We start from the raw sequence: 57671 nt of genomic DNA, 5'->3' as shown, positions 1-57671 counted from the left end.
CAGACGGCGAGGAAAATAAACGGGGAGGGGCTCTGGTAACCGATGCGACAATCCGCTAGCGAGAAGATCGGACAGGCGCTCATTGCCCTGTTCCTGCTGCTGCTCTGTTTATCCGTCCTTTATCCGTTCCTGTACATGCTGGCGATCTCTTTGAACGTAGGAACCGATGCGGCCAAAGGCGGCGTGTACCTGTGGCCGAGAAAGTTCACGCTGTCCAACTTTCAGATCGTGCTCGGCAACGCGGTCATTCGCCACGCTTATCTGATTACGATTATGCGGACGATCGTCGGCACCGTCGCAGGGCTGCTGGTGACCCTGCTGGCCGCGTACGCCTTGTCCTACAGACAGATGCCGGCCAGACGCACGCTGCTCACGTTCGTCCTGATCACGATGCTGTTTAACGGAGGACTTATTCCGTTCTATATCCAGCTGCACAACCTGTCGCTGACCAATACGTTCTGGGTATACATTTTGCCCAGCGCTTTCTCGGCTTGGAATATGTTCGTCATGCTGAAGTTTATTCACGGCATCCCCGAAGCGCTGATCGAATCGGCCGAGATGGACGGCGCCAAACCGCCGAGAGTGCTGTTCTCGATCATCATTCCGCTGTCCAAGCCGATGCTTGCTGCGCTTGGTCTGTTCACGGGGGTTATGCATTGGAACGACTGGTTCGCCGGCGCCTTCTTCGTCTCGGACCAGAACCTGATTCCGGTCCAGACGTTCCTGCAGCAGCTCTTGTCCGCCCAGGATATCTCGGTGGTTATGGGCTCCAACAACAACATAGAAGCGCTTGCGAGGGGCAGCAATCTGTCCGAGGTGACGCTGATGTCGGTGAAAATGGCGACAGTCATGGTGAGCGCCATTCCGATCCTGTGCGTCTATCCGTTCCTTCAAAAGTATTTCGTCAAAGGCGTGCTGATCGGCTCCGTCAAAGGCTAAGCCGGAATCGATCGCGATCGTTGCAGGGTATAGGGACTTACCACATATACCGAAAATAGCGGACAGAGAGGGGAACAACGAACATGAAAACTCGCGTATTCGACGCCAAGCGGATGTCGGCGGGCGCGATCGCCGCGCTGATGGTGGCGTTAACCGCTTGCTCGGGCGGAAGCAATGGGGCAAGCGGCAGCTCTCCGTCGCAATCTCCGCAGCAGAGCGGGCAAGCGGAACAGACCGCTCAGGCGGAGACCGGCGGCAAACAGCAAGGCGGATCGTTTAATCTGTGGCTTGGATGGACGATTACGGTCAACAACGAAAGCCTGATTCAGAAGTATTGGAGAGAGAACGAGCCGTTCGTCGACGTGCAGATCGAATCGACGCAAGGAGACGCCTCGACGGCGCTTAACCTGAAGCTGAATACGGGCGGATTCACGGACGCGGCCATCTTCGGCCGCAGCGACGTCATCAATACGTCGATGGTGCGTTCCGGCACGATACTGCCGCTGGAGCAGTATTTCGATATGCCGGACCAATACCCGGGACTCGCCTCGATTCCGAAGGAATATTTGGAAGCGATGAAGGACGACGACGGGCATATCTGGTCGATTCCGACCTGGTTCGATCAGAATCCGCAGGACCCGTGGCCGGGCTGGGCGTCCCTGGGCTGGTTCGTGCGCGAGGACGTACTGGAGAAGGCGGGCATGACGTTCGGCGACCTGTCCACCATCGAAGGCTTGGAGCAATACTTGCGCGCCGCCGGCCAGCAGACGGACGCATCCGGCAACAAGCTTATTCCGCTCAGCTTCCTGTCCGACGCCAACGACGAGAACGTCATTCTCAGCACGTTCGGCGTGTCGACGGCCACGGCGGGCGGCGTCATTCCGGTAGAGAAGAAGGGCGACCAGTACGAATTCATCTACGATAACCCGCAATACAAAGAAGCTTACAGATGGATGAACAAAATCTATCGCGAAGATCTGCTGGACAAAGAGGCCATTACCGATAAAAAAGAGCGCTATAAGGAAAAGAATCAATCCGGACGCATTGCGATGAACGCCGGCGGCTTCTTCAATATGGACGCTCACATCTGGGAGGTTCTCGAAGGTCCGACCGAGCCGGCCTGGTATTACCAGACGATCCCGTATCCGCAAGTGCCAGGCGTAGAGCGCATCGGCATTAACCAGATCGTTAACCCCTATCCGGCGAACGACGTCTACATCAGCAATAAAACGAAAAATCTCGAAGCCATTCTCGCCTTCTTCGACTATTCGCTGCAGCCGCTTCCGGAGATGCAGCAGGTGATCGATGGCGGGCCTCCGGGAATCTACTGGGATTGGGTGGATCAGCCGCTGGGCAAATGGCATTATATCGACGACAACTACCAGCAGCTTCACGATTCCGGCGACGCGGCCAAAAAGGCGAGCACGACGCCCGAGCTTTACGCGACGTCCTCGTACAGCAACAAGTGGTACCCTTGGTGGAATTACGCCGCAACCGACAGCGTGGCGGGACGGCAGAAGACGATCGACTTTACGGAAGCCATCGGCAAGATGGGCGCCGTTCGGGTCGCGGAGTCTTACGACATGGTTAAATCCGAGCCGGGCAGCCTGTGGGAGAAATATTTGCCCGAGCTGGAGAACGTCAGGAAGGAATACAAGGCCAAATTGACAATGGCCAAAGACGACAACGCGTTCGAGACGGAATGGAACAACTTCGTCTCCGCATTGGAGAAGCGCGCTCACTGGAGCGAGCTGAAGGAAGAATGGCATAAGCTCCTTGGACAGCAGTTCGGAGAGTGAGTTAACACACGGGAGACAGTCCGCCATAACGGGGGCTGTCTCCTAAGCTGAGTTTCTTAATATGGTCGATAGGCTGATGAAATGGGCTGTCCCCTAAGTCTGGGCAACTAAAATGATCGCAAAAAGAATGGGGATATATCTCCTGTAGAGCGAAGCGCCTGCCTCATACGGTCATGAAATTACCCTGTCACGGGTTATTCGATTCTTAATTTCATGACCGTATCAGCAGCGGAAGGAGATATATCCCCATGTTAATAAATGGATCATTTTTAAGGTTACCCCTTTAATGACTTATGGGACAACCCCCTGCCGCCTTTATCGTCGATGATCTTCAACAGGAAAGGAGCGAGCGGCCTTGCGCGTATCTCTCTCTAGATGGATGATCCGCTTTACCCGCGGCTTAAGCCTGCGCGGCAAAATACTGACCTTGTACGTATTCATCCTGCTGTTGCCGACATTGCTGCTCGGAAGCGTCGTCGTCTATTTGGTCGTGCGGGGGTTTCACCACAATTATTTGTCCACCGTGGACGAGACGGTCCGTCAGACCGCCCAGGTCGTCGATTTCAGCAAAAGAAGCTACGATCTGCTGGCTGTCCGCACGGCCACCGACGGAGAGCTGGTCGCGCGTCTGGCCCGCCAGTACGACGATATGTCCGAAGTGGTGGATACGGTGAACTACGTAGACCGCACCTTCCTGATCACGAGCAAATATTTGCCCGGCATCGTCGATTTTCGCATCTACCATACGAACGAAACGCTCGTTCAGGACGGCCAATTGTTATGGAGACCGGAGTCCAGAACGATCGCGGGGCAGGAGGAAAGCGCCTGGTATCGGAACGCCGTCGCGTCGGACGAGCCTCTCAGATGGAGCAGCGTGCCGGGCAATGCCAAGCGAACCGTCATCACGCACAAAATTATCGACCGTTCGGGCGTCCCGCTGGGGCTTGTCTATATTTTATTGAATTACGACGCCGTATTCGGAGAACTGCTCGACCATCCGTTTAATGATCGCGGCAGCCTGTTTATCGTCGATCACGACCGGCGCATTCTGGCCGCAACCGATCGCTCGCATATCGGCAAGCGGCTTGCGCTGAGCGAATGGTCCGGGCTCCCCGCCGAGGAAGCCTCCGATCCGGACCAGGGACTGGATCTGACGGGCAGCAAGGAGCTGCTGATCGTCAAGCCGCTGTCGTCCGGGTGGAACGTCGTATCCTCCACGGCCATGAAGCAGCTTAGTGTCCAGAATCGCACGATACTGCTGCTGATCGTCGGCATCACGATCTTTTTCCTGCTGCTGTCCGTTTCACTGATGATGGCCGTCGTGCAGAACATCGTCCGTCGCATTCGCAAGCTGGGCAGCCGAATGGTCGATGTGTCCCGCGGCGAGTTCGAAGCGGCGATCCGTTACAACGAGAGCGACGAGCTGGGCGAGCTGGAAAATAGGTTTAATCTGATGTCCGAGCGGCTGGGCAAGCTTGTGGAGGACATTACCCGGGCGGGCTTGCAGGAGAAGGAGCAGGCGTTCCGGGCGCTGCAGGCGCAGATTAATCCGCATTTCATCTATAATTCGTTGGGTCTGCTTCGCTGGAGGGCGCTGGATGCCCGGGACGGAGAGCAGATTCAAATTATCGACGCCTTGAGCACCTTCTACCGATTGACCCTTAACAATCAGATCAGCGTCATTCGCATTCGCGACGAGGTGGAGCATGCGAAAGCTTATCTGGACATCTGCCAGTTCCGATATCCGGGCAAGGTCAGGATCGATTGGGAAGTTGACGAAGCGGCGCTCGAATTGTACACGATCAAGACGGTGCTGCAGCCGATCGTGGAGAACTGCTATCAGCACGGCGCGATCGTCCGCCGGCCGGAAGCGGTCATTAAGGTTTCCATCATCAGGCGGCAGCATCGCGTCGTCATGTCGGTGTACGACAACGGGCAGGGCATTCCCGAGGACACGCTGCGGCAGCTCGCGACCGGAGTCCGGCAGGGCAAAGGCAACGGGTTCGGCACCGCCAACATTAAGGAACGGCTGGCTCTTTATTTCGGCGAGGACGCCGAATATACGATCGAGAGCGTGCTTGGACAATGGACACGGGTCACGATCGATATGCCGGCCTGCACGGTCCAGCCGTCGATCAGGAAGGGACGATAAAGATGCTGAAGGCGCTTATAGTGGACGACGAAATTTCGCATGTGCAGGGGCTGATTCGCTTTATCGATTGGCAGGAGCTGGGCTTCGGGGCTCCGGCCGCGGCGGAATCGGGAGAGGAGGCGCTGCAGCTGCTGCAAAACTCAAGCTTCGACGTTCTCGTCTCCGACGTCTCGATGCCGGGGATGACCGGGATCGAGCTGGCGGCCGAGGCCAAGCGGCTGCATCCGCATATTCAGATTTTGATGATCAGCGGCTACAACGAATTCGAATTCGTCCAGGACGCGATTCATGTCGGCGCTCAGGCTTACGTCCTCAAGCCGCTCAAGACGGAGGAGGTCGCCGCGCGGCTGCAGACGTTTCGAGACTCGCTGCGCATGCGGATGGAAGTGATGGAGCAGACTCGCGAGTTGGAGAAAAAAGTGTCGGAGAGCGTCCGGCTCGTCAAGGAAAGGTTTGTCAGCGATCTGGTCGCCGACGCTATTTCCGTAACCGAGCTTCTGGACTCCTGGCGGGAGATGCTGCCCGTTCCCGCGCTCGAGCGAGGCTACCGGGTCATCGTGGTCGGACTGGACCGTTATCTCGCGTCGGGACTGGACGCCAAGCAGCGGATGCGGCTTGCCGGCGGCTTCAAGAAGACAGTGGAAATCGGCTTCTCCCACGATGAAGGGATATGGCTCGCGCAGACGGCGCCCGACGAATTCGCGGCGCTGCATTTGAATCCGTCTCCGGCCGCTCTTGCGCTGACCGAGAAGCAGTTTGCATTTATTCAGACGATGATGGGCGAGCAGTACGAGGCTACGGTTACGATCGGCTGTAGCGACGAGGGACAAGCGTGGGAAGAGGCGCCGCTGCTATACAAGGAAATCCGTTTCGGCATGGCCAAGGCGAGACTGGCAGCAGACGGCCAAATCGTGCGCGGCGCGGAGGCGGAGCGGGGGGACTTCGAGGCGTATAGAATGAGGGAGGAATTCGTGCCCGGCTTGCTTCGGCACATGGAAACGGGGGATTCGGAACAGGCCGCGCAGTCGATGGACAGCATCAAGGACGCGCTGCTCGCGGCCGAGGCCATGTCGTTCTCCTACGCTCAGGCGTTCGGCATGAGCATTCTCAGCGAGTTGATCCGTTCTTCGAAAGAGAGGAGCGGAGCAGGCGCCGCCGACCCCATTGTCATGTGGCGGCAGATGCTCGATTGCGGCAGCGCGGCGCAGATGGCGGAGCTGCTGGCCGAATTCGTGCGTCAACATATGGCGTTCGAGCGCAAGACGCATCTGAACCAGCAGCATCATCTGATTCGCAACGTGTCCCAATTTATCGAGGAACGGCTGCGGGAGAACTGGACGGTCAAGCAGTTGGCGGAGCAATTCAATTTGAACGCCAGCTACCTGAGCGTGCTGTTCAAGAAGGAAACCGGCCGGACGATATCCGAATTCGTGCAGATTACCCGAATCAAGCGCGCCAAAGAGCTGCTGCAGGACCCGAACGTCAAAGTGTACGAGGTGGCCGACGAAGTCGGCATCCAGACGACCGCCTATTTCACCTACTTGTTCAAGAAGCTGGTCGGCAGCACGCCGCAGGAATACCGGGATTACGGCTATTCGGCCGATGACTGACGCAAGCGAGCGGGAACGAAGCTGTCGGCTTTGACCTTTAACGTGCGAACGCCTTTCGTGAAGGCGAAGGGCTCGGCCAGCGTCGGCCCCTGCAGCTCCTCCACGGAGAACAGCGAAGCCATATGGGTCGGCATCAACGTATGCTGACCAGATGCGAGTAGACGCCTTGCTTGCGCAGAAGCGCCGGCAGGGAATCGTCGAACGGCTCGAGAGGACCCCAGCTTCGGTGCAAAAAGTTGTAGCGGCCGGTCAGCAGATCCCGTCTCGCGGGCATGCAGGGCATGCTGCCCACCCAATGGTTGTCGAACGTGACGCTTTTGTCGGCCAATCGGCTAAAAGCAGGCCCAGCCAGCCGACCGGACGGCGATTGGTTTTTTTGCGTTTTGATTGCCTTCGGGCGCGGAATCATCATATCGTCCATGATTATCATGAGATCGTCAATGGCCTCGGACGGCGATATTCCGTACGATAAGCGCATGAGAAAATGAGGTGAGCTTATGAGCATACAATTTTATTCGGATCAACGGTTGTTCTCGATTGCCACGGCTAACAGCTCTTACGTGTTCGGCCTGAACGACAAAGGCACGCTCCAGCATCTGTACTGGGGAGACCCGGTCGCGGCGGCCGATTGCGCTCCGCTGCTCGGCTCCGGTTCCCACAGCTCGTTCGACGCCGCGCTGGATCGCGAGGTCGAGGAGTACGCCGGCTGGGGCGGGCTGTCGTATATGGAGCCTTCGCTTAAAGTGCGGTGGCACGACGGCGTGCGCGACTTGCGCCTGGTCTACGACAACTATCGCATCGATGCGGCGGCGGCCGGTAAAGAAACGCTGACGATCGTGCTGAAGGACGAGTCGTATCCGCTCGAAGCGCGTCTGACTTATTCCGTTCTGCCCGGCCTCGACCTGATCGAGCGCTCGGTCGTTCTCGTTAATACCGGCGACCGCGACATCGTGCTAGAGAGCGCGCAGTCGGCCGCCTGGTCGCTGCCCGAGCTTCCCGACTACCGGCTGACGCATGTGACGGGCAAATGGTCCGGCGAGTTCCAACTGCGGAACACGATTCTCTCGGAAGGCAAGAAGGTGCTGGAATCGCGGCGCGGGTTCACCGACGGACATGCCAATCCGTGGTTCGCGATCGACGACGGCCACGCGATTGAGTCGGCCGGCCGAGTCTGGTTCGGCGCGCTGGGCTGGAGCGGCAACTGGAAGATCGCCGCGGAGAAGACGGCGTTTAACCGCGTGCGGGTAACGGGCGGCATCAACGATTTCGACAGCGAGTGGACGCTGGCCGCCGGCGAGAGCTTCGAGACGCCGACATTCGTCGGCGGGTATTCCTCGGCGGGCTTCGGCTCGATGAGCCGCCAGCTGCATCGGTATCAGTACGATTACGTATCGCCTTCCGGGGAATGGCGCAAGGTGCTGTACAATTCGTGGGAGGCGACTTACTTCGACGTCAACGTCAAGGACCAGACGGCTTTGGCGGAGCGCGCGGCGAAGCTTGGCGTGGAGCTGTTCGTCATCGACGACGGCTGGTTCGGCCAGCGCAATCACGATCGCGCGGGTCTGGGCGACTGGCACGTCAATCCGGACAAGTTCCCAAGCGGGCTTGGCGAGCTGATCGGCAAGGTGCGCGAGCTGGGCATGGACTTCGGCATCTGGGTCGAGCCGGAGGCCGTCAACCCCGACAGCGACTTGTACCGCAGCCACCCGGACTGGGTATACCACTTCCCGACGCGTTCGCGGACCGAGCTGCGCAACCAACTGGTGCTCAACATCTCGAAGCCCGAGGTCAAGCGTTACATCGTCGATTTTATGTCCAAGCTGCTCGGCGGTAATGACATTTCTTTCGTAAAATGGGACATGAACCGGACGATCACCGAGCCGGGCATGCAGGACCATCCGCTTAACCGGCAGAAGGAGCTGTGGATTCGCCACGTGCGCAGCCTGTACGAAATTTGGGCGGAGCTGCGCGGGAAGTTCCCGAACGTCGCGTTCGAGACGTGCGCGGGCGGCGGCTCGCGCATCGACCTCGGCATGCTGCGTTACGCCGACCAGGCGTGGCCGAGCGACAATACCGACGCCTTCGACCGGCTCAGCATTCAAGAGGGCTTCTCCTACGTCTATGCGCCGAGGCTGATGACCTGCTGGGTGACCGAGGCGGTAAGCGGGATGAACAAGAGGGTCACGTCGCTGCCGTATCGGTTCCACAGCGCAATGACGGGCACGCTTGGCATCGGCGCGAAGCTGAACGAATGGAGCGAAGAGCAGCTTGCGGAAGCTTCCGGCCTGGTGGCGCAGTACAAGGCGGTTCGCCCGCTCGTGCAGGGCGGCCGGCAGTACCGTCTGGATGCGCTGAAGCATAGGGGCGTGGACGCGGTGCAGTACGTCGGCGGAGACGGCGAGGAGAGCGTGCTGTTCGCCTTCCTGCACTCGCAGAAGCTCGGCGACCGACTGCCGCGGCTGTGTCTGCAAGGGCTGAAGCCCGACGCCGTCTACGAGATCGAAGGCGTCGACGGTTCGCATAGCGGCCGGGCGCTGATGCGGATCGGTGTGGAGCTGCCGCTGCGCGGCGACTTCGACAGCTTGATGTATCACATCCGGGAACGGCGGTAACGCCGGTTACGGCAAGGGGAAGTTAATCCTGATGCGCGCTTCGGTACGCGGAGGGGGACTTCCCCATTATCTTTTTAAATAGGCGGGAGAAGTAGTAGGGGTCCTGGAAGCCGGTCCGCAGGCTGACCGCCTTTACGCTCTGATCGGTCAGGGCGAGGTACTGGCTGGCCGACTGGATTTTTAATCGCAAATAATAATCGATCGGCGAGTAGCCGGTTCTCTTTTTGAACAATTGGGTGAAATGAGGGACCGACAGCGCCGCCTGCGCCGCGAGTTCGGCCAGCGAGACATTGTCCTCCAGATGCTCCGTCATATACCTCAGCGCCTGCTCGATGTTGGGCTGTCTGCGCGGATTCGGCGTCTCCTGCCTTCCGGCGTAGGCCAGACGGATAATGGCGGCCAGGTGGCCGGCGAGCTGCGAGGCGTAAATGACGTGCTCCAGCGAATGGCCCTGGCTCAGAAACTCGTAGCATTCGTCGAACAGGCCGATAATCTCGGCCGAGCGCTCCACCGGAATAGGGAAGGGCTCTGCGCTGCGTTCCAGGCCGAAGAAGGAGGAGGCGAGCTCCCCCTTCATATGAAACCAGTAGATCGTCCAGGGGGATTCCTCCGAGGAGCCGTACTCGTGGGGGGCGCCGGCAGGGATGACCGTAAGCTCTCCCTTGCGGACCTCGTGCCGTCGCTCGCCGTCCAGTCTGACCCACCCGGAGCCTTCCGTGCAATACATGATCACGTAAGCTTCGATGCCTTCCGTCCTTCTCCAGTAATGGTTGCGCGCTTTCGGGAACCAGCCGATGTCCGTAATGTGCAGCGGCCGAACGAGCGGATGATCGGCGCATTCGTCCATCATATGGACGGGCAGCACAAGCAGTCTCTCTTGATCCCCGGATCGTCTATCCATCGCTGCGTTCTTCCTCCCATCCTTTTTTCGGACTTGTCCGCCGATCGCTCTTATCCTCATATCGTCCATCATTGTACGCGGATTGTCAATGGTGAGCGCGGGCGGAATCTTGCCCGGTTTCGGCAAAAAAACCAGGCCTCCCCGGTATGTCCCGTGGTTGGTCTGGTTTTTGCTTTCTCGTTCTATCCTTCGCTTCCGAACGTGTCCCTGATCGCTTCCAGATAGCCGAAGCCGTGAACCGTATCCGGCTCGATGTAGCTGCCCTCCGTCCATTCGTTCCACGAATTGATGGTCACGATCGGAGGAGTCGTGCCGCTCTCCGCCAAGAATCGCTTCACCGCGGCGAGCGGTTTGCGGAATTCGTCTGGCGTGTTGCCGACGAGAATCGGAGTGAAGGGATAGCCCATGTTCGCATGCACATCGGATTGGACGGTGCGGGGGCTCGAGTCCCAGCCCATCGAGACGTTCGGGAAATAAGGGAGGCCGTATGCGCCGAACTGCTCGCGATATTTACTCCAGTCCTGCTCGGCTTTCAGCGCATAAGCCGGGTAGTCGACGGTCGGATACGTCTCCATCGGCACGTTGTGAATCCACACGTACGAGGTGACGCTGTCGAAGCCAAGCTCCTTCACGCGCTCCCCCGGATTTTCCAAAGTGCGTTCTCCCGGCAGGTTTTGAATGCCCCAGACGACGGCGTTCAGATGGAGCTCTCCGAGGCCGGCCGCGCGTACTTTGGCACGGAACCTGTCCAGCGCCGCTTTCGTTCCTTCCAAGCCCCCGAGGCTCTGCATCAGGCTCATCAGCTCGTAGAAGGAGAAGTACAGACCGCCTTCGACCCGCCAATAGGACGGATGCCGAAAGTATTTCTCGATCATGTAGTCGCAGGCTCTCTCGAACGCTTGAAGCGAGACTTGGCCGCTGTGCAGCAGCGTATGGTCCATTCCTCTTTTATACGGAAAAATGTTGATCCAATCGTGGTTCGCCCACATCAGCGAAAATTTCAGCCGATCGTTGTTGTCCGCCTTCAGAAAGCCTTCCTCCAGCGCCCGGTTGAGGAACGCGCCGTCTTCGTACCAGTACCAGTCGTAGATGAAGGCGTCGATGCCGTGATCGGCCGCCGCCGCGATTTGCCGCTCCGCCGTCTCCGGCTTCGATTCGTCCAAGTAGCCCCATAGCGGGACTTTCGGCTGCTGATGACCGGGAAACCGCGGCGTCGCCCTGCGCACCAGCTCCCACTCCGTCCAGCCCTGGCCATGGGCGGCCTCGTTGCGGGGATCTACATGATAGTTCGGAAAATAATAGACGGCCACTTCCGGTTTACGATTCATTCGGATAATCACCTTTCATCAAGAGGTTACTCCGAGTGTATCGCAAGGAAGGGGCCGCGTATTTGGACGAAACGCCGATGCTGTTGGACGATTAGCGGAATTTAGGACGCAGCGATTGGACGTACTGAACCGGCGACATCCCTTCCGATTTTTTGAACAGACGGCTGAAATAATGAAGATCGGCATAGCCGACCTCCTCGGCGATCTGCCCTACGGACAGTTCCGAATGAAGGAGCAGCTCCTTAGCTCGTTCCATCCTTAGGACCAAGAGCATCTCCATCGGCGATTTGCCAGTCGCTTCCTTGAACAGCGCTCGAAAATGGCTCGGAGACAGATGAACGGAGACCGCGATGTCCGCAAGCTGAATCGGCATCCGATAGTTAACCTTCATCCACTGAACAGCCTGTTGGATACGTTCGCTCTGCGGATGCCGCTTGCTGATGCCCGAGGGGGTGGCCAGTTGGCGGACAATGACGGCAAGCAGGCTCAGCATATCCGCCCGGAGCTGCAGCTCCTTGCCGTACGATTCGCTCCCGTGCACGCGGTACATTGCCCGCAGCAGCGCTTCGCAGACGAGCGGTTCCTGCGCGGCGAACACATATGGAAATTCGACCTCGGCGAGGCGAACGACCGGACGATCGGTCAGCTCGGGTTCGTCGGGAATATACGGGGCGTGCAAGTAATCATGGCTGGTATACACTTCATCGACGGAGAAATCGAACGATTCTCCCATGTAGGCGAGATCGAAATGAACGGCGTAATAGTGGAACTTCTCGCCGGCGGGCACCGTGCAGGAATGCCGCACAAGCGGAGGCATGAACAGCAGATCGCCCGCGGCGAGCGGATAGTCGGCCCCCTCGATCTCGTAGTCGCAGTGGCCGGCAACGACATATATAAGCTCATAATCATAGATGATTCTCGGAGGGAGCCTATACCGGTCGTCTCCCTCGATGTGCTGCACGAGCCGGACGTAGGGTGCCAGCTCATGGAAGCCTATTTTTCGCGATTCGCGTTTATGAGATTGGCTTGAATTCATCGGAACCTCCCATTGTCGGCAGCTGTATCTTGTTCTTGAGGTATTTTATCATAACTGCCAATCGTTCGAGCATCGCTCAGTCGAAAAGAGGGGGATTTTGGAGAATTAGCGAATATGTCCTCATAGCGACTTGCGTGAAGAATGGGAGAGAGATCGTGATGTGGACGCAATTGGCCGAATTCCTTCAAGCAAACGGAAGAGAAACTCTTATTATTTCAGTCGTCGGCACGTTGCTGGTCTGGATGTATAAGCAGTTTAAGGGGATGATCGACCGTGAGCAGCAGGAGAAGCTGGCGACGGTGCAGTTGAAACAGACCTTGTTTACGAAGCTGGAATTAAATCTTGCGAGCGTTCTTCACCTGGGCGACGAGGAGAGCAAACGGCGTTTGCTTGAGCTGCTGGGGGAATGCGGACCGTATTTGACCCGAATGCAGCGCACCTTGGTTCGGGATTATTGCAAGAGCTTCGATCCCGGAGTGCTGCATACTTTACAGGAACTAACTATTTACGAAGCGGATAAGCTGGATCGGCAAATGGAAAAGCTCGGCGAGACCAAAGATAGCGGAGAATGGTTCATCTATATTCAGAGGCTGTACGCCCCGGTGTGGCCGATTATCACATTCGCCTTGGTTGGGGTATACATCTTCGGGTTATTCCTGTTTGTCGGTCAGGGAGCGACCTCGTGGATACAAATCAATATTTTGATCTCCGGAATATCCATTTTGTTGTCCGTCTCTTTGGTAGTGGCCGGAGGTCCCCTTGTTGCGAAAAACAAAATGGGTAAGCAGGGAGCCAAGCGCTGGGGAGTTTTTGCACTGATTCTACTGTCTCCATCGCTAATACTAATTGAATTGGAGATGTCCTTGGTCTCCATAGCCATTCAAGTTACAGCGCTTGTATTTCTGTGGTTCAACAAACGTCCGCCGGGAATTATCCGTCTATAGTGAGGAGAACAAGATTGACCGGGTAGTCCCTAACAACGTCCCCAACCCGACGGAAATGCATTCATGGGAGAGATCAGGCGATGTTTCTTAAAAAAACGACCATACGGAAAAACGGCTCCACCTACGAGTATTATCGCATTGTGGAAGCCTACGTCGATGAGAACGGCAAGAGGAAGCATCGCCATATTCAGTATGTAGGCTTGTTAGCGCCGGAGGAGGCGGAGCGGCTGCGGGAGGATTTGCGGCGAAGAAGCCGGACTCATCGGAAATCCGGGGACTCGGCACCACCCGAGCGGCTTCCTGCAGCACTCCCTCTCCCTACACCCGAGACACAGCCGCCTGACAGACCGATCTACGCGTTGATAGAAGCGCAGCTATTGTCCTATGCCCCGCATGCGGACAAAGAATGGAACATGACCGACGACGATATGCTGCTGCTGGTCCGGGAAGGGCGCGGCACTTTGCAGCTGGCGGGGCGCAAGCTGACTCTGCATGCCGGAGTCGCCGTGTTCTGTCCGGCCGAGAGCGGCATGTACGTCATGAACGAGCATCACTCGCCCTTGCTGATCGATCGGATCGCGTTCGAGATGCTGGCTCCCTCCGCCGAAGACGGCGCATACCGTCGCGCCGAAATTCGGGACATGTCTCCCGGCGTTCTCGATCACTCGTTTCCCCAGCGCGTGCTGCAATTGGCGCAGGAACTGCGTCTGGCCGCCGAGCGGAACGAGCATGCGCTGAACGTCCAGTCTTTGTTCACGCAGGTGATTTCGGCTTTCTTTCAGCCGCAGGCGATCGAAGCGACGCAGGAAACCCGGCGTCTGATGGAGCAGACCGTCCGTTACATTCAGCAGCATTATCGCGAACCGATTACGAGGGATCGGCTCGCCGCGCGGATCGGCGTCAGTCCCGAGCATTTCTCCCGGGTTTTCCGCAGGGAAACCGGCCTCAGCTTCGTCGAATATCTCGGGCGGGCCAGAATCCGCAAGGGGCAGGAGCTGCTTCAGCTGACGGACAAAGACCTGCGCGTCATCGCCGAGGAGACCGGGTTCGCCAACGATTATTACTTCAGCCGGAAGTTCAAGCAGTACGTGGGCGTGCCGCCGACGGTCTACAAGAAGCAGCCGAAACGGATAGCCGCTTTGATGCCGCACGTCACCGCCTGTCTGATGGCTTGGGATATCGTCCCGGCGCTGGGCATCGTCGGCTTATGGATGGAGCCTTGGCTAACCTCTTATTTCCGGGAGCGTCTGGATTGGTCGTCCTTCAGGCAGGGGGAATGGTACAGCGACAAAACTCTGGAGTGGCTTGCCGCCAATCCGCCCGATCTGATCATCGTGTACCGGGAGGAGTACACCGAGAGCTTGTGGGACATCGCTCCGGTATTGACGATTCCGGAACAATGCGACGATTGGAGAGAGGAACTGCTGACATTGGCGTCGGCAGCGGGATGTGTCCGTCAGGCCGAGCAGTGGATGACGACGTTTAACGAGAAGGCGGCTGAAGCCCAACGAAGACTGGACATTCTTCAATTCCGCGGAGATACTTTCCTGATCGTGAAAATCGTCTCGGGAAAATGCTACGTCTACGGCAACTTGACCAGCATGGGCGGATGTTTGGTTTACGACGTGCTGGGGTTGCAGCCGCCGCCTGCGGTACATCGCAACATTATCGAGAGAGGACTGCTGAACATTTACGTGCCGCTGGAGGAGCTGCCCGATTATTCCGCGGATCATATCTTTTTGTTCAACTACCATTCGCACTGGCTTCCCGACGACTGTGCGCTGCTCGAGTCGGATGTCTGGCGCGGTTTGCCGGCGGTGCGGAACGGGCGAGTCTACGAGCCGGACTCCAACGTTTTTTACGGATACGATCCGCTGTCGATGGACAAGCAGTTGGACAGCTTGATGGGACGGTTGGAGTCACATTCGGGTTGAATATTGATCATCTGTCTGCATGGACAACATTTCTGTACTCCTGATACGCTGTCATCGATAATAATTATCATTTTCATTCAGGGGGATCAGATACAATGTTCAGGCCCGTTCGTAAAATCCGCTTAGGGATCGTCGTTGCCAGTATGATCTATGTTGCTTTGCTTGCCGGGTGCGGCAGTTCGCAGAACGAGTCTGCGCCGAGCTCCGCTTCACCGAGTCCCGCATCGGCCAGCGCCTCAGCCGTTCCGTCGGCATCCGAGTCGACTGCTTCCGCCGATCCGTCCGACGAAGGCGCGACCCGCATCGTGAAGACCGCCCTCGGAGACGTCGAAATACCGGCTCATCCCAAACGGGTGGTCGCAGGTTACTACCATGGCACGTTGCTGGCTTTGGACTTCCCGGTGGTGGGGGCAAGCAAGGAATGGTGGATGGGCAGCCCGTTCCTGAAGGAACGGGAACAGAGCATCGAGGACATCGGCTCGCCTCCGTCCTTGGAGAAGGTGCTGGCGCTCGATCCCGACTTAATCGTCATCTACGACAGCAATTTCGAGGATTACGAAGCGTTATCGAAAATCGCGCCCACCGTCTACGTGCCTTACGATTCAACGATGGGCATCCGCGAAGAGGTGCGCTTGTTCGCCGAATTGTTCGGCCGGGAAGCGGAGGCTGACGCATGGTTCGCGAAGTACGAGCAAGAAGCTTCCAAAGCCAGAGAGCGCCTGAAGGATATAATCGGACCCGATACGACCGCGACCCTCATTCATCCGAACGGACAGGAGCTTGCCGTGCTCGGGGATAACTTCGGACGGGGCGGGGAAGCGATGTACCATGCCATCGGTCTTAAAGCCAACGAAAGGGTGCAGCGCGAAGTGATCGACAGCGGCGTCCAGTACCAGGATATCTCGCTGGAACTGCTCCCGGAGTATACGGACGCCGACATCGTGTTTCTCTGTTCATGGGACGGAACGACCGAGGAAGAGCTGAAGAGAGTCGTCGACAGCGGGGTATGGAGACAGCTGCCGGCCGTTCGGGACAACCGCGTCATCGTGCTGGATTACCAAACCTTCTTCTACTTCGATCCGATCTCCGTACTCGGACAGATCGGGGCGTTGGCCGACGAGCTTGAGCGGCATTTTGCGGAGCGGTCATAGCTGTAAAGGCTGGGAGAGCGCAGCGATCAAGGCATCCCAATGGTCCACAACCTGGTCTGGGGGAATGTCGGATATTCGGGTCGCTACGACTACCGTTCGCGCATGAGGGTCAATGATCATGTATTGCGCGCCGTAACCTGTTGCAAGGTAGATGTCCCGATCCCGATACGAGTCAATGGTGTTCAGGAGCCACCAGCCGTAGCCGTAAGAAGCCGAATTCGGCCGGCCGCCGCCATCGGATTGAAAGCCGGTCGCTTCTTGAATCCATTTTTCGGGAATGATCCGCTTGCCGTCCCACTCTCCGCCATTCACATATAATTGGCCGATTCTCGACAACTGGACGGGGGTCAAATACAAATTCGATCCTCCCATAGAATGACCTTGCGGATCGGCAGTCCATTGATCGGCGCTGAATCCAAGAGGGGCGAACAGCTTCTCGTTGGCGTATTGCAGGGCGCTCATTCCGGTCGATTGCGCAAGGATGGCGGACAGCAGGTGAGTGCTGGCCGTACTGTAGTTATAGGTTTCTCCCGGCGGATGGGCCAGCGGAAGGCGCAGAATACGGTCAATCCAATTGTCGGAAGAGAAAATCTCCATCATCAGCGGGGAATTTTCCACGATTTCCAGGCCATCGGTCATCGTAAGCAAGTGCTTGATCGTCATCCGTTCTTTGCCGCCCGTCCAGTCGTACCCCGGAAAAAAGTCGGAAATGCGCTGGTCGACGCCGCGCAGGCTGCCCTCGGAGATCGCGATTCCGATGAGAGAAGATAAAATCACTTTGGTTACGGACTTGATATTATTCGCTTGGGATCGGGTTGCGCCGTTATAGTATTTTTCGTACAGGATTGAGCCGTCGCGGACGAACAGCAAGCTGTATGCGCCGGAATCCTTTTTGATCTTGTCGTGCGCGGCGTCCAGCAGTTTCAGGGGCGTTTCCAGAGCCGCTTCGCTGCCTGCTGCGGAGAGCGTCGGCGCTGGCGGGCCTGAGGGAGCGCGCTGGCTGCATCCGCCAGCAAGCAGCGGCAACAAGAGCAGCAAGATAATCCCTTTTCTATACATGAGCTTCGTTTCCCCCTTGCTTTCCATAGCAAGGGGCTGTCCTATAAGTAAGGGCGTACAAGATTATCGATGAAAAAAAGAAGGGCATCTATCTCCTGGAGACTGCCTCATACGGTCCTAAAATTACCTTGTAACGGGTTTACCATTTCAAATTTTAGGATCGTATAGCAGCGGTAGGAGATAGATGCCCATGAACATTCATTCATCGATAATCGTTCGGTACGACTCTGTATACTTACAGGACAGTCCCTTCCGCTTAAAATCCGATCTTGAGGCTGTCTCCTCCGACGTATACGCCTTCCGATCGGGTGATCGGGAGCTTCTGTTCCGCCGAGAAACCGATCGTTTCCCCGTCGTGAAGCGTGACGTCCTGTACGACGATATAGTCCGAAATGTCGATGAGGAAGTCGCGCAGCTCGGCGGGACTCGCTTGGCTGTCCAGTACTTCAATTTCATCCTTGCCGAAAGCGTTCAGTCCGCAGGTGTATCCGCTAATGCCGGATTCCCCGGCCACGAGTCCGAAGTGCACCAGATTCAATAGGGGAAACTCGTCGTCTCTCAGCGCCGTTACGGCCATCTCGACGAACAGCTCCGGCTGAAAGACGGTGCCGGACGTGTAGATGCCGATCGCATTGGGCAGCTTTAAGCAGCTTGCCGCCAGCTTGGCGTACATTTTGCCGCTGTCAAGCGGAGAGCCGGACCGGTCGAAGACGGCCAGAATGATCTGGGCCACATGAGTCTTGGCGACCTCCGCCGCTTCGCGCCACATATAGTTGAACTGGGCGTTGCGCTCGGCTTCCCCGTCCGGAACCGGCGCGTCGACGAAGCTGACTGCCAGCATGCAGCCGCCCGCTTCGAACACGAGCGTGCCTTCCGCTTCTTCCTCATTCTCTTCCGGCGAACCGGAAATGTTCCAATCGTTCAACAGATTTGCCTTGATCAGCTGCAGATCGCACTCGCTGCTGTTCAGCAGAATAAAACCGTTGAACACGCCGGATGAGCGCGAGTCGTCCTCCTCCGCTTGCGAGGACGAAATCTCCGCCGCCTGCTTCATCCAATATTCGCGGATCGCCTCGACCATCGCGACAGCGTCCCGTTCCGCCGTGGCGGGATCGTAAGGCTGCATCTCGCTGAACACGTGTCCGCAATGCTCGGTATCCGCCGGGTGCTCGTAACCTCCGCAGACGCCCAGAAGCCATTTGCCGAACAGGCTCTTTTTGTACTTAAACATATAATAGCGCATGTCGTGCAGATCGAACTGGCCGGCCGTCTCGATTTTGCTGGGCTTCTGTCCGAGCTCGCGTTCGTCGGATAGCCAGGCAATCATCGACTCCATAGCCGCTTGCCGCTGAACCGTCATTTTTTCCTCTCCTCGACCATGAGAAATCAAAACCTGTAAAGGGATATTCTACCAATCTATCGGCCGGAATTCAATGAATCGAAGGAACCATCCGTCAGGCAGGACGAACGTTTCGGCTACACCAGCTTATGCTTGTACCACTTGTCTCCCTTGAATCGCAAGCCGAAGATGACGCTGCGCACGCCCCATTCGGCGACCATGGCGATCCAGATGCCGAGAATCCCCATGCCGAAGGTAATGCCCAAAATATATCCCAGGATGATCCGGAACAGCCACATCGTCAGCAGCGAGGAGAACGACGTAAACTTCGAATCCCCGGCTGCGCGGAGGGCGGAAGGCAGCACGAAGCTCAGCGCCCACATGAGCGGCTGCGCGATCGAGATCAGCAGCACCAGATGGAAGATCGAGGGCACGATTTCGTCCGGCGCGGCGTACAAATTCATCAGCAGCGGGAACAAGGGCAGAATGATGCCCGTGAGCAGCAGGAAGAGAACGACGGAGAAGCCCAGGAACGACTTGATAAACTTCCGCGCATCCTCGATATCTCTGCTCCCGATGCATTGCCCGACGACGGTGACGATCGCGACGCTGAGCGTGCTGCCGCCGATCTGCAGGAGCATGGAGATCGAGCCCGCGATGGCGTTGGCGGTCAGCGCCAGCGTGCCGAGCTGGACGATGAACGTCTGCGTCAGCAGCTTGCCGCCGTTGAAGAACATCTGCTCGGCCGCGAACGGCAGCCCGATGAACAGTATTTTTTTCAGAATGCCGACATCCAGCTTGAACAGCCGCTTCATCGTAAAATGCAAAGTGTGATTGTACTTGAGCAGGTAGACGAACGAAGCCGCCGCGCCGATCGCTCGGGCCGCGATCAACGAGATAGAGAGGCCGACGACGCCCATGTCGAAGCCCTTGATCAGGACGAAATTCAGCAGAAAATAAGCGAGGTTCATGATCACCGAGATGACCAGACTCGCTTTCGTCTCTCCGACTCCCCGGAGCACGCCTCCCACGGCCTGCTGCACGGCCAGAAACGGAAACGAAATGCAGCTCCCCACCAAGAAGATCGTCGCCTTATGGAACACGTCCTCGTCCACGCCGCCGAACAGCAGGCCCAGCGTCTGTTTGTGAAAGAGGATGACGGCGACGCTGATCAGCAAGGCGAAGGCCGTGACCGCGGAGATCGCTTGGGCTGCCGCGCGGCACACCATGTCGCGGTTGCCGCTGCCCTTGTACTGCGCGACGATGACCGTTCCCCCGGTCGCCACAGCGATAAATACGCTGATGATGAAAATGTTGAGCGTATCCACCGTGCTGACGGCGCTGATCGCGGCGACGCCCGAGGAACTGATCATCGCTGTATTCAAGATGGCCATCAGAACGATGAACGAAGTATCGACGAAGATCGGCAGGGTAATGCCGAACACTTGCTTGTAATCCATCGACTTGCCGGTAAAATGCTTGTTCAGCCAGAAGTCGGCTCGCCCTCTCAGGGCCGATGCTGTGCGCTTCAATGTGCCATCACTGCTTTTCTTGTTATGACTTGAATGAATACCTGTATTCTACTCCAATGCTCGGGATCTGTAAAAAATATTGCGCGGCGACGGCGGCCGGTCCGGTATCCGAACGATGTCGAAATGTTGCGCTCCTATTGCCGAATCGTACTATGGGATGGCGGTTTGCCTTATACTAAGGAGGAAAGCGAGGCGATAGAATGGAGCGGCAATTGTTCGATCGCGTGTACGAAGCGGTCGTGAATCGGGAGACGACCTACGAAGGAATTTACTATACTGCGGTCAGGACGACGAAGATCGTATGCCGTCCGACTTGCCGGGCCAAAACCCCGCTCGCCGTCAACGTGACGTTTTATCCCTCTCTTGAGGCGGCCGTTCGCGCCGGTTATCGGCCGTGCAAGCGGTGCAAGCCCGAGGAGAACGGGCCGCTTCGGCCGGATGCGGTGCTGGCGGAGCAGACGGATGCGATCATCGGGAAGCGCTACCGCGAGAAGCTGACTTTGCAAGTATTGGCCGATTCGCTGGCGATCAGCCCTTATCATCTGCAGCGGGTGTACAAGCAGGTGAGAGGCTACTCTCCCCAAGAGAAGACGGAGCGCGTAAGGCTGGAGCAGGCGAAGAAGCTGCTGCGGGACTCCGCGGCCTCCGTCGCGGACATCGGCGAATCGGTCGGGTATGCCAGTCCCCCGCATTTTACGGCATGGTTTTGCAAGAGAACGGGCGTCTTGCCAACGGAGTACCGCAGCGGACATAAAGGAGGAAGCAACGATGAGTGAAAATAAAAGATACAGACAGACGATCGTCGGCTTTAACCGGCCTTGGACGCTTGTTGCGACCGAGCGGGGCGTCAGCGAGCTGATCTACCCTCCGGAGGTCGCGGCCCAGGCCGGATTCACGGAAGATTACGCGCAGCTTCCCGAAGCGCCCGGCCTGTTCGAGCAGTTCGGCATTGTCGAACGGCTGGAGCGGTATTTCGCGGGGGAGCCCGTCAGCTTCGAAGGCGTCCCGCTCGATGTGCGGGGGACGCCTTTCCAGACAAGCGTATGGACGGGCTTAAGCCAAATCCCGTACGGCAAGACGCTGACCTACAAGCAGTTCTCCGATGTGCTCGGCAAGTCCTCGGCGGTGCGGGCGGTAGGCACGGCGATCGGGCGCAATCCTCTGCCGGTCGTGCTGCCTTGCCACCGGGTCGTCGGCTCGAACGGCACGCTGACGGGTTTCAGGGGCGGACTGCAGATGAAGCGGGATATTTTGGCTCTGGAGGGCGTCACCTCGATGTCGGCGGCCGGACACGACCGGTTCCGTTTCTAACGGATCGCGCCGCCTCTCTTCCTGATTATGGTATAATGTACTCCGTACTAGATTTGCGAACGGAGCTATGAAGCTCGCGGATGGGGAGCGAACGATGAATCAGCGGAGGAAAGTGCTCGTGATCGAGGACGAGCCGGACATTTTCCGAGTCATTCGGGATTACTTGACCGTGAACGGATACGACGTGAGGGTGGGCGAGAACGGCCGGGAAGGCTTGAGGCTCATCGAGGCGGAGTCGCCCGATTTTATTATCCTTGACCTCATGCTGCCCGACATGGACGGGATCGAGCTGTGCCGACGGATTCGGGAGACGTGCGTCACGCCGATTCTGATTTTGAGCGCCAGGGGCAGCGACACGGACAAGGTGCTCGGGCTCGGCTTCGGGGCGGACGATTATATGACGAAGCCGTTCTCTCTCAGCGAGCTCGCGGCCAGAATCAACGCCCATCTGCGCCGAGGCGGCATGAACGGCAAGCCGAAGGAAGACGACGCGCTGCGGTACGGCCGCCTGGTCATCGACAAGAAAGCTTATACGGTTACCCTTGCGGGGCGCGAAGTTCCGTTGTCGGCCAAGGAGTTCGAACTGCTGCACCACCTGGCCAAGCACAACAATCAGGTGTTCACCAAGAGCCAGCTGCTGGACGCCGTATGGGGGTACGACGCGCTCGGAGACGAGGGGACGATTACCGTTTATATTCGCAGATTAAGAGAGAAGCTGGAAGCCGATCCGTCCAAACCGACCTATATCCGGACCGTATGGGGCGTCGGTTACAAATTCAGCTCGGATTAGATGCAGGATGGGGAATGCCATGTACGTCGGCCGTTGGTTAACGAGATGGACAAGCGCCGCCGCCGTCTGCCTGATCGTCGCGATCGGGTGCGGGGCGTATTTGCTGTGGAAGGAACGCGAGGACAGGCCCCCCGCGGGTTATGCGATCAACCAGACGCGCATTCAGGTCAACGAGATCGTCCTGTTCCTTGAACGCAATCACGAAGCCGTTGCCGCAGGGGACGAGGCGGTCCGAGACGACTTGCGGCGACTGAGCGAAGACAAGGGCATAGCTTTGCTATTTGCGCTGCCGGACGGCAGCGTTGTTTTCCGTTCCGGCGACGAGCCGCAGCCGGCGGAAGCGATCGACGTCAGGACGGCGCTGCATTACGACCTCTACCGCTCCAAGGCGGACGAGGAGACTTTCGAAGCCGCCTTCCCGATCATCGGCCAAGCGGCGCAAGCGCAGATCGGGAACGCCATTTTCACGCTGCCGGCCTCTCTCGTCCTTCCGGATCGTTCCTCCGCGCCCCTCCTTTTTCCGATCATGCTCGTTTTTGCGTGCGTGCTCCTCGTCATCGCTCTGCTCCTGCTCCTCAACCGCAAGATCAAGCGGGACGTTCTTCAACCTATCGTACGATTAAAAGACTACTCGGAAGCGATTCTGAAAGGGGACTACGAGCGCAAGGCGGAGCACGTCCGAAGAGACGAGGTTGGGGACGCGTATGCGATGTTCGACCAGATGAGGCTGGAAATCATGCATCTCAGCAAGCGGCGGGACGAGCAGGACAAGGCCCAGAAGGAGCTGATCTCCAATCTGTCCCACGAGCTCAAGACGCCGCTGACGACGATGAAAGCTTATCTGGAGGCGATCGAAGCCGGAGTGTGCCCGGACATGGACGCGGTGCTGGAATACGTGCGGGTCATGCAAACCCATACGCACAAAATGACCGCGAGAGTCGACGATCTGCTCCTGCACGCCCTGCGCGAGCTGGGGCAGATTTCCGTCGCTCCGGTGGAGCGGTACAGCAGGGAGATGCTGCTGTCCATTCTCCGGCCGATCGGGCATTCCGTGCGCGCCGCAGGCGTCAGCTTTATCGGGCCGGAGCCGGAGAGCCTGCCGAATGTGCTCGTTAACGCGGACGAGAACCGGCTGGAGCAGGTCATCTCCAATCTGGTCGCCAACGCCTTGAAGCACACCTCTCCAGGGGACTCGATCCGCGTCGGCGTCGAGCGGGAGGAGGACCGTTTAACCGTCACGATCGAGGATACGGGGAGAGGAATTCTTCCGCAGGATATGCCGTTTATTTTCGAACGTTATTTCCAGGGGAGACCGAACGACTTCGCCGCTGCGCGCAAAAACGAGGGAACCGGACTAGGCCTGTCCATCTGCAAGCACATCATCGAGGCGCACGGGGGAACGATCTCCTTCCAGAGCGCGCCGGGGCGCGGGACCGCGTTTTATTTTTCCATTCCGCTGTGCTGAGTCGACGGTTGTAATACTTTATTAACAATTCGATAAGAGGCGTTCAAGATTAGCCCTCTACAATATCCGTTATCACGAACTGCGGGAGGGCTATGCGGAATGACGGACAAACGAACGATCCTGCGAGCTGCCAACCTCTGTAAAACCTATTCTACGAGCAGCGAGCAATACCACGCCATTCGCAATCTGGATATCGACATTTACGAGGGCGATTTTACGGTGATCATGGGCAATTCGGGCTCGGGCAAGTCAACCTTGCTTTATTTGCTGAGCGGGCTGGACAGCGTCACGGCCGGAGAGGTGCTCTACCGGGACCGGCGCATCGACGCTTACGGCGAGAAGGACATGGCGACCTTCCGCGCGCGGAAGATCGGCTTTGTGTACCAAGGCATCAACCTGGTGCCCGATCTGACCTTCCTGGAAAATATCGCGCTGCCCGGCTACATCGCCGGCAGCAAGAAGAGCGACGTGAAGAGCAGAGCCGGCGAACTGATGGAGCGGATGGGGATCGAGAGCTTGCGCAACCGTCTGCCGGCGCAGGCTTCGGGCGGACAGCAGCAGCGGGCGGCGATCGCCAGGGCGCTGATCAACTCGCCGGAGATCGTGTTCGCGGACGAGCCGACGGGCAGCCTGAACTACGATCAGGGCGTCGCGATTCTGGACATTCTGACCGAGATGAACCGCCGCGGGCAATCGATCGTCATGGTAACGCACGATATGAAGGCGGCTTGCCGGGCCGACCGGCTGATCTACATCCGCGACGGCAAAGTGCACGGCGTTCTGGAATTCGGCAAATACGGCCTGGCCCGGGAAGACTTACAGAGCAGGGAAGCCGCGATCTTTGCTTACGTGGCGGGAAAGGAGTAACGCGCGATGAATGCGGTATGGACTCTGATTCTCTCCAACCTGAGAACGAAGAAGCTTCAGAATGGGCTCACTGCGCTGCTCATCTTGCTGTCGACGCTGCTGCTTGCGACCGCGACGATCGTCATCGCCAATACGCAAAATTTGTTTTCCGGCATGCATGCCCGGGCGAACGGCTCCCATCAGGTGCTGATGCTGGACAAAGGGCTGCACGATCCGCAGCCGTTCCGGCAATGGTGGGCGGAGCAGCCGGGAGTCACGGCATCCGGACTGCTTCCGTATCGCAACCTGTCGGGGCTGACCTATCGGGGCGATGAAATCAGCAATATCTACCTGTTCATGATAGACACCCCCGAGCTGCCGTTTACGGTCGACAAGCTGATTCCGGCTAAGGGAGAGGAGGCCGCGATCGACGGCGTTCCCGCGGCCGGAACCGTCTGGATTCCGACTTCGCTCTCTTATTCGTACGGCATCGAAGAGGGCGACAAGCTGGGGTTCAAGACGGGTCTGTCGACGTTCGAGCTGACCGTCTCGTCCGTCGTCGTGGACATCCCGTTCGGCGCTCCGTTTACCCGCAACGCCCGCATCTGGATGAATCCGGAGGATTACCGGGAGCTGATTCAGCCTTTGCCGGGCCGGGACATGTACATGATGGGCCTCCGGTTCGACGATTACGGGGCGCAGATGCAGCTGTGGGATCGTTTCGAGCGGCAGAGCGGCACGCCTTACCTTGAATCCAAGATGGAGTTCGAATCGATCTCCTCCTTCTATTTGATCATGAACAAGCTGATCGGGTTCGTGATGATTTTTCTCGGAGCGGTAATGCTGCTGGTCGCTCTGTTTACGATCGGGTTCACGATATCCGACGCGATCCTCGCCAATTACAGGACGATCGGAGTGCTGAAATCCTGCGGGCTGCCTTCGCTTGGAATCGTCGGCACCTATATGGCGCAATATGCGTTGCTGGCGGTCGTCGGCATCGTTCCCGGCCTTGCCGCCAGCAAGTTCGCATCCGCCGTTCTGGTGCAAAGCACGCTGTCCTACCTGAGAACGGACCGTACCGGGCTTGCCGTGCAAGGAGGTTTGACGGCGGCGCTCGTCGGCCTGGCGGTGCTTGCGCTGGTCGTTCTGTCCGTGTGGTTCTACGCCGGCAAAGCCCGTTCCGTGCAGCCGGTGCAGGCCATTCGCTACGGGATGGCGGAGAAGGACGAAAGCAAGCGGAGCTCCGGGACGGACGGCGGTGGCCCGATCGGATTCGACCGGCTGCCGGTTACGCTCGTCATCGGGCTTCGCAACGTGCTGAAGAACGCGAAGGGTTCGGTTCTGATGGGGCTGCTGACCGTCATCACGTCCGCGGTGCTGGTGTTCGGATTCGTGCTGGTGTACAGCGTGTATTCGATTCAGCGGACGGCTCCGGCCTGGGGATACGACAACTCCCATATCGCGGTGGATATTTTTAACCAGGCGTCTTTCTCCCGCGACGAGTTCGAACGGGAAATGCTGGCCGATCCGCGCGTGGCCAACATCGGTTGGTTCGCGGATACGACGGGAGTCATCCCGGCGGAGCCGTCCATGAGCGTGTACATCGGCGTCGTCGACGGAAGCTACGATGAATTGGGCTACGCCACGCTGCGCGGGGCCAATCCCCGCGAGCGGAACGAGATCGCGCTCGGCGTCAACGTATCGAAGCAGCTCGGCAAGGACGTCGGCGACACGGTCGCAATCTACATCAACGGGAAGAAGCATTCGCTGCTCGTGACCGGGGTGTACCAAGCGATCGCCAACAAGTCCCATTCCGCGAGAATTACGTCCGAGGTCGACGGAGCGGACCTGACCGACAGCGCGAGCGCCGTCCTAAGCTTTATCAATCTTCACGATCCCGGCCAGTCCGATCAGGTGGTCAAGGAGATCAACGCGAAGTACAAGGAGGCGGTGTCGGCGGTTACGCAGCAGACGCTGATCGATTCCGTGTTCAAGGAAGCGTTCGCGCTGCTAATCGCGCCGATGGGCATGATCGGCCTGCTGTTCCTTACGGTCGCCTGCATGATTCTCTACATCACCTGTCGCATCGCTATCCGCAAGGAAAGCAAAACGTACGGCATCTACAAGTCGCTCGGCCTGACTTCGAGACGAATCAGGGCGTCCGTGACGCAGGGGATCGCGGCGCTGGCGGCCGTCGGCTCGCTCATCGGTGCGGTGATCGGCGTATACGCGCTGCCCGTGCTTCTGGAAAGCGTCTTGTCCACATACGGCATCGTGGAAGTGCCGCTTCTCATACAGTGGGGAGGGGTAGCCGCCGCGGCCAGCTTCAGCGTCGCCGCGGCCGGGCTGGGCTCCTGGCTGTCGTCCAAAGCGATCGCGGCGACATCCCCCCGCTTGCTCGTGGTGGAGTAGGCTCGCCGCCGGAGGACGCCGCCGCAAGTTCGTCTTGCCGCCCGCCTGTGGACGGAAAACGACTCCTGGTACCGCGATCCGATCGCCGTGTACGGACAAATTGAAAATCTGTCGAACTGGCTCGTCGCAACCGCCGGCAAGTAATCTCGTTCCCTCTAAACGCAGAGGCTGTCCCGCAAATCATCTTTATAGATGATCGTGGGCCGGCCTCTTTTTTTCGTTGCGGACGAGGGAAGCAAGACGCCCGTTCTCACCCTCGCCCCGGCCCCGCGATTTTAGAAATATTTCAGATGCGGTCTGTATAGTAAAAAAGATAGAGAGCATGAGGGAGCTCGTTTATCTTGGCAACGATAATGAAGCGAATGTCGCAACAGTATATCGTGATAGCGGTCGTTCTGTTTGCGCTCGCGCTTACGGGGGCGCGCTTGGCGTGGATCTCGCATTTCCATCAGGCGGATCAGCCGCTCGCGGCGGACGGGCTGCTCGATTTGCGAGGATGGAACTGGGAGAAAGGGACGATCGCGCTCGACGGCGAGTGGGAGTTTTATCCCGGAGCGTTGCTGGAGGGCGGGGAGAGCCTGCGGCCGGAAGGCTCGATCCTATCGGTGCCGGGGGGCTGGAACGACTATGTGCGCGGAGACGGAGACGAAGAGGGGGACCGGGGGGGCCGGTCTTTCGGATACGGCTCTTATCGGCTTGTCATCCGCGTCGACCCGGGGACGGACGCGAACTTCGCGGTTCGCATTCCCAGCGTGCGCAGCTCGTCGTCGCTGTACGCCAACGGCCGGCTGCTGGCGAGGTCCGGGATTCCGTCGGACAGCGAAGACACGTATGAAGCGTGGAATCTGCCTTACGGCGCTTCGTTCGCCGCCGATCGCTCCGGACGGATCGAGCTGATCATCCGGGCGGCCAATTACAAGGACGTTCGCGAAGGCGGGATCGTCCGCTCCGTCAAGTTCGGGACGGAGGAGGCGATCGCGCGCGAGACTCATCTGTCCGTCTCCATGCAGCAGTTGGCCGTCGTCGTGTTTTTGCTTCATTCCGGATACGCCCTTATTCTTTATTTGATCGGAACCCGCGAGAAAAAGCTGCTTTACTTTTCCTTGCTCACCTTCAGCGCGACGGTTATGGACTCGCTCGGCAGCAACGAGAAGGTGCTGCATCAATATTGGCAGATGGATTACGATTGGGGCTTCAAGCTCGTCCATCTGGCCATGGCCGGCACCGCTTATTCGTTGCTTCAGTGCGTGTCGAACCAGTTGCCGGGGCTCTGGCACAGGATCTCCCCTTGGTTTTCCCGGCTGTGCGGGACCGCCGCCTTGCTGGCGCTTGTATTGCCCGCGCGTCACATATTGACGATACAGGCCTTGTACGGAGGCTTGGCCGCAATCTCCGTATTCGTCGCGATTTTCTCCATGATTCGCACGTCCGCGAAGGATGTCAAAGAGAACGCCCCGCTGCTGCTTGCCCTGATCGCGTTCGCAAGCAACTTCGCCTGGTGGGGCATCCAGATGGTGCTGGGCATCAGCGTCATGTATTATCCGTTCGATCTGATCGTCTCCACCGCTTGTTACGCATCCATATGGTTCAGCCGCTATTTCCAAGCCCATGCGGCAATGAAAAGCCTGGCCGCCAAGCTGCAGAGAACGGACAAGCAGAAGGACAGCTTCCTCGCCAATACGTCCCATGAGCTCCGCAATCCGCTGCACGGCATATTGAATATTTCGCAAGGCGTGTTGGATCGGGAGAGACATTCGCTCCAGGCCAGGAGCGTCAAGGATCTGGAAGTCGTTCTGTCCGTAGGGCGGCGGATGTCGCTTATTCTGAACGACTTGCTGTACGCGATGACCTTGAAGGAGAACGCGCCGCGTCTTCACTACGGCAGCTTCTCCATCCATTCCGTCGCGACGGGCGTGCTGGATATGCTGCAATCGATGAGGGAAGGCACGCCGGTTAAGCTCGTGAACGGCATTCCGGACCATTTTCCCCGGGTGCGCGCGGACGAGAACAGAGTCGTTCAGATCGTCTTTAACCTGCTTCACAACGCCGTGAAGTTTACGAGCGAAGGGGAAGTGGCCATTCGGGCGCGGGTCGAGGACGGGAAGGCATTCGTGTCGGTTACGGATACGGGGATCGGCATGGACGAGGAGACGATGAAGCGCATCTTCGATTCGTACGAGCAAGCCGGAGCGGAGCAGACGATGGTCGAGGGAGGATTCGGCCTCGGACTCAGCATCTGCAAGCAGCTGCTGGAGCTGCACGGACAGTCGCTGCAGGTCAGCTCGACTCCGGGCAAGGGGACGGAGTTCGTGTTCACGCTGCCGCTGGCCGATTCGTTCGATGCCGGGACGGAGAAGGAAGCCGTCGCCGCTGCGGCGATCGCGATGGCGGAAGCCGCGGCGTCCTTGTACGGCAATTCCAGGGACGAACCGGCGAGGCCGGAGGAACAGCCGCCTTCCGCGGACCGGCCCAGAATTTTGCTGATCGACGACGACCCCGTCAACCTGAAGGTGCTCGAATCGATTCTTTCCTACGAGAGCTACGATATGACGTCGGTCACGAGCGCCAATCAAGCGCTCGAAGTGCTGGACGAGAAGGAATGGGACCTGGTCGTGTCGGACGTCATGCTGCCGAGAATGTCCGGCTACGAGCTCGCGCGCGCGATCCGCGCCCGGTATTCGATCTCGGAGCTGCCGATTCTGCTTCTTACCGCCAGAAGCCAGCCCGAGGATATCTCCTACGGCTTCCAGGCGGGCGCCAACGAATACGTGACGAAGCCGGTGGAGGCGCTGGAGCTTCGTTCCCGGGTGAAGGCGCTGACCGATGTGAAGAAGTCCGTCCGCGAACGGCTGCGGATGGAATCGGCGTGGCTGCAAGCGCAGATCCAGCCTCATTTCCTGTTCAACACGCTGACGGCGATTCGGGCGCTGAGCGAGATCGATCTCGACCGGATGCGCAACATGCTCGAAGCGTTCGGCAACCATCTGCGCGACAAATTCAAGCTTCAAAATATTGACGGACCCGTGCCGATCGAAGAGGAGCTCAGCATCGTCCGGTCCTACCTGCATATCGAGCAGGAACGGTATGAGGATCGTCTGGCCGTGTCCTGGGAGATCGACGAATGCAAGGATCTGCGAATTCCGCTGCTGACCATTCAACCGCTGGTCGAGAACGCCATTCGCCACGGCGTCATGAAGCGCTCCGGCGGAGGGAAGATCGCGATCCGGGTGTCCGACTTTGCGACTTACGCGGAGATCGCCGTCGAGGACGACGGGGTCGGGATGGACGAGAATCCGCTTGTGCGCCAACGGGAGGACGACCCGTACATGGAGGCGGGAGTCGGCCTCATCAACACGGATCGCAGACTGAAGCGAATGTACGGCAAAGGCTTGCGGATCAAGAGTTTGCCCGGCCGGGGAACCTCGATCTCTTTTATCGTCGACAAGCACGATGCCGCACAACCGCGCGCCGATTCGCAAGAGTAGCGCTATGGCGCTGCTCTCGCCGGACGACGCCCGTTTTTCTCGCGATCCCTCCCGATTATTCCTTCGTTCCTTCCTTGTTCCCCTTTCGGAAAACGTCTACAATGGCGGTGAAGGAAATACGTACGGGAAGTGATGCCGCTTGAAGTCGCAACGCGTGCTCGTCGAATATTTGCAAGGAAAATGGCCGTATTACCTTCTGGCGATCGCGTTCATGGCTGCCGGCAACGTCATTCAGTCGTTCTATCCGCGCATCATCGGCAGCTTCGCGGATCAGCTGAAGCAGGATCAGTTGACGGAAGCGCATATCGTCGATTACGGCTTGCTGCTGCTGGGAGTGGGCGTCGCCTTCGGCGTCCTGGCAGGGCTGGGACAATATATTGTAATGAGACTCGGACGGTTGTTCGAGTTTTTTACGCGCGGTCGGTTGTTCGATCATTTCATGACGCTGGGCGAGCATTTCTATTCCAAGAACGGGGTAGGCAAGCTGCTCAGCTACGTCATGAACGACGTGACCGCGGTTCGGGAAGCGATTGCCCGGGGCATCAACCAGTCGACCAACTCCGGAATCCTGATCGTATCGGCGGTCGCGATGATGCTGCTGAGCGACATCCCTCTGCATCTGATCGCGGTCAGCGTGCTTCCGCTGCTCGCCATTCCCTGGATCGTAAGCGTATTCGGGCCGGTCATTCGCACCCGGTCGTTGTCCGTGCAGGAGGCGCTCGGGAAAATGACGGAGTCGGCGGAGGAGCAGTTCGGCGGCATTCGGGTGACCAAAAAGTTCGCGGCCGAGCGAATCATGAGCGCGCGCTTCGGCGCCGAGGTCGACCGCGTTCACGGCAAGCAGCTTAAGCTGGTGCGCGTCTCCTCGCTGTTTCAGGCGCTGATCCCTTTTCTGGGCACGCTGTCGCTCATTATCGCGATCGTGTACGGCGGCTACCTGACGATTCATCAGCGCATCTCGATCGGCAACTTCGTCGCGCTTACCCTTTACATTCGCATGATGGTCAACCCCTTGCAGCAGATCGGCGGCGTCATCAATACGATGCAGCGATCCCGCGCATCTCTCGACAGAATCAACGAGCTGCTGTCCAAGGCAGGGGAGATACAAGAGGCGGAACAGGCTCAGGCGCGCGATCTTCGGCACGCCGGAATCCGGATCCGCCATTTGACGTTCTCCTATCCCGATTCGAATTTGGAGGCGCTGCACGATTTGAGCCTGGACATTCCGCCGGGCACAACCGTCGGCATTCTGGGGAAGACGGGCAGCGGCAAGACGACGCTTATGAAGCTGCTGCTGCGGATGTACGATCCGCCGGAGGGCGCGATTACGATCGGCGGCGCCGACATCCGGGATTTGACGCTGGAGAGCTTGCGCGGCCAGATCGCCTACGTGCCTCAGGAGGGCTTCCTGTTCAGTACGACGATCCGCGACAACATCGCTTTCTACCGCAGGGACTCGGCGATGAGCCGAATCAAGGAAGCCGCCAGGCAGGCGCAAATCTACGGCAACATCGTCGAGTTTCCCGAGCGGTTCGAGACGAAGCTGGGAGAGCGCGGCGTGACGCTGTCCGGGGGACAGCGCCAGCGCACGAGCCTTGCGCGCGGCTTGATCAAGAACGCGCCGATCATGATTCTGGACGACAGCGTAAGCGCGGTCGACGCGGTGACGGAGCAGAAAATCATCGATACGATCTCGGCCGAGCGCCAGGGGCTGACGACGATCGTGATCGCGCACCGGATCAGCGCGCTGAAGCACGCCGACGAGATCTTCGTGCTGGACGAAGGACGGATCGTGCAGCGCGGCACCCATGACCGGCTCGTAAGCGAGCCGGGGCTGTACGCTTCGCTGCACGCCATTCAGGAGGAGGGAAGCCGGGATGCGGAATAAAGCTCAAGCCGCGGGGAAGAAGACGGCTTTTCGCTCGCTGCTCGCCTACGGCAAACCTCACCGCCGGCAATTCGCGCTCGTCTTCTTCCTGTCGCTGCTCGCGGTCGCGGCCGAATTGCTCCAGCCGTATTTGGTGAAAGTCGCCATCGACGACAACATTATGGCCGGCAAGAATGATTTTCGGATGCTGCTGATCATCTGCGGCGTGTATTTGCTGCTGTCCGTACTCGGGTTCGTGTTCAGCTATTTGATGAACAATATGCTCCAGTACGCCTCCCAGAGCATTATCGCCCGTATTCGCCAAGACCTGTTCCGGCACATCTCCCGGCTGTCGATGTCGTATTTCGACCGGACGCCGAGCGGGAGCCTGATCACCCACGTCTCCAGCGATACCGAATCGCTTAACCAATTTTTCTCGCAGGTGCTGCTGAGCCTGATGCGCGACGGCATGACGCTGATCTTTATCGTCGCCGTGATGTTTCATCTCGATGCAGAGCTGACGCTGTATTGCCTGATCCTGGTTCCGATTCTGTTCCTGATCGCGATCGGCTTCCGACAGTACATGAGGAAGACGTACCAGAACGCCCGCACGGCGTTGTCCCGGTTGATTTCCTTCGCGGCCGAAAACTTGGCGGGGATGAGCCTGATCCAGGCGTTCCATCAGGAGAAGGAGCAGAAGAACCGGTTCGCGGACCGCAACCGGGCGTATTTCGGCGCCAATCTCAAGGAAGTGAGCACCAACGTTCTGTTTAACCGCTCCTTCGACATCCTCGGCGGTCTGGCCGTTGCCTTCGTCACCTGGCTGGGCGGCAACGCGGTGTTTCACGGGAATATCGAGTTCGGCGTCATGTACGCGTTCATTACGTATATCCGCCTGTTTTTTCAGCCGATCAGCGCCATTACCCAGCAGTGGAACACGCTTCAGTCGGCGACCGTATCCGCGCAGCGCATCTGGACCATCTTCTCCGCGAAGCCGGAAGTGAAGGACGCGGACGAACCGGCGAACGTGGATTCCCGATCGGTGCTTGGCCGGATCGACTTCAACCGCGTGCGTTTTTACTACGAGGAAGGTCAGCCGGTCATTCACGATCTCACCCTGCGGATCTCGCCGGGAGAGATGATCGGAGTCGTCGGCGCGACGGGAGCAGGGAAGAGCACGCTGATCGGCTTGCTGTGCCGGTTCTACGACGTCCGCCAAGGGAGCGTGACGATCGACGGGACGGACGTGCGCGATATCCCCCAGGAGCAGCTGCACAGGCTGATCGGACTGGTCCAGCAAGAGCCGTACCTGTACTCGGGAAGCATCGTCGACAACGTGCGGATGTTCGACGAATCGATTTCCCGGGAAGAGGTCGTGCGCGCCTGCCGGTTCGTCGGAGCGGACGAACTGATCGGCAGAATGAAGGACGGCTACGACACCCGGCTGTCGGAGCGGGGGAGCGGACTGTCCGCCGGGGAGCGGCAGCTCATCTCGTTCGCGAGAATTATCGTGTTCCAGCCGAAAATCCTCATTCTGGACGAAGCGACCGCCAACCTCGACTCCTATACCGAGCAGCTTGTCCAGAACGCGCTGCGCGTCGTCTCGGAGCATCGCACGACGATCGTCATCGCGCACCGGCTGTCGACGATTGTGCACGCCGACCGGATCATCGTCATGCGCGGCGGGCGCATCGTCGAGGAAGGCGCGCATGCCCGGCTGCTGGAGCTGCACGGTTATTACGCGGAGCTGGTCCGCCACTCCCGCGGCAAGGCGGAGAGCGCGCGGAAGGGGAGAGAGCTCGGTTAGCCGGAAGGTTACAATGAACGCTGTTCCTCCGAAGAGTGCGACGAGAAGCTTGTTCCGAAGAAGCGAAGATAAATGAAGAGCAGCACGCATATAAAGATGAACACGAACACGTAAAATTCCGCCTTATATCCGAATCGGTAAAAGACGGTGCCAGCCACGGGTCCAATCGTCATCCAAATATAGCGGAAGAAGTTATAGACTCCCGTCGAGCTGGCCCGATGACTGGGAAGTTCATTGGCTAGTATCGTGAGCTGCACCGGCAGCGATAACCCGAGGCTCAGGCCGAACATGGCCAGACTGACGACCAACAGAGGCACGGATATCGATGCGGTCAGCGCGAACAGCAGCACGGACATCATGTTTAGCGCGGCTAACAGCAGCAACAGCTTTTTGGCTTCAATATGTTCCTGCAACCGTCCGCCGATGATGCTGCCGATCACGATGCAGGCCGATATGGGAAGAAACATCCACCCGATGCGGCTTGGCGTCAGCGCATATACATCGACAACGATGCTCGGAAGCAGAACAAGCAAGGTATAAAACACGGCATATTGAATGGAACCCAGTGCGACAATGGCTAGTCCGACTCGATGAGTCAGAACTGCGGTCATCTGCCGAAGTCGGAATTGACCGCTTCGGACATGTGCAGATTTGGTCTCCGGCAGGCAGAAGAACAACACAAGCCAGAACGCCAAACTGAATGCAAACAGCAGCCAAAACAAGCGATCGACGCCGTAATGCTGCCCTATGATGCCGCCCGCGACAGGTCCCAGCCCAGGACCCAGCGCAACCAGCATCTGATAGATCCCCATCGAACGTCCGCGTCTGTCCCCTTCAAACAAATCTCCGATAATGGTAATGGCGGCCACCGACCCGACGGCCACCCCCATCGCCTGCAGCGCCCGGAACAAAATCAACTGCTCTACCGTTTCGGACATGGCTGCGCCAATCGTTGCGCACACATAGAACATGAACCCGATTAACAAAATTTTTCTCCTGCCGTACCTATCGATTAACGGACCGTATACGAGCTGCATACAGGCGAAAAAAATCGGATAAATGGAAATCGTTAAATTCACGGCGTCTTGAGAGGCTTGAAGCTGTTTGGCTAACTCCGGCAGCAACGGCGAATAGAGGGTTTGCGTGAAGGGGCCAAAAAACGCCGCCATGGAAACCAGGTAAACCAAAAACGTTTTGCGCATTTCTTTCACCTCGGCACATCTGTTTTATTTACAGCGCTAATCATACAAAATATACTTACAAAAGATAAGTTCGCACTTTTTCGTTTAATACTTACCGGAAGGGAAGTATCGTTATGGAACCTCAAGTCATTCGATATGAATTTAATGGGAAGCAGTACCAGTGTCCGATCGAGCTCGCAGTCTCTCTCTTCTCCGGCAAATGGAAAACGACGATTATTTGCAAATTGATGGAGGGGAAGAAACGGTACGGGGAGTTGAAGAAGCTAATAGTCGGCATTAACCATAAAATGCTTGCCGAGCAGCTGCGCGAGCTCGAAGATGCGGGAATTATTAGCAGAGAGGTCTATCCCGTCGTCCCTCCCAAAGTTGAATATGCATTAACCGAGCTGGGCGATCAATTAAAGCCGGCGATTCAACTGTTGCAGCAATGGGGCAGGCAATTTCAAATCCCTGTTTCCGTCGATAGTCCGTCTCCCGTCTCCGCTCAGTCTTCGGCAGATCGCTAGACCCGTCATCGCCTCAACGGTGGATGATAGCCACACGGCAGCCTTGCGCATGAACAACATGCGGGGCTGCCGTTTTCTTGTAGATGGATAGTCGCGTTAATCGACTTTTTCGACTAACGGCCTCCGTTCGAGCCTGATTGGAGTCGCGTTAATCGATTTTTTCGACTAACGGCCTCAGTTCGAGCCTGATTGGAGTCGCGTTAATCGATTTTTTCGACTAACGGCCTCCGTTCGAGCCTGATTGGAGTCACGTTAATCGATTTTTTCGACTAACGGCCTCCGTTCGAGCCTGGTTGGAGTCGCGTTAATCGATTTTTTCGACTAACGGCCTCCGTTCGAGCCTGGCTGGAGTCGCGCTAATCGATTTTTTCGACTAACGCCCTCAGCTCGAGCCTGATTGGAGTCGCGTTAATCGACTTTTTCGACTAACGGCCTCCGTTCGAGCCTGGCTGGAGTCGCGCTAATCGATTTTTTCGACTAACGGCCTCAGCTCGAGCCTGATTGGAGTCGCGTTAATCGATTTTTTCGACTAACGGCCTCAGTTCGAGCCTGGTTGGAGTCGCGTTAATCGACTTTTTCGACTAATCCCTCGTGGTAGTCTCTTCATAGGGCGTGTGCTCATGTGCGTGGATGGGCAACCGCAGATAATTAGATTTTCAACAAATTGGGCTCGTTATGGGTTAAGCGTAGGGGATAGTCAGGTCGGTGCTCGCTCTCCATTTCGTAAGTATTCGCCTAAAAGTGCGTACTTACTTTTCTAAAGTTAAGTGGCTATGATGTGAGTTGTAAACCTACTACCTGCAGATTGGAGAGATTCAAATGAAAACATTGGTTATCGTAGCTCACCCTGATCTGGCCTCATCAAGGATTAACAAGGCTTGGATGCGAGAATTGCAGAGGCACGGTCATGTAACCGTACACGACTTATATCAAGCGTATCCGTCCGGAAACATCGATGCCGCTCATGAACAATCGCTGCTGGAGCAGCATGATCGCATCGTTTTCCAATTTCCCTTGTACTGGTACAGCACTCCGCCTCTGCTGAAAGAATGGTTTGACACCGTGCTTCAGGCCGGCTTTGCATACGGACCCGGCGGCGATAAGCTGCAAGGGAAAGAGATTGGCGCTGCCGTATCGACCTACGGCACGGCGGCGTCCTATAGTCCGGCTGGGAGCCAACCGCTTCACGATTGGCGAGCTTCTAAGGCCGCTAGAGGCGCTTGCCCGTTATATTAACGCAGACTATTTGCCACCTTTTTCGCTGCATGACGTGTCGAATGTAACCGAGAGTCAATTGGAACAAAGCCAAACAAACTATCTCAAGTATGTGGACGCTCCGCATATTTACGCGAACTAATCGCAATAGACGAGGCGGCGGCGTGCGTCAAGCGCACGACCGTCGCCTTCGCGCGCCGCCGGGAAAAGAGGGAAATGGCCGGAGGTTGTCGAAAACAGAATACCTTATCCGGCATTTCATGAAGAAACGGAGCTGTCCACTTGCGCAAAACAGTGATCCTCTTGCTCGGGCTCGCGGGAGTCGCTCTCTTCTATTTTACGTTCGTATCGGCGGGCAAAGTGTTCCGTTCGGATTGGCAGCTGCCGCAATCCCCGGGCGAGAAGCAGGCCCGATATCGTCTTGTCCTGATTACGCAGGAGCTGGAGACGCCGTTCTGGGGCAAGGTCGGAGCCGGGGCGCTGGAGGAGGCCGAACGGGTCGGAGCCAGCATCGAGGTGTGGGGCAGCTACGGCAAAAACCGGGAGGATTTTCTGAAGAAAATTGAGATCGCCATCGACTCCAAGGTGGACGGCATCATCGTGCAGGGACTGGATACGGAGGAGTTCAAGCAGCTGACGAAGGTCAAAGCGGCGTTCTACGGCATTCCGATCGTTACCGTGGCCAACGACGTGCCGATGGCGGACAGCCTCCGGCGGACGTATGTCGGCTCCAATCAATATTTGGCCGGACAGCTGATCGCCAGGCAATTGCTGAGCGACATGGGATCGACGGGCAAAGTCGTCCTGCTCGGAGACAGTCGCCGGGAATATTACCAGCAGCAGCGGATTAACGGCATATACGATGTGCTGAAGGAGTACCCGAACGTTCTGACGGAATACGCGGAGACGACGGATGCAAGGGAGCAGGTCATCTCGGCGACGCAGGATCTGATGAACCGGCTGCCGGACGTGCAGGCGTTCGTCGCCGTCAACGCCAATACCGCGGAGGCGATGATCCAGGAGATCGGCAGGCGTTCCCGGGTCGAGCCGTACCATATCTATTCGTTCGACGACAGTCACGATTCGATGTCGCTGCTTAAGCAAGGCAAGCTCGACGGCGTGATCGAGCAATCTCCCGAGACGATGGGAAGGATCAGCGTGAACCTGATGACCGAATGGCTGAGCGGAGAGACGGTTCCCCTCGACTCCAACGGCTACTTCACCGAAATTCGCATGCTGAAAGCGGCCGACGAGCGATGAACGGCATCCAGAAGAAAATATGGACGCTGGCCGCGGTCGTTCTTTTCATCATGGCGGCAATCTGGATTGCCCTCACCTACTACAATCAGAAAACCCAAGACCAGTACAACGATATTTTGCAGCGCTATTTGCGCATGAACGAAGTGACGACCGCGAGCCAGCAGACGGTCACTTCCCTGAACAACTATTTGCTCTCGCCGTCCCGGGACAATCTGTCGCAGCTGGAGCAGAGCAAGGAGAAGCTTCGCAAGGCGAGAATCGACGTCATCGAGCTGCGCAACCCGGGCAACGAGTTCGCGCTGACCAACTATATGAACCTGATCGACAGCCTCGTCGAGACGACGGAACGCTCGCTGACCTTCCAGTCCGAGAAGGAGACCGAGGCTTCCGGCAATGCTTTCTCCGAAGCGGACCGCATCTCCAAATATATCTCCGAGATGTCGCTTACGCTGCTCGACGCGGAACTGAAGACGTATGACCGCTTCTACCGCGGCATCATCGAACAGTCGGCGGAGCTGAAGAAGCTCGGGATCTGGCTGCTGCTGCTGATCACGTTCCTGCTTCTGCTGTTTACTTACGCCTTCTCGCTCAGCATTACGAGACCGGTGCTGAAGCTGACGCAAGCGGCCAAGGAGCTGTCCAGAGGCCGGTTCGACCTGCGGATCGAAGTGGAGTCCAACGACGAGATTTCGTTCCTCGCCAAGATGTTCGACCGGATGCGCATCAACATCAACAACCTGATTTCCGAAATCCAGCAGAAAGCCCAGCTCGAGAACGAGCTGCAGCAGAGCAAGCTGCTGCTTCAGGAGAGCCAGCTGCGCAGCCTGCAGAGCCAGATCAATCCGCATTTTCTGTTCAACACGTTGAATACGCTTTCCAAGAAGGCTTATCTGGAAGGCTCCGAGGAGACGAGCGATCTGCTGGCCAGCGTCGCGGCGCTGCTGCGCTACAATCTGAAGCGGCTCGACCGCTCCGTCACGCTCTACGACGAAGTTCGGGTGCTGCGTCAATATGTCGAAATTCAGAAAGCCCGTTTTACGGAGCGCCTGCGCTTCCATACGGACATCGACGAAAGCTGCCTGTACGTGCAGCTTCCCGGCCTTACGCTTCAGCCGATCGTCGAGAACGCCGTCATCTACGCGATCGAACCGGAGGAGGACGGCGGCGAGATCTGGTTTCGCATCGTGGACGGCGCGGACCGGGTAACGGTGGAGATCGAAGACGACGGTCCGGGCATGGCGGAGGAGAGAATCCGGCAAATTCTCGAGGAGCGTCCCGTCGAATCGGAAGGCGGCCATACGACCGGAATCGGCTTGGGCAACGTCGTCCGGCGGCTGAGGCTGTTTTACGGATGCGATGACGTCATCGCCATCGAGAGCGGCCGGGAGCGCGGGACGAAAGTGAGATTAAGCATACCGAAAGCAAGGGAGAGCGGAAAGCATGATCAAGCTTCTGATCGTGGATGACGAACAGATCGAACGGGACGGCCTGCGGGCCATATTGGGAAGAAGCTTTCCCGATCTGGACATCGCCGAGGCGAAGAACGGCAAGACGGCCGTCAGAATGACCGAGGAACTGCAGCCGGACGCGATTCTGATGGACATCAAAATGCCGGGGATGAGCGGACTGGAAGCGGTCGAGCGGATTCGCGCGGACTATCCGGACATCAAGTTCGTGATGGTGACGGCTTACGATACGTTCGAATACGCCCGGTCGGCGATCAAGCTGGGCGTCAAAGACTATTTGCTCAAGCCGAGCAAAGCCGCGGAGATCGTGGCGACGGTCGGCAAAGTGCTGAAGGAGATCGAGGACGAGCGGGCCGCGCGGGAAACGGGCCGGCTCCAGCGGGACGCGCTGCGCAAGACGCTGCCGCTCGTCGAGACCGACGTCGTCACGCAGCTGCTGTTCGATCACGTGCACGAAGTTCATCTGGACGAATTGGTCGGGCTGCTCGGCGCGAGGACGACGAACGAGACGTTCTCGATGATTGTCCTGCTGCCGTCCGGTTCGGATAGCCTGTACCCCGCGGTCAAGGAGAAGCTCAGACAGGCGGGCAGCGGCTGGATGGGAGCGATGTACGGCCGGCAAATTCCGGTCGTCGCGTTCCGCGAACCGGGACGTTCGTTTCGTTCCCAGGCGATCGGTCTCGCCCGCGACCTGCTGTCTGTCGCCAAGCCGGGGGCGGAGGAGGGCTGGTTCGTCGGCATCGGCGGCGTCTGCGAGTCGCTGGACCACATTCGCCAATCGTATCAGGAGGCGCTGATCGCCTCCATGGACCCGAGCCTTCCGGTCAAATACCGTTTCTACGAAGATGTGCCCATGCTCGGAAACGCGCGCGACACGTCTCTTGCGAGGCAGCGCGAGAGACTGTTTTTCGACCGGATCCGTCTCGGCCAATGGGATCAGATCGAAGCGGACGTCGCGGATTTCATTCGCGTCTGCGAGAACGAGGGCGTCGATCTGCTGCAGGCGCAGCAGCGCGTGCTGGAGCTGCTCTGGATCGCCGCGCGGGTCATGCTCGAGATGGGCGTCGAGACGGACACGCCGATCTATTCGTTCCAGGCCCACGATTATCGGCAGCTGCGCGGCGAATCGGGAATGCTGCTGGAGCGGATGAGGCAGGCCCATGCGGAGCATCAGCAACGGGTGGAGCCGGACGCGATACAGCGAATCAAGATGTACATCGCCGAGCATTCGCACGAAGACATTACGCTGGACGCCATCGGGAAGCGGGTCGGTCTGAGCCCGTTCTATATCAGCAAAATGTTCAAGGAGCAGCTCGGCGTCAACTATATCGATTTCCTGACCGAGTGCCGCATCGACAAGGCGAAGAAGCTGATGGCCGATCCGGACAAGAGCCTGAAGGAAATCACTTACGAGGTCGGGTATCACGATCCGAACTACTTCAGCAAGGTGTTCAAAAAAATGTGCGACGTATCGCCGACGGAATACCGCAGGACGCTTCCGGCGCGAAGAGGATAAGGAGATGATGTCGGTGAGGCGGGCATACGGAGCGGTATTGGCGCTGATGCTGGCGTTGGCTTGCATCGTTGCGGCTTGCGAAGGGACGGGGAACGGAGGAACGGGAGATGCCGGGCCGCCGTCGTCTTCGCCCTCGGCCGTCGCGGATTCGGGAGGCGGTCTTGCCCCCGAAGATGCGGCTGCCAATCGCAAAATCAAAGTCGGCTTTTCCATGGATACGCTGCTTGAGGAGCGCTGGCTGAAAGACCGCGATCTGTTCAAGCAGGCGGTGGAGGCGCTCGGGGCGGAAGTGAGCGTGCTGGCCGCCAACGGCGACGACGCGAAGCAGATCGAGCAGGCCGAGACGCTGATCGGGCAAGGCGTCGACATTCTCGTCGTCGTTCCCCACGACGCGGAAGCGATGGCCGCCATCGTCAAGAAAGCCCATTCGTCGGGCACCAAGGTCATGTCCTACGACCGCTTGATCAAGAATGCAGACATCGATCTGTACGTCTCCTTCGACAACGAGAAAGTCGGCGAGCTTCAGGCCCAGGCGATCACGAAGCTTGTCCCGAAAGGCAAGTACGTGTACATTGGGGGAGCGGATACCGACAACAACGCCCATCTGTTCAAGAAAGGCGTGTTCAACGTACTGCAGCCGCTCATCGACAAAGGCGATATCACCGTCGTCTACGATCAATGGACGAAGGACTGGACGCCGGTGAACGCGCTGGCGAACATGAAGGCGGCGCTGGAAGCCAACGGCAACCGGATCGACGCGGTGATCGCCGCCAACGACGCCACGGCGGGCAGCGTCATCCAGGCGCTCGCGGAGCAGGGGCTGGCCGGGCGTATTCCGGTCGCGGGACAGGATGCGGAGCTTGCGGGCGTGCAGCGGATCGTCGAAGGCACACAGACGATGACCGTATACAAACCGATCCAGGCGCTGGCGGACAAGGCGGCGGAGCTGGCGGTCGGGCTCGCCAAGGGCGAGCGGGCGGACGCGTCCCGGAAGATCAACAACGGCAAAGTCGAGGTGCCGTCCGTGCTGCTCCCGCCGATCGCCGTCGACCGGTCCAACATCGACGAGACGATTATCGCCGACGGCTTTCATTCCAGAGAGGACGTCTACCGGGCGGGCGAATAGCCTGCCCGAACCGGTTGATCGCCGCGGCAACGATCCCCGAATCGCCGTGCGTCCGGTATCCGCCCACGCGTTATGCCCCTTATGGACCCGCCAGGTTACTCCTTCACCGAACCGATTAGAAGCCCCTTGATAAAATACTTTTGCAAGAAGGGATAGAAAAACACGATCGGTCCGATCGTCAGAATGGCCGTCGCCATCTTGACCGACTCGGCAGGGAGCGTCGTCGCTACCTCGCTCATCGTCCGCTGCATGGACTGGATCATACTGATCTCCGAATTGAGCTTGAACAGCAGAAATTGCAGCGGGAACAGGTCCTTGTTGTCGACAAGCATGATGGCGTTGAACCAGTTGTTCCAGTAGCCGATGCCGTAGAACAGCGTAACGGTGGCCAGCACGGGCAGACTGAGCGGGAAAAAAATTCTCAGCGCGATATAGAAATCGTTGGCCCCGTCGATGCGCGCCGCCTCGGTCAGCGTGTCGGGAATTTGCTTCATGTAGTTCCGTACGAGAAACAGGTTAAACGGATTGAAGATCATCGACGGAACGATTAACGCCCATATCGTGTTTCTCAGACCGAGTCCCGTGCTGATCAAATACCAGGGAACGATGCCCGTATTGAACACCATCGTGACGAAGAAAAACATCGCCAGATGATTGCGGTACTTGACGTGCCGGCTGGACAGCGTATATCCGGCGGCTCCGGTGATGAAGACGGCGAGCAGCGTGCCGACGACGGTGATGAGAATGGAGATCATATAGCTCTGGTACAGCGGCGTGCTGCCGAGCAGCAGCAGCTTGTACGCTCCGAGCGACAGCTTCTCGGGAAAGAGCTGGTAGCCGTTTAATTGAATGGCTTTTTCGTCCGTGAAGGAGACCATCAGGACAAGCAGCATCGGAATCGTGCAAATCAGAGAAAATAAGGCGATAAACATCGTGTTCAACGTGCCGAACAACGTGATTTTTTTCATGAGGCAAGCTCCTCCTTCCGTTAAAATAACGCATGATCGGGATTGATTTTGCGGACAACCTTGTTGCTCGTATAGACTAGGATGAAGCCGACGACGGCCTGATACAAACCGATGGCCATCGCTTGCGCGGGATTGCCGATGTTGCGAAGGGAACGGAACACGTACGTATCGATAACCTCTGTCGTCGGGTACAGCAGGCCGTTGTCCTTGACGATGGCGTAAATCATGTCGAAGCCTCCGTACATAATTTTCCCGAGCGCCAGCAGAGACAGAATAATCACGGTCGGAAGCAGCAGCGGCAGCGTAATGTAACGAATAAGCTGCATGCGGGTCGCGCCGTCGATTCGCCCCGCTTCGTAATAGCTTTCGTCTATGCCCGCGATCGCGGCCAGATAGATGACGAGCGAGATGCCGATATCCTTCCAGATATGCGTGCCGACCAGAATCGAAGTCCAATATCCGGGCGACGAATACCAGTTGATCGGCTCCATTCCGATCGCTTCGAGTATCCGGTTGACCATGCCGTATTCCGTGGACAGCAGACTGTACAGCACGTAGCTGACGATGACCCACGACAGAAAGTGCGGAAACAAGATCGTGGATTGCGCGATTCTGGAGAACAGTCGGCTTTTCAGCTCGTTAAACAGAATCGCCAGCAGGAGCGCGGCTATCGTGCCAAAGACGATAAACAGAGTATTCAGCTTCAACGTGTTGAATGTAATTTCCCAAGCTCGGGGCGACGCGAAGAAAAAACGGAAGTTGTCGAAGCCGATCCAGGGGGAATTGAACAATCCGGTCTTGTAATTGAACTTCTGGAAGGCGATCAGTAGATAAGGCATCGTCAAATATCCGAATATGACCGTATAGACGGCCGCGGGAAGAGCAAGCAAATAAGCTGCCTTATTCTGAAGGAGTTCTCCCAGAACTCCCTTGCGCTTGCGAATGTCTGACATGGCTGTGCACGTCCTCTCGTGAATATGTGGGCTTAGTGCAAGTGTAGGGGCCGCGGCGTTCGAGGGTAAACTACGAAAATGGCAAATCCGCTGTGAATTATGAACAATCGGCATTTCAAATTTGAACACTGACTTCAACTTTGAGCATCGGACCGCTGCGCGAATTCAAAATTTCTATATAATTAGGGAACGTCCAACGAGACAAAGACAGGGGGAGCGGGGGTTGAAGGCCAGACAAAGAATTATCCGTTATTCCGTATATCGTCAAATGTTCCTCACGTTCGTGCTGCTGACCGCCATCGTCATCGCCGTCGCATGCGGCGTTCTCTACGCCTTGTTCTCCGTCAGCACGGCGAAGGAGGTCGGCCGGATCGCCGAATCGACGCTGAGACAGAACAGCTTCGTGTCGGTCGTCATTCGCGATCAGATCCGCAATCTGGGCGACCAACTGTTGAACGATTCGGATATTATCCGCACGATGTACGGCAAGGAGCAGGATCGACTGCAGGAATACCGCGCCTATTCCAGGCTTCGCAGCATCCAGACGACGTTTCCCTATGTTCAATTTATAGGCTTGTACAACGGCTTTACGAAGCAATACACCAATACGCTCGGTTTGACCGCGAAGGACGAAGCTGAACTGATCGGCGCCATAGAGAGCGGAAGTCGGCTTTATTTCGATTTTTTCCCGCGCGCGGTGAGCGATCCTCTCAGAACGAAGGCCTCCCGGAACGTATTGACCTTCGTTCTGACGCCGGGGGCGTATCCGAACCTGCCTTCCAAGAGCATGATCGTCATCAATATCGACGAAGATTACGTGCAGAGGCTGATTGGCGGCTACAAGAGCGGGAACGCCGACAACCTGTACGTCATTAACGATAACGGCACCGTCATGACGCACACCGACCCGTCGCAATTTATGGACAACCTGTCCGAGCTGCCGTATGTACAGAGCATTCTGGGCTCGGACGCGGACAGCGGATATTTTACGACGCCGATCGACGGCAAGAAGCATATCGTCAGCTATGTGAAGTCCGACAGCATGAACTGGGTGTTCATCAGCACAAGCCGTTACGATTCGCTTCTTAAGAACATGTCCCAGCTCAGGCAGTGGACGCTGTTTATCGCGCTGACGATTTTCGCGCTGTGTTTCGTTGTTTCGGTATGGCTGACGAACCGCACGTTTAATCCGCTGCGCAATCTGCTCGACAAGATGACCGCGCCGCAGCAATCCAAGAGAGGCGCCGGCAACCTCAACGAATTCGAGCTGATCGACTCGACCTTCTCGGCGATTACGGAACGGCTGTCGGTGATGGAATCGGCTCTGTCTGTCGCCAGGAGGGCGGACTTGCTTCGCTATATGAAAGGAAGCCAGGTGGACATGCTGCATAAATTCCCGGTGTCCTGGGCGAGCAGCCGCTTCTCCGTCGTCCTTCTCGAAATCGACGGGCTGAAGGAAATGCAGCTGAAGCATTCCGCCAAGACGCAATCGGCCATTCAGTACGCGATATGCAACGTCGCCCAGGAAGTGCTGGAAAGCCATGTCCAGATCAAAATCGTGATCGTCGAGGAAGGGGAGATCGGCCTGCTGCTGCAGCTGGACGAGCCGAATCTCCCGTTGTCGCTGATCGGTCTGCTGATGGAAATTCAGAGCCATATCCGCAAATACTTCTGGATTTCGCTTACAGTCGGAATTGGCCGGGTCGTGTCTTCTCCCGAGGAAATTCGCCTTTCGTACCAGAGCGCCAAAGCGTGCACCGCGCTGCGCTTCTTCCGGGGAGGCGGGCAAATCTTCGAATACGGGGATGCCGAGGACAAGCCGGAGGAGGATTCGCAATACCCGCAGGTCGAGGAGAGACGGCTGCTCGAAGCGATTCGCGCGGGCAACAGCCGGAAGGCTGCGGACGAATTGGAGCAATTCGTCCGTCGGCTCGATTCCGGAGGGGATTACCATCAATCGCTGTTCCACCTGCATCAGCTGGTGACCGGTCTCTACAGGCAATTCGCGACCGGCTCGCGCAAGGAAGCGGCCCATACGGAAATGCTGCTGGAATTCATGAAGGGCCTGCCCGCTTACGAAACGCTGGAGGGGATCGCCGAGGCGCTGCGCGATATCGTAACCCGTCTGTGCGAGCAGCCGGAGGAGGCGACGCAGCTTCAGCACCAGGAACTGATCGACAGCGTGTGCGCCCGCGTCTATAGCAACTATCCGAATCCCGATCTGTCGCTTGAACGGATGGCCGGGGAGGTCAATCTGTCGCGGGGCTACTTGGGCAAGCTTTTCAAATCCTATAAAGGCGTCTCGTTCAACGACTTCCTGAACGGCGTGCGCGTCGAAGAGGCCGCCAAGCTGCTGCAGGAAACCGAGCTTCCTATCCAGACGATCAGCGAGAAGGTGGGCATTTTCAATACGACCTATTTTTACACGTTATTCAAAAAACGCTACCGCCTGTCGCCTGCCCAATTTCGAAGCCGCGCGGACGAGTATCCGAATTTGAAGTCCGAAGATTGAACAATCCGCGCGATTTCAAATCCGAGCTGTAACCATTATTGAAGTTTACGGGGCCGAATCTCCCCCGTTACGCTGGGGTGGACCGATGACGAATCGGCCATTGGGTCAAATCCGAAGAGGGAGATGGTCAACAGATGAAAGCAATTCGCAAGTACGCCATGCTGGCGGTATCGCTCGCACTGGTAATTTCGTTGCTGGCGGCGTGTTCGTCCGGCGGCGGCAATTCCGCGCCAAGCGCAACGGGAGGGGCGGCGGAAGAGAGCAAGTCTTCCGGAGAGAAGCTCCCCGTGCGCTTCCTGCTTCCCGGCAATGAGCCGGAGGATCTCGCAGTGGTCGTCGAGGCCATTAACAAGAAGATGGCCGATGACGGCCTGAACCTGGTCTACCAGCCGATCTATTTGGCTTGGGACGTCTGGGATCAGCGCTCCAACCTGATGCTGACGACCGGCGAGGAATTCGAATTGATCGCCATTATGCACGATGCGAAAGGTCCGCAGCTGCTGGCCGGGAACGGCGGCATTATCCCGATCGACGATTTGCTGGATAAATACGGCCCCGATCTGAAGAAGTCGATGCCCGACTGGATCTGGGATTCGGTCAAGATCGGAGGCCAGACGATCTCCGTTCCGAATTTCTGGGCGGACACCGCGTTCTCCGACGGCATGGTGACGATGCGTTCCGATTTGCTTGCCGCCACCGGGATGCAGCCGCCGAAATCTCCGGAGGAGCTGCTGGAGGCGGCAGCCAAAATCCAGGAAATTTGGCCGGACGACAACAAGAACGTCTACGTTAAAATGCTGAGCGAGCCGGCCTACTACTTGCATCCAACCTACGAGACGTATCCGTTCACCGTCGTCGAGAACATGATTTACGTCGATCAGGAAGGCAACGTGAAATCGTGGTTGGAGACCGAGGAGTTCAAGAAGGACGTTACGTTCATGCGTCAACTGTATGAGCGCAAGCTCGTTCATCCGGATATTTTGACCGTGCCGGGCGAGGTCATTAATCAGGAGGAGATCGCCGGCCGTTATTTGTTCCGTCAAGGCGACGTCGGGCTGAGCGAGGACGTCAAGGCGAGATTCCCGGATGCGGAGAACAAGGTGTACTACTTGACCGACAGTCCGAAGTTCCGTTCTTACGCGATCCGCAATTCCAACGGCGTGTCGTCCACGACCAAGCATCCGGAAGCGGCGATCCAGTTTCTGAACTGGGTGTACGCCAAGCAGGAAAACTTCGATCTGGTCACGTACGGCATCAAAGACGTCCACTGGAAGGAAACCGGGGACAATCTGAAGGACACGCTCAAGAAAAACCAGAACGGCGGAGCTTCCTACGAGCTGGCTAACTGGCTGCTCGGCCACGTCGAGATGAACCGCTACCCGACCAATTACGACAAAGATCGGCTGGAGAGAAGAACGACGATTTCCGACGATACGTTGAACAGCATTACGATCGGCTTTAATTTCGATCCGACGAACGTGGCCGCGGAGTACGCCAACACGGTAGCCGAGATGAAGACCAGCGTGGAGCCTCTCCGCTTCGGCGTCGTCAGCTACGAGCAGGCGTTCGACAAGGTGCTGGCCAACATGAAGGCCGCGGGGCTGGACAAGGTCGTCGCCGAATACGAGAAGCAATTCAAGGAATGGCTGGCAAGCCGATAAAAACGGTAGCGCCGTCCGCCAGCAAGGCCGGTCTCCCAGCGGGGGGAGCGGCCTTGCTTGCTGAGGAAGCGCGAACGAAAGGGGAGAGCAGGATGGAGCATTTGGATAGCGGGCTGTCTCCGGCGAGCAGGGCCTCGGCCTTGCTCAAGCTCATGAACGTCGACGAGAAAATCGGTCAGCTGACGCAGCTGTTCGGGTGGCAAACGTACGATAGAAATCCCGACGGAGGCCCAATTAAGCTGACGGACGCTTTCAAGGAAGAGGTTCGCAGCCGGGGCGTCGGCTCGCTGTACGGCACGCTGCGGGCGGACCCGTGGACGGGCGTCACGCTGAGCACGGGGCTGTCGCCCCGAGAGGGCGCGGAAGCGGTCAACGTCATTCAGAAATTCGTCATGGAAGCTTCTCGCCTCCGCATTCCGATTCTGTTCGGGGAGGAGTGCTCTCATGGACATATGGCGATCGGCGCGACGGTATTCCCGGTTCCGCTGTCGATGGGCAGCATGTGGAACGTCGAGCTGTACAAGCGGATCTGCCGGGCCGTGGCGCTGGAGACGCGCGTACAGGGAGGGGCGGTCACCTATTCTCCGGTGCTGGACGTCGTGCGGGACCCGAGATGGGGCAGAACGGAGGAATGCTACGGCGAAGATCCTTATCTTGCAGGAGAAATGGCCGCCGCGGCCGTGTCTTCCATGCAGGGAGAGCGCCTTGACGATCCGGGCAGCCTCGGCGTTACGCTGAAGCATTTTGCGGCATACGGAGCTTCCGAAGGCGGCCGCAACGGAGCGCCCGCGCATATCGGTCCGCGCGAGCTGCATGAGATCGATCTTCCTCCGTTCCGCAAGGGCGTTCAGGCGGGGGCTTTGTCCATCATGCCGGCTTACAATGAAATCGACGGCGTGCCATGCACGTCGAACCGCTATTTGCTGACCGACGTGCTGCGCGGGCAGTGGGGGTTCGACGGCTTTGTCATTACCGATTGCGGGGCTATCGATATGCTGGCGAACGGACACCAATCGGCCGAGGACGGAGCGGAGGCTTCGGCGCTTGCGCTGCGGGCCGGCATCGACATGGAGATGTCGGGGAGCATGTTCGGGCGCCATCTGAAGAGCGCTCTGGACAAAGGGCTCGTGTCGTCCGAGGAGCTGGACGAAGCCGTTCTGCGCGTGCTGAAGGCCAAGTTCCGTCTCGGACTGTTCGAGCGGCCCTACGCCGACCCGGAAGGGAGCGCCGCGATCATCGGCCGGCCGGAGCATCGGAATCTGGCTCGGCAGGCGGCAGCGGAAGGGGCGGTGCTGCTCAAGAACGAGCGCGGGACGCTGCCCTTGCGCGCGGATGTCATTCGCAAAATTGCCGTCGTCGGCCCGAACGCCGACCGGATGTACAATCAGTTGGGCGATTATACGTCCCCGCAAGCGAGGGGGAACGTCTCGACCGTATTGGACGGCATCGTCGGCAAATTGAAGGGGACCGCTGCAGAGGTGCTGTACGCGCCGGGCTGCAGCATTCGCGGCCAGTCCCGGGAAGGCTTCGAGCGGGCGCTCGCGGCGGCGGAGGAAGCGGATCTGACCGTGCTCGTCCTCGGCGGCTCCAGCGCGAGGGATTTCGGGGAAGGCACCATCGATCTTCGGACCGGCGCATCCGTGGTCAGCGATTCGGCCGCAAGCGACATGGACTGCGGAGAAGGGATCGACCGGGTGTCGCTCGGCTTGTCCGGCGTGCAGCTTGAGCTTGCCCGGCATCTGAAGCAGGCCGGCAAGCCGCTTGTCGTCGTGTATATCAACGGCCGCCCCATCGTCGAGCCGTGGATCGACGAGCGCGCCGACGCGATTCTCGAAGCGTGGTATCCCGGACAGGAAGGAGGCAACGCCATCGCCGATCTGCTGTTCGGGGACGCCAATCCGTCCGGCAAGCTGACGATTACGATTCCGCGCCATGAAGGGCAGCTGCCTCTCGTGTACAACAACAAGCGGACGCGGGGCAAGAGGTATCTGGAATACGATCTGACGCCTCAATATCCGTTCGGCCACGGGCTCAGCTACACTACTTTCGCCTATAGTCCGGTCCGTCTCGGCACGGACAGCATCGAGGCGCACGAAACGACCCATGCGGCCGTGACCGTGACGAATACCGGCGACAGAGCCGGAGCCGAAGTCGTTCAATTGTACGTGACCGACGTCGTCTCGTCCTATACGCGACCCGAACGCGAGCTGAAGGGCTTCTGCAAAGTGCTGCTGGAGCCGGGCGAAAGCGCCGAAGTGTCCTTCCCGTTAGGGAAGGAGGCGCTCCAGATTATCCATCCGGACAAGGAAGGCGAAGTGGAGCCCGGCCTCTTCGTCATCGGCATCGGCGGCAGCTCCGCGCACTTGAACACGGCCGAGCTGCGGGCCGTTCCATCCGTGGAAACGGCATGACGGAAAGGAGGGCAATGAACCCTTATGCATGAGAGCCATAAGCTGCCGGTCGTAGAGATGCCGAGGCTGGAGCTTCCCGCAAGCGTGAAAGGCGTTCTGAAGGAAGCCGAGAGCTGGCTGGAGAGCCGCCCCGGCTTGCTTCGCCTGTTTCGCAATTGCTATCCGAACACGCTGGAGACGACGACCAAGCTGTGCGAGGACGGAACGTCCTTCGTCATTACGGGAGATATTCCGGCCATGTGGCTTCGGGATTCGGTTGAGCAGGTATTCCACTATATTCCGCTGACCGAGCGGGACGGGGAGATGCGCCGCATCGTGCTCGGCCTGATTCGGCGGCAGGCGGCGTGCGTGCTGCACGATCCGTATGCCAACGCCTTTAACGAAGAGTCGAACGGTCATCACTGGGATGCCGGCGATATCACCGACATTCCCGTATCGCCGCTCGTATGGGAACGCAAATTCGAGCTGGATTCGCTTTGTTTCTTCGTCAGGCTCGTATACGCCTACTGGCGAACGACGCGGGACGACGGGCTGTTCGACGCCGAACTGGTCGCCGCGCTTCGGACGGTGTCGGACCTGTTCGCGACGGAGCAGCGTCATGAGGAGCTTTCCTCGTACCGGTTCAGCCGCTCGAACTGTCCTCCCCACGACACTCTCCATCATGGAGGGAGAGGGACGCCGGTCGGGTGGACGGGCATGATCTGGTCGGGATTTCGCCCAAGCGACGACGCGTGCGACTACCATTATTTTATCCCGGGCAACATGATGGCCGTCGTGGCGCTTCGGCAATTGCGAGAGATGGCGGAGAGCCGCGGAGAGCCGGCGGATTATCTGAAGGAGCTGGCAAGGCTGGAGGAGGAAGTGAATGAGGGGATCGTTCGTTACGGAATCGTCCGCCACCCCGAATACGGAGAGATCTACGCCTTTGAGACGGACGGGCTGGGCAACTTTCGCTTGATGGACGATGCGGGTACGCCGAGCTTGCTTTCCATTCCTTATTTCGGCTATGCCTCGGCCGACGATCCGATTTATTTGAATACACGGGCTTTCATTCTAAGCTCGAACAACCCTTATTATTACGAAGGCAGCGCGGCTAAGGGCATCGGAAGCCCGCACACGCCGCCCGACTATATTTGGCCGATGGCGTTATCCATGCAGGGGCTGACGAGCCGGAGCGACGAGGAACTGCTGGAGATGCTTTCCGTGCTGGAAGCGACCGATGCGGGCACCGGCTATATGCACGAAGGCTTTCACGCCTCCGACCCCTCGCGGTACACGCGGCCTTGGTTTGCTTGGTCCAACAGCCTGTTCGCCCAACTGGTGCTGAAGGCGGCGGAGCGGGGACTGCTGGCGGATACGGCGAAAGGAGACAGAACAACATGACAACGATTGTATTTTACGACGCTTCCTTCCCGTTTGCGGGCGTCAGACCGAGCGGCGAGGCCGCAGCCGCGCTGGGCGGCATCGGAGGGACGGTGAACGCGGACGCCCTGGCGGAAGCGCTGGAGACGGCCGACACGCTCGTCCACCTGCACGGCTCCTATTTTCCGAAGTCGGCGTGGACGGCGCTGCTCGGCTTTCTGGGGCGCGGGGGCAACCTGCTTCATATCGGCGGGACGCCGCTAAGGATTCCCGTCTACCGGGACGGAGAGAAGTGGCGGTGCGAGCACGAGCAGACCGCCTATCACCAGAAGCTGAACATCCACGAGGCGCTGCCCGTCGACCCGTCGCCGATCGCCCGTTATGCCGCCTCGGAGCAGATTCCGCTGCTGGCCGGTCGCGAAGAGCTGTTCGGCGTGCAGCCGACCGTCGGCTTCGTGCTTCACGCGACGAAAGCGGACGACCATCCCGGCGAAGGCGGTCCGAGCGGGCCGATGGACGCTCATATTCACGCCTTGCTGAAAGGGGTGTCTGAACAGGGACGCGAAGTGGCCGCTCCGGCGGTGCTTCTGGAAAATACGAAGGGGGATTTCGCCGGCGGGCGCTGGCTGTTCGTTAACCTTGCTCCGGAGGAGGCGCTGTGGTCGGCGGACGGCCTCGGGGCATTGGCGGAATGGAGCCGATTCTGCGACAAGGGCGTAACGGAGATGTGGCTGAAGCCGCATTTCGCGACGTATTATCCCGGAGAGCAGCCCGCGTTTACGCTGCAGCTGCAATCTCTTGCCCGGCGAGCCGGGTCTGCAGGAGCACCCGCGCCATCGAGACGCTGGAGTCTGGCGCTGACCGTGGAACGGCCGGACAATGCGAACGGCGACCGGACTTTGTGGAAAACGGAGCGGACGGAGGAGGCGGGGCGCGAGCTCGGCTTCGTCCGGCTCAACGTTCCGCTGGCGGTCGAGCCGGGTTATTACGAGGTCGAATGCCGCGCTGTATCCTCGGACGGAGAGGCTCGGCTTCTCGGCCAAGGCTTCTGGGGCTTCGACGAGCAGCTGCTGTCTTCGGGCGGCTTCCTGGGCGCGGACCGCGATTACTTCCGGCGCGACGGCAAGCCGATGCCGATCGTCGGCATGACCTACATGACGTCCGATGTCGCGCGCAAGTTTCTGTTCTTGCCCAACGCCTCCGTCTGGGATCGCGATATGGCGCAGATGGCGCGGGCGGGCATCAATCTGCTGCGCACCGGCATCTGGACGGCGTGGCGGAAGGTGATGTTCGTGGACGGCCACCCCTACGAGGAAGTGATGCGGGCGATCGACGCGTTTTTCCTGACGGCGAAGAAGCACGGGCTGGAAGTGAACTTTACGTTCTTCGCCTTCGCTCCGGAGGCGTGGGAAGGCGTTAATCCGTATTTGGACCCCCGCAGCGTGGAAGCGCAGAAGCGCTTTATCTCGGCCGTCGTTTCCCGCCATCGGAATTCGACGCACGTGCATTGGGATTTGATCAACGAGCCGTCGCTGCTCGATCCGAAGCGCATCTTCGCGGGGCCGAAAACGGTTCGGGACCGCTTCGAGCGCCGGTTGTTCTCCGAATGGCTGGAGAAACGGCACAGAGGAGACATTCGCAGGCTCCAGGAGCTGTGGAACATGACGCCGGACGAGCTGCCGGACTTCGCGTCGGCGATTCCGCCGGAGACGGACGAGGTAGCTTTTCGCCCGACGAGCATTCATCCGAAGAAAAGCGCCAAATGGCTGGACTATACGCTGTTCACGATGGATATGCACAATCGGTGGGCGGGCGAGCTCGTGGACACGATCCGCTCCATCCGGCCGGAGCAGCTCGTCACGGTCGGTCAGGACGAGGGCATCTGCAGCCAGCGGCCGTCGCCGTTTTTCTACGCCGAGGCTGTAGACTATACGACGGTTCATACCTGGTGGCAGAACGATCATCTCGTCTGGGACAGCGTGTTCACGAAGACGCCGCACAAGCCCAATCTGATCCAGGAGACGGGGATTATGTACGTGGAGACCCCGGAAGGCAAAGCCAAGCGCAGCGAGACGGAGCTGAAGGCGATTCTGGAGCGCAAGTACGCATACGCCTTCGCGACGGGCGGCGCGGGAGCGGTGCAGTGGATCTGGAACACGAATTTCTATATGCACAACGTCAACGAGTCCAACATCGGAGCGATCAGAGCGGACGGAACGGAGAAGCCGGAGGCTGACGTTTCGTACGATTTCGGGGCATTCATGGGACGAATCGGCCATCTGTTCGAGGAGCGTGAACGGGAAGAGGTCGCGGTCGTCTATCCCTACTCCAACGACTTTTCCAACCGCAAGCTGGCGATGGACGCGACGACGGCGGCTTCCCGTCTTCTCGGCCACGTCATCAAGCAGCCGTTTCGGGCGCTCAGCGAATACCATCTGAACGATCTGGACGGATGCGGAGAGCTGAAGCTGATCATCGTGCCCAGCGCGCACAACTTCGAGGATGCCGCGCTGGAGAAGCTGCTCGACCATGTTTCCAGGAGCGGCTGCGTGCTGCTGTTCACGGGACCGCTCGGGCTTGATGCCTACTGGAGGCGGACGGACCGGCTGAACGGCAGCGGCCGGCTCCGACCGGCGAACGTGCGCAGAGAGGAAACGCTGGAGCTGGACGGCCGTCGCTACTCTGTCGCGTTCGGCAATCTTCGCATCGCGGAAGCCGCCAAGGAAGTCGAAGCCGGCGCCGAGGACGGCGTCGGCAAGGTGACGGTCGCGGACATCGGACGCGGCAAGCTGATTCATTGCCCGCTGCCGGTCGAACTGAACGGACGCTCCGAGCCGGTCGAAGCGCTGTACCGCTTTGCGCTTCAGTTGGCGCGGCCGACGTCCGAGCTGGAATGGCTGAGCGGAGGGGATAAGCCGGGAGTGTTCGGAAGAAAGCTGCGTTTTCGCGAGGGCGCATTGTTCATTTTCGTCTCGGAAAGCTCCGAATCGCTGGACCTCGCCGTCAAGGACCCGACGACCGGACGCGCCTATCGCTTCGTACTGGAGCCGGAGAGGTCCGTGCTGTTCGCCGCAGACGGGACAGGAGCCCTGATTGCTGTGTATCGGCCGGGGGAGACGACCATCGAATCGAACTGATGCAGGGTGAAACGATACGGAATTGACCGGCAACCGGCCGGCAGGAGGAATGGGGAAATGACGCAATCGCAATTTCAGGTGCCAGACCGCTGGAAGTGGTTTACCGAAAGCCGCTACGGCTTGTTCATTCATTGGGGGCCCTACTCTCGCTTAGGACGGGGAGAACAGGTGCTGTTCCGCGAGCATATGAACCATCAAGAATACGAAGCGCTGGCCTGCTCGTGGAATCCCGAGCATTTCGACGCCGAATTGTGGGCGAAGACCGCCCGCAAGGCCGGGTTTAAATACGTCTGCTTTACGACTCGCCATCACGACGGCTTCTGCATGTGGGACAGCGCTTATACCGACTATTCCAGCGCGCGCCAAGCGGCCGGCCGGGATTTCGTTCGCGAGGTCGTGGACGCTTTCCGCAAGGAAGGTCTCCGAATCGGACTCTATTATTCGTGGATCGACTGGCGGCTTCCCGCCTATTTCGAAGGTCCGCAAACCAATCCCGAAGGCTGGGAGACGGTCAGAACTTACTTGCACAACCAGGTCAAGGAATTGCTGACCAACTACGGGCAAATCGATCACTTTTTCTTCGACGGCGTATGGCCGCGCAACGCGGACGATTTGCAAAGCGTGGAATTGATGGAGGAGATGCGCAAGCTTCAGCCGGACATCCTGATCAACAACCGGGTAGGGTATTCGTCCAAGCATGACGGCTACCGCGCGGACGGCGGCATCGGAGCCGGCGATTCGGATGCGCTGGGCGACTTCGGCACGCCGGAGCATCTTGTCGCGGCGGACCGCAGCAGGCTGTGGGAATCTTGCCAGGTCACGACCTGGCGTCTGTGGGGGCATGTTTTCGGCGAGCGCTGGAGACCGGCGGACTACTTGCTCGATATGCTGTGCGAATGCACGGAGAAGGGCGGAGCCCACGGGGGCAACCTGCTGCTGAACGTCGGTCCGACGGCGGACGGACAGCTGCCGCCGGAGTTCGTGGAGCGCGCTCTGCAGATCGGCGCCTGGCTGGACGTGCACGGCGAAGCGATCTACGGGGCGGACGGCGGCAATCTGACGGAGTTCATTACGCGCGGGCGCCAGACGACGAAGGGCAACGAGCTCTATTTGATCATCCGCTTCTGGGACGGTCGTCCCGAGCTGCGCCTGGCGGATCTGGCGACGAAGGTCGCCGACGTCACGCTGCTGACGACCGGACAGAAGCTGAGCTTCAGCCAGACGGACGACGAGCTGATCATTGGCGGCTTGCCCGCGGAGTCGCCCAGCAGGCTGTTTCCGGTTATCCGCGTCACGTGCGCCGGCAAGCCCGAGGCGACGGAATGGGGACGTCAGCGCCTATGGGAGGGAGACCCGCTTCGGGTGGCCGCATGGGCGCGAGAGCAGCGCGGAAGCTCGGTATTCGCGGGAGGCGGCAGCGACAGCGGCATTTGAACGATAACGGAAGGAGGGCGGCGAGAGATGGGGAGAACACGAGCAACCGAAACGCTTGATGGGGAGGCTTTTGCAACGTGAACGAAGGACGATGTTCTAAAGAATCGGTTAACGTCTCCCGAATTGCGCTTGAACGGAGGGCGATGTTCTAAAGAATCGGTTAACGACTCTCGAATGGCGCACAAACGGAGGGCGATGTTCTAAAGAATCGGTTAACGACTCCCGAATGGCGCTCAAACGGAGGACGATGTTCTAAAGAGTCGGTTAACGACTCCCGAATTGCGCACAAACGAAGATGGTTGCTCGAAAGAAACGCACATTGGCACATTTTTTTGAACGATTAAAAAAGAATAAAACCCGAAATTGTTATCTGAATCTTCTCCGCAAAAACCGCCTTCATCACCGTCCTGAGGACGCCGAAGGCGGTTTTTGCTTGACCCATCGCCCCGCAGGCTCGCACCATAAGCTCGCGCCACGTGCTTATCTCACCCATCGCCCCGCAGGCTCGTACCATAAGCTCGCGCCACGCACTAGCGTTGCATAAAACTTCACGCGAAAATAACTACAATTAGCTATATATGTAATAATATAAGTGTTTTTCATGGCGATTATATAAAAAATCC

39 protein-coding genes and 3 pseudogenes (1 of these 42 running past the window's edge) are annotated in these 57671 nt (G+C 58.4%); 31 read left to right on the top strand and 11 right to left on the bottom strand.

From position 1 onward, the window contains the following. The 5 genes from B0G52_RS29075 to B0G52_RS29055 all read left to right on the top strand — a co-directional run. A protein-coding gene (locus tag B0G52_RS29075) for an ABC transporter permease (RefSeq protein ID WP_094049876.1) crosses the window boundary here: on the top strand, positions 1-39 show its final stretch. The gene continues 855 nt to the left of window position 1, outside the view; 39 of the gene's 894 nt are visible here — the last part of the coding sequence; its start codon lies beyond the left edge, outside the window; it ends in the stop codon at positions 37-39. Between the two features lie 3 nt (positions 40-42). Further along, entirely contained in the window at positions 43-939 is an 897-nt protein-coding gene (locus B0G52_RS29070; protein WP_094049874.1) for a carbohydrate ABC transporter permease, read from the top strand. Positions 940-1022: 83 nt separating this feature from the next. Further along, entirely contained in the window at positions 1023-2738 is a 1716-nt protein-coding gene (locus B0G52_RS29065; protein ID WP_094049872.1) for a type 2 periplasmic-binding domain-containing protein, read from the top strand. 355 nt (positions 2739-3093) lie between these two features. Then, positions 3094-4890 (top strand): sensor histidine kinase, encoded by a 1797-nt coding sequence (locus tag B0G52_RS29060; RefSeq protein ID WP_198960751.1) that lies wholly within the window; start codon positions 3094-3096, stop codon positions 4888-4890. Next, entirely contained in the window at positions 4824-6500 is a 1677-nt protein-coding gene (locus B0G52_RS29055) for a response regulator transcription factor (RefSeq protein WP_094049868.1), read from the top strand. Before B0G52_RS29060 ends, B0G52_RS29055 begins: the two co-directional genes overlap by 67 nt. Here B0G52_RS29055 and B0G52_RS35750 read toward each other — a convergent pair. Further along, positions 6482-6634, bottom strand: coding sequence for a hypothetical protein (locus B0G52_RS35750; protein ID WP_158223926.1), 153 nt, complete (start codon positions 6632-6634; stop codon positions 6482-6484). The two genes, B0G52_RS29055 and B0G52_RS35750, sit on opposite strands and share 19 nt — an antisense overlap. 8 nt (positions 6635-6642) lie before the next feature. Beyond that, positions 6643-6921: pseudogene (locus B0G52_RS29050) on the bottom strand (sulfatase-like hydrolase/transferase); the annotation flags it as partial. 76 nt (positions 6922-6997) lie between these two features. Here B0G52_RS29050 and B0G52_RS29045 point away from each other — a divergent pair. Next, positions 6998-9112, top strand: a complete 2115-nt coding sequence (locus B0G52_RS29045) for an alpha-galactosidase (protein WP_094049866.1) — start codon at positions 6998-7000, stop codon at positions 9110-9112. A 22-nt stretch (positions 9113-9134) separates the two neighbouring features. Here B0G52_RS29045 and B0G52_RS29040 read toward each other — a convergent pair whose 3' ends face one another. From B0G52_RS29040 to B0G52_RS29030, 3 genes are all read right to left on the bottom strand, one after another. Then, positions 9135-10013: an AraC family transcriptional regulator gene (locus B0G52_RS29040; protein WP_094049981.1), complete on the bottom strand. Its 879-nt coding sequence runs from the start codon at positions 10011-10013 to the stop codon at positions 9135-9137. 182 nt (positions 10014-10195) lie between these two features. After that, positions 10196-11341 carry a glycosyltransferase WbsX family protein gene (locus tag B0G52_RS29035; protein ID WP_094049865.1) on the bottom strand — a complete coding sequence of 382 codons (1146 nt, stop codon included), beginning with the start codon at positions 11339-11341 and terminating at the stop codon, positions 10196-10198. A gap of 91 nt (positions 11342-11432) precedes the next feature. Next, positions 11433-12377, bottom strand: a complete 945-nt coding sequence (locus B0G52_RS29030) for an AraC family transcriptional regulator (RefSeq protein WP_094049863.1) — start codon at positions 12375-12377, stop codon at positions 11433-11435. A gap of 158 nt (positions 12378-12535) precedes the next feature. On the opposite strand from B0G52_RS29030, the gene B0G52_RS29025 reads away from it, so the two are divergent. From B0G52_RS29025 to B0G52_RS29010, 3 genes are all read left to right on the top strand, one after another. Next, entirely contained in the window at positions 12536-13321 is a 786-nt protein-coding gene (locus tag B0G52_RS29025; RefSeq protein ID WP_094049861.1) for a hypothetical protein, read from the top strand. A gap of 80 nt (positions 13322-13401) precedes the next feature. Further along, positions 13402-15255, top strand: a complete 1854-nt coding sequence (locus B0G52_RS36370; RefSeq protein ID WP_233163175.1) for a helix-turn-helix domain-containing protein — start codon at positions 13402-13404, stop codon at positions 15253-15255. A gap of 95 nt (positions 15256-15350) precedes the next feature. After that, positions 15351-16406 carry an ABC transporter substrate-binding protein gene (locus tag B0G52_RS29010; protein WP_158223925.1) on the top strand — a complete coding sequence of 352 codons (1056 nt, stop codon included), beginning with the start codon at positions 15351-15353 and terminating at the stop codon, positions 16404-16406. Here B0G52_RS29010 and B0G52_RS29005 read toward each other — a convergent pair. The 3 genes from B0G52_RS29005 to B0G52_RS28995 all read right to left on the bottom strand — a co-directional run bounded on the left by B0G52_RS29005 (position 16401) and on the right by B0G52_RS28995 (position 20336). After that, positions 16401-17465: a serine hydrolase domain-containing protein gene (locus B0G52_RS29005; RefSeq protein WP_158223924.1), complete on the bottom strand. Its 1065-nt coding sequence runs from the start codon at positions 17463-17465 to the stop codon at positions 16401-16403. The two genes, B0G52_RS29010 and B0G52_RS29005, sit on opposite strands and share 6 nt — an antisense overlap. A gap of 256 nt (positions 17466-17721) precedes the next feature. After that, positions 17722-18825: a DUF4261 domain-containing protein gene (locus B0G52_RS29000; protein ID WP_094049858.1), complete on the bottom strand. Its 1104-nt coding sequence runs from the start codon at positions 18823-18825 to the stop codon at positions 17722-17724. A 116-nt stretch (positions 18826-18941) separates the two neighbouring features. Beyond that, a complete protein-coding gene (locus tag B0G52_RS28995; RefSeq protein WP_369827157.1) occupies positions 18942-20336 on the bottom strand; it encodes an MATE family efflux transporter in 1395 nt (464 codons plus the stop codon). 200 nt (positions 20337-20536) lie between these two features. On the opposite strand from B0G52_RS28995, the gene B0G52_RS28990 reads away from it, so the two are divergent. The 9 genes from B0G52_RS28990 to B0G52_RS28950 all read left to right on the top strand — a co-directional run bounded on the left by B0G52_RS28990 (position 20537) and on the right by B0G52_RS28950 (position 34319). Then, entirely contained in the window at positions 20537-21112 is a 576-nt protein-coding gene (locus B0G52_RS28990; protein ID WP_094049856.1) for a bifunctional transcriptional activator/DNA repair enzyme AdaA, read from the top strand. After that, entirely contained in the window at positions 21105-21647 is a 543-nt protein-coding gene (locus B0G52_RS28985; protein WP_094049854.1) for a methylated-DNA--[protein]-cysteine S-methyltransferase, read from the top strand. Before B0G52_RS28990 ends, B0G52_RS28985 begins: the two co-directional genes overlap by 8 nt. A gap of 94 nt (positions 21648-21741) precedes the next feature. Then, positions 21742-22437 carry a response regulator transcription factor gene (locus tag B0G52_RS28980; RefSeq protein WP_094049976.1) on the top strand — a complete coding sequence of 232 codons (696 nt, stop codon included), beginning with the start codon at positions 21742-21744 and terminating at the stop codon, positions 22435-22437. 19 nt (positions 22438-22456) lie between these two features. After that, the gene (locus B0G52_RS28975) at positions 22457-23902 is read left to right on the top strand and encodes a sensor histidine kinase (RefSeq protein ID WP_158223923.1); all 1446 of its coding nucleotides are present in this window, start codon (positions 22457-22459) and stop codon (positions 23900-23902) included. A gap of 99 nt (positions 23903-24001) precedes the next feature. Further along, positions 24002-24769, top strand: coding sequence for an ABC transporter ATP-binding protein (locus B0G52_RS28970; protein WP_094049849.1), 768 nt, complete (start codon positions 24002-24004; stop codon positions 24767-24769). 6 nt (positions 24770-24775) lie between these two features. Further along, positions 24776-27160 (top strand): ABC transporter permease, encoded by a 2385-nt coding sequence (locus B0G52_RS28965; RefSeq protein ID WP_094049847.1) that lies wholly within the window; start codon positions 24776-24778, stop codon positions 27158-27160. 341 nt (positions 27161-27501) lie between these two features. Then, complete coding sequence (locus tag B0G52_RS28960; RefSeq protein ID WP_369827156.1) at positions 27502-30645, top strand: ATP-binding response regulator; 3144 nt, start codon at positions 27502-27504, stop codon at positions 30643-30645. 139 nt (positions 30646-30784) lie between these two features. After that, entirely contained in the window at positions 30785-32533 is a 1749-nt protein-coding gene (locus tag B0G52_RS28955) for an ABC transporter ATP-binding protein (protein ID WP_094049845.1), read from the top strand. After that, positions 32523-34319 carry an ABC transporter ATP-binding protein gene (locus B0G52_RS28950; protein WP_094049843.1) on the top strand — a complete coding sequence of 599 codons (1797 nt, stop codon included), beginning with the start codon at positions 32523-32525 and terminating at the stop codon, positions 34317-34319. Before B0G52_RS28955 ends, B0G52_RS28950 begins: the two co-directional genes overlap by 11 nt. An 8-nt stretch (positions 34320-34327) precedes the next feature. Here the strand turns inward: B0G52_RS28950 and B0G52_RS28945 are convergent, their stop codons facing one another. Continuing rightward, positions 34328-35521 carry an MFS transporter gene (locus B0G52_RS28945; RefSeq protein WP_094049841.1) on the bottom strand — a complete coding sequence of 398 codons (1194 nt, stop codon included), beginning with the start codon at positions 35519-35521 and terminating at the stop codon, positions 34328-34330. A 113-nt stretch (positions 35522-35634) separates the two neighbouring features. Between B0G52_RS28945 and B0G52_RS28940 the strand changes: the two genes are divergently transcribed. From B0G52_RS28940 to xylF, 6 genes and pseudogenes are all read left to right on the top strand, one after another. Further along, positions 35635-36027 carry a winged helix-turn-helix transcriptional regulator gene (locus tag B0G52_RS28940; protein ID WP_094049839.1) on the top strand — a complete coding sequence of 131 codons (393 nt, stop codon included), beginning with the start codon at positions 35635-35637 and terminating at the stop codon, positions 36025-36027. An 819-nt stretch (positions 36028-36846) separates the two neighbouring features. Beyond that, positions 36847-37384, top strand: a pseudogene (locus B0G52_RS28935) (NAD(P)H-dependent oxidoreductase). Between the two features lie 140 nt (positions 37385-37524). Continuing rightward, the gene (locus B0G52_RS28930; protein ID WP_094049837.1) at positions 37525-38502 is read left to right on the top strand and encodes a sugar ABC transporter substrate-binding protein; all 978 of its coding nucleotides are present in this window, start codon (positions 37525-37527) and stop codon (positions 38500-38502) included. Further along, complete coding sequence (locus tag B0G52_RS28925; protein WP_094049835.1) at positions 38499-39968, top strand: sensor histidine kinase; 1470 nt, start codon at positions 38499-38501, stop codon at positions 39966-39968. The genes B0G52_RS28930 and B0G52_RS28925 overlap by 4 nt, the downstream gene beginning before the upstream one ends. Then, positions 39943-41484 (top strand): response regulator, encoded by a 1542-nt coding sequence (locus B0G52_RS28920; RefSeq protein WP_094049834.1) that lies wholly within the window; start codon positions 39943-39945, stop codon positions 41482-41484. Before B0G52_RS28925 ends, B0G52_RS28920 begins: the two co-directional genes overlap by 26 nt. Before the next feature lie 13 nt (positions 41485-41497). After that, a complete protein-coding gene (gene xylF, locus B0G52_RS28915; protein ID WP_369827155.1) occupies positions 41498-42610 on the top strand; it encodes a D-xylose ABC transporter substrate-binding protein in 1113 nt (370 codons plus the stop codon). 95 nt (positions 42611-42705) lie between these two features. Here the strand turns inward: xylF and B0G52_RS28910 are convergent, their stop codons facing one another. Then, on the bottom strand, positions 42706-43578 hold the full coding sequence (locus B0G52_RS28910; RefSeq protein ID WP_094049833.1) for a carbohydrate ABC transporter permease: 873 nt from the start codon (positions 43576-43578) through the stop codon (positions 42706-42708). A 20-nt stretch (positions 43579-43598) separates the two neighbouring features. Then, on the bottom strand, positions 43599-44531 hold the full coding sequence (locus B0G52_RS28905; RefSeq protein WP_233163170.1) for an ABC transporter permease: 933 nt from the start codon (positions 44529-44531) through the stop codon (positions 43599-43601). Positions 44532-44799: 268 nt separating this feature from the next. On the opposite strand from B0G52_RS28905, the pseudogene B0G52_RS36755 reads away from it, so the two are divergent. From B0G52_RS36755 to B0G52_RS28875, 7 genes and pseudogenes are all read left to right on the top strand, one after another. Further along, positions 44800-46275: pseudogene (locus tag B0G52_RS36755) on the top strand (PDC sensor domain-containing protein); the annotation flags it as partial. A gap of 297 nt (positions 46276-46572) precedes the next feature. Then, the gene (locus B0G52_RS36750) at positions 46573-47043 is read left to right on the top strand and encodes a helix-turn-helix transcriptional regulator (protein WP_369827158.1); all 471 of its coding nucleotides are present in this window, start codon (positions 46573-46575) and stop codon (positions 47041-47043) included. Between the two features lie 134 nt (positions 47044-47177). Further along, on the top strand, positions 47178-48704 hold the full coding sequence (locus B0G52_RS28895; RefSeq protein WP_233163168.1) for a DUF3502 domain-containing protein: 1527 nt from the start codon (positions 47178-47180) through the stop codon (positions 48702-48704). A 92-nt stretch (positions 48705-48796) separates the two neighbouring features. Then, positions 48797-51115 (top strand): glycoside hydrolase family 3 N-terminal domain-containing protein, encoded by a 2319-nt coding sequence (locus B0G52_RS28890; protein ID WP_094049830.1) that lies wholly within the window; start codon positions 48797-48799, stop codon positions 51113-51115. 24 nt (positions 51116-51139) lie between these two features. Next, positions 51140-52498, top strand: coding sequence for a glycoside hydrolase family 125 protein (locus B0G52_RS28885; RefSeq protein WP_158223922.1), 1359 nt, complete (start codon positions 51140-51142; stop codon positions 52496-52498). Next, on the top strand, positions 52495-55614 hold the full coding sequence (locus tag B0G52_RS28880) for an alpha-amylase family protein (protein ID WP_094049828.1): 3120 nt from the start codon (positions 52495-52497) through the stop codon (positions 55612-55614). Before B0G52_RS28885 ends, B0G52_RS28880 begins: the two co-directional genes overlap by 4 nt. Positions 55615-55671: 57 nt before the next feature. Then, positions 55672-57048, top strand: a complete 1377-nt coding sequence (locus B0G52_RS28875; protein ID WP_094049827.1) for an alpha-L-fucosidase — start codon at positions 55672-55674, stop codon at positions 57046-57048. Positions 57049-57671: the final 623 nt, after the last annotated feature.

This window comes from Cohnella sp. SGD-V74 (genome assembly GCF_003001675.1).
Taxonomy (GTDB): domain Bacteria; phylum Bacillota; class Bacilli; order Paenibacillales; family Paenibacillaceae; genus Cohnella.
This window is presented reverse-complemented; position numbering and strand designations above follow the sequence as displayed.

Coding starts and splice junctions, on each gene's coding strand:
- B0G52_RS28980 (WP_094049976.1), top strand. CDS start 21,742: ATGAATCAGCGGAGGAAAGTGCTCGTGATCGAGGACGAGCCGGACATT.
- B0G52_RS29045 (WP_094049866.1), top strand. CDS start 6,998: ATGAGCATACAATTTTATTCGGATCAACGGTTGTTCTCGATTGCCACG.
- B0G52_RS28985 (WP_094049854.1), top strand. CDS start 21,105: ATGAGTGAAAATAAAAGATACAGACAGACGATCGTCGGCTTTAACCGG.
- B0G52_RS28910 (WP_094049833.1), bottom strand. CDS start 43,578: ATGAAAAAAATCACGTTGTTCGGCACGTTGAACACGATGTTTATCGCC.
- B0G52_RS28920 (WP_094049834.1), top strand. CDS start 39,943: ATGATCAAGCTTCTGATCGTGGATGACGAACAGATCGAACGGGACGGC.
- B0G52_RS36750 (WP_369827158.1), top strand. CDS start 46,573: ATGCTGCTGGAATTCATGAAGGGCCTGCCCGCTTACGAAACGCTGGAG.
- B0G52_RS35750 (WP_158223926.1), bottom strand. CDS start 6,634: ATGCCGACCCATATGGCTTCGCTGTTCTCCGTGGAGGAGCTGCAGGGG.
- B0G52_RS28925 (WP_094049835.1), top strand. CDS start 38,499: ATGAACGGCATCCAGAAGAAAATATGGACGCTGGCCGCGGTCGTTCTT.
- B0G52_RS29055 (WP_094049868.1), top strand. CDS start 4,824: ATGGACACGGGTCACGATCGATATGCCGGCCTGCACGGTCCAGCCGTC.
- B0G52_RS28950 (WP_094049843.1), top strand. CDS start 32,523: ATGCGGAATAAAGCTCAAGCCGCGGGGAAGAAGACGGCTTTTCGCTCG.
- B0G52_RS29000 (WP_094049858.1), bottom strand. CDS start 18,825: ATGACGGTTCAGCGGCAAGCGGCTATGGAGTCGATGATTGCCTGGCTA.
- B0G52_RS28890 (WP_094049830.1), top strand. CDS start 48,797: ATGGAGCATTTGGATAGCGGGCTGTCTCCGGCGAGCAGGGCCTCGGCC.
- B0G52_RS28885 (WP_158223922.1), top strand. CDS start 51,140: ATGCATGAGAGCCATAAGCTGCCGGTCGTAGAGATGCCGAGGCTGGAG.
- B0G52_RS28990 (WP_094049856.1), top strand. CDS start 20,537: ATGGAGCGGCAATTGTTCGATCGCGTGTACGAAGCGGTCGTGAATCGG.
- B0G52_RS28875 (WP_094049827.1), top strand. CDS start 55,672: ATGACGCAATCGCAATTTCAGGTGCCAGACCGCTGGAAGTGGTTTACC.
- B0G52_RS29035 (WP_094049865.1), bottom strand. CDS start 11,341: ATGAATCGTAAACCGGAAGTGGCCGTCTATTATTTTCCGAACTATCAT.
- B0G52_RS28970 (WP_094049849.1), top strand. CDS start 24,002: ATGACGGACAAACGAACGATCCTGCGAGCTGCCAACCTCTGTAAAACC.
- B0G52_RS29040 (WP_094049981.1), bottom strand. CDS start 10,013: ATGGATAGACGATCCGGGGATCAAGAGAGACTGCTTGTGCTGCCCGTC.
- B0G52_RS28905 (WP_233163170.1), bottom strand. CDS start 44,531: ATGTCAGACATTCGCAAGCGCAAGGGAGTTCTGGGAGAACTCCTTCAG.
- B0G52_RS29030 (WP_094049863.1), bottom strand. CDS start 12,377: ATGAATTCAAGCCAATCTCATAAACGCGAATCGCGAAAAATAGGCTTC.
- B0G52_RS28945 (WP_094049841.1), bottom strand. CDS start 35,521: ATGCGCAAAACGTTTTTGGTTTACCTGGTTTCCATGGCGGCGTTTTTT.
- B0G52_RS28880 (WP_094049828.1), top strand. CDS start 52,495: ATGACAACGATTGTATTTTACGACGCTTCCTTCCCGTTTGCGGGCGTC.
- B0G52_RS28965 (WP_094049847.1), top strand. CDS start 24,776: ATGAATGCGGTATGGACTCTGATTCTCTCCAACCTGAGAACGAAGAAG.
- B0G52_RS29025 (WP_094049861.1), top strand. CDS start 12,536: ATGTGGACGCAATTGGCCGAATTCCTTCAAGCAAACGGAAGAGAAACT.
- B0G52_RS28940 (WP_094049839.1), top strand. CDS start 35,635: ATGGAACCTCAAGTCATTCGATATGAATTTAATGGGAAGCAGTACCAG.
- B0G52_RS29070 (WP_094049874.1), top strand. CDS start 43: ATGCGACAATCCGCTAGCGAGAAGATCGGACAGGCGCTCATTGCCCTG.
- B0G52_RS29010 (WP_158223925.1), top strand. CDS start 15,351: ATGTTCAGGCCCGTTCGTAAAATCCGCTTAGGGATCGTCGTTGCCAGT.
- B0G52_RS29005 (WP_158223924.1), bottom strand. CDS start 17,465: ATGTATAGAAAAGGGATTATCTTGCTGCTCTTGTTGCCGCTGCTTGCT.
- B0G52_RS36370 (WP_233163175.1), top strand. CDS start 13,402: ATGTTTCTTAAAAAAACGACCATACGGAAAAACGGCTCCACCTACGAG.
- B0G52_RS28895 (WP_233163168.1), top strand. CDS start 47,178: ATGAAAGCAATTCGCAAGTACGCCATGCTGGCGGTATCGCTCGCACTG.
- B0G52_RS28975 (WP_158223923.1), top strand. CDS start 22,457: ATGTACGTCGGCCGTTGGTTAACGAGATGGACAAGCGCCGCCGCCGTC.
- B0G52_RS29065 (WP_094049872.1), top strand. CDS start 1,023: ATGAAAACTCGCGTATTCGACGCCAAGCGGATGTCGGCGGGCGCGATC.